We start from the raw sequence: 52,059 nt of genomic DNA, 5'->3' as shown, positions 1-52,059 counted from the left end.
GCCACCGCCCGCAACGCTCTCCACGCCGGCGCCCACGTCACCATCGCGGCCCGCGACAAGACACGCCTGAAAGAAGCCGCAACCGACCTCGGCGACAACGTCGAGGCCGCCACCGTCGACGCGCAGCAAGGTAAAACGCATTACCTGGCGGTGGCCATTAGCGGTACCCGCGAAAGCGCTTAGAGGCATGATGAGCTTCATTGTCCGCATGACCTTTCAGAGTCTTGAAGTGATGCCCGCAGACGACACTGTGACCCAATGACCAGTGGCCGAGACAGGACGGAGCGGGGTTGATGGCGCCTTCGGACGACACCTACAGTTCATACGAGACTTATTTCAGGACCAGGAAGTACACGCAGCGCTATCCAAGGCCCAATCGCCTGGCATTCGCACGCGTACTGCGCGCAGCGGCGCCCGGAGCGGTCCTCACCGACATCGGCGCCGGTGACGGTCGCTACGCCATCCCCTTGGCGGAGAAGGGCTACACCGTCATCGCGGTGGAACGATCCGATGCGGCACGCGCCCAGATAGCGGATACCGCACTCAGGCTGGGGTTGAAGGGGAAGGTCCACTGCTTCAAGGAGCTTGAAGCAGTGGACGCCGGACTCGCCGCGGAAAGCGAACTCTCGCTGCTGTTCTTCGGAGTTCTCGGACATATGTCTTTCAGGGAGCGGGAGGCCGCTCTCAAAACCATCCAGGCGATGTCGAGCGGCCGGGCCAATGTGATCGGCTCGGTGCCGAACACCTTCCGTCGGTACAGGAGTGAACGGGTCAACGCCAAGATCGAGGACTTCGGCAGTGCGCCACGGTTCATCTACACGCACGAACTCGACGGCGCCACCCATGGCTTCGCCTACACCGCCTACTCGCCGAAGCAGTTGCGGCAGGAATTCATGCTGCACGGCTGGGAATGTGTGGAGATCAAGACGGAGTCGGTATTGAGTGAACGAAAAGTCACCCGGAGCTCCGTCATCGGAGTGGCGGACGCGCTCGTCTCCCGCTTGACTCCGAGTCGCTTCTCCCATGCCATCTTCTTCCATATCCGCTCACCAGAGTAGGCCCTCGAGAAGGCCGTCCACGATCCCGGTCGCGAATCAGCCCCGTGTCGGCGCGCACTCGAAATCCGACCCTCCCGCGGGTCCGTGACCACACAACCTCTGCCCCTTCCCGGCGACTCGCATGGATGAGGAAATCCAAATTTTTACCGTAGCTGCGAATCTGGCCGCTCACGAGACCGTTACCCAGCGAATGCGGGGCGGGCTCGCGACGCTTCCACTGGCGTTCGGGGAGAGCGGACTGCCCGTGCATCCGTCCCTCAAGTCCGAACTCGCCGCGGCGTCCAACCTCAACGCCTACGGCGCAGTCAACGGTGAGCACGAACTCCGGGAAGCCGCGGCCGGATACTTCCAGCGCCGCGGAATCGCGGCCGGCTCCGACCAGATCGTCTGCGGCCCCGGCAGCAAGCCCCTGCTGTTCGCCGTGATGCTCGCACTCGGCGGCGACGTCGTCCTCCCACGCCCGAGCTGGGTCAGCTACGCCGTCCAGGCCGAGATGGGGGGAGTCCGTCCGATGTTCGCGGCGACCCGTCCAGGCGAAGGCGGAGTGCCCGATCCCGAGGAGCTGACGGCGCAGGTCACACGAGCCCGTAGACAGGGACGCGACGTGCGGTCGGTGATCGTGACGATCCCCGACAACCCGACCAGCACGCTGGCGCTGCCCGAGACCGTGGAAAGCCTGTGCCGGACAGCCGGCGACCTCGACCTGACCATAATCTCCGACGAGATCTACCGCGATCTCGTCTTCGACGACGACCACGACTTCCCCAGCCCCTCCCGATACGCCCCCCAACGCACAGTGATCACAACGGGACTGAGCAAGAACCTCGCCCTCGGAGGCTGGCGGATCGGAGTCGCCTGGGTACCCGACCCCGAACTCCGGCAACGACTGCTCGCCGTCGCCAGCAACATCTGGACTGCTCCGTCCGGCCCTATTCAACGGGCCGCCGCATACGCGTTCCGAGAACCCCCCGAGATCACCCAACACGTGGCGGCCTCCCGCCGGCTCCATCAGGCCGTCGTCACGGCGATGGCCGCCCGCCTCACCGAAGCGGGCATTCCCACACCAGCCCCCGAGGCCGCGTTCTACCTCTACCCCGACTTCGAACCCCTGCGCCCAGCCCTCCAGGCCAAGACCTCCTCAGACCTCACCCGCCTGCTCATCGAACAACACGGTGTCGCCGTCGTACCCGGCAGCGCCTTCGGCGATCAGCCCCAGGAACTCAGAGTACGCATCGCAACGAGCCTGCTCTACGGCCAGGACGACGCACAAAGAGAGACGGCTCTCACCAGTCCGGAACCCACCCGCCTCCCCTGGATCGCCGCAGCCCTCGACCGCACCACACAAGTGCTAGCCAGCCTGGCCGCCGGCTCCTGAAACGGCGATCAGGTGATTTCCTCCGCCGCCCATGCGCGCGCAGCGATCCGTAGCGGTGATCCCTCGAACGAAAGTGTGGAACGGCTTTGGAAAAGTGTGGAACGGCTTTGGAGTTGACACAGGGGACCGGGCCGGTAGCGATCGGCGTCGAGGAAGAATTCCACATCGTCGATCTGGAGTCCCGTCGGCTCGTACCGCAGGCCGACAGTCTGCTCTCCCAGTTGTCCCATGAACAGTTCGTCGCCGAATTGCAGTGTTCGATGGTGGAGGCCAACAGCCGCCCGCATGCCCGGCTCGTCGACCTTGCCGACGACCTCGCGGCGCTGCGGCGCAGCGTCGTCGCGGCGGCCGACGGGCTCGGCTTGGGCATTGTCGCGGCCGGCACCGTTCCCGTTGCAGACCTGGAGTCGCTCAAGGTGACCCCGGATCCCCGCTACGAGAACATTCTCGACGACTACCAGTTACTCGTCCGCGAGCAGCTCATCTGCGGCACCCAGGTGCATGTCGACATCGGCGACCGCGATCTGGCGCTCAACGTCGGCCACCGCATCGCACCATGGCTGCCGGCGCTGCTCGCACTGTCGGCCAGCTCCCCGTTCTGGCTGGGGCTGGACACCGGATACGCCAGCTACCGCACGCTGCTGTGGTCACGCTGGCCGACCACAGGGCCGCTCGGCGCGTTCAAGGGGGCCGCCGAGTACGACGCGATGATCGAGGATCTGATCCGGACCGGAACCATCAGCGACCCCGGGATGATCTACTACGACGTGCGCCCGTCGGCGCACCTGCCCACACTGGAACTGCGGATCGCCGACGCCTGCCCCCGGCTGGAGGACGTCGTGCTCCTCGCGGGCCTGTTCCGCGCGATCGTCGGGGGCGAGATCGACGCGGTGACCGAGGGCCGGCCGGCGCCGGAAGTCCGTACCGAAGTGGTCCGGGCGGCGACCTGGCGAGCCGCCCGCTACGGCCTGGAAAGCGAACTGGTCGACCCCCTCGACGGCACATCGATGCCGGCCCCGCAACTTCTGCAAGGGCTGCTGGAACGCCACCGGGAGCGGCTGGAGGCGGCAGGCGACTGGGGCCTGGTGGCCGAGCTGGCCCAAGCGGCCCTGGCACGCGGCACCTCGGCCGCCCGCCAACGCCAAGCTTTCGAGCGCGGCGGCCTGCCGGACGTGGTGGACACACTGATCACCGAAACACGCACCAACATCGGCTGACTGCCAGGCGCGGGCCCGAACCGCGGGCACCAGCACGATGGCCCAGCTCACTCGAACCGGACACGCCACTTACCACCGAGTAGGGCACGGCGCCTTCCGGCCGAGTCGCAAGGAGGTCATCCAAGCATCGGCCCTGGTCACGTCCTTGGGCCTCTCGGCCGTCATGCGTGAGGGCCGCCGAGGTCTCCTCACCGAGCCGGACCTTGCGGCCGAGGCTGGCCAGGTGCAGGTGCAGGTGCCGGGCCTTGGCCTGCAGTTCGGTGGCGGTGCGTCCGGCGGCCGCCAGCCGGGTCCTCACGTGCCGGCAGCGAGGCGCTGTCCCGGATCATGGCCGCCGACCTGCGGGACACGGACGTCACCGTCAACCTGCTGCTGCCCGGCGGCCCGACCGTCACGGGAATGCCGCCCCTCGACTCCGTGCCTGAAGGCCGGAAGTTCCTGGAGCACGAGGTGATGGGCCCACCCATCGTCTCGCCGGCCTCCGACGACGCGGCTGGCGTGCACGACGAGCGCATCGTCGCCGCCGAATTCGAGCGCTGGCTGCACGCCAGGAACGGCAGACGGTGAGGCTGGCCTGACGACCCCGACGCCGAAATCCGCGCTGCCGCGACCGCGCCGGACGCTGACCAGCGGATCTGATCCCGACCAGGACGACGGCGACCGTCCGTGACGAGACATGCCGATCAAAGTACGCGTCCGTCTCCGGCGGTCTTGGACGGGCGTCCAGAACACGAGGCCGTCCCCGTGAAGATTACGGGTACGGCCTCGTGGCTGGCCCGCCAGAACAGGCACTTAGGCGGGGACGTCGGTTAGACGGCGCAGGGTGAACGGCTCGGCAAGAATTTCGTCCAGGACCTGGGCGATGTGCTTGAAGTGCGGCAGCGAGAAGTGGAAGTCGAGTGCGGCGCTGTCGGCCCACTCCTCAACGATGATCATGCGGTCGGCGCGGGTCGGGTCGGCATAGGGCTGGTAGCCCAGGCAGCCCTCCTCGGCCAAGGACGGCGCGATCATCGCGTTCAGCTCGTCCCGCAGGCGCTGCTCCTGCCCGGGCTTGGCGATGAAACCGGCAACGATGGTGAGGGTGTTGGACATGGCGGAAACTCCCGATCCTCTACGGTTGGTCTTCAGTGGTGCTGTGTTCGCTGGCGAACGATGCCATCCTGCGGGCCTGGCCGCCGATCACCCAGAGCTCTGTTCAGCCGGGGTCTGTCCTACCTGGGTCTGCCAGGACCAGGCAGGACAGACCGATATCACCGATAGTGGGGATCATGGATCGTGCCCAGCAGCTGAGTGAGTTCCTCAAGTCCCGACGCGCCCGCCTGCGCCCCGATGAAAATGGTGTGGGCAGCTTCGGCGGTCAGCGGCGCGTGCCGGGTCTGCGCCGGGAGGAGCTGGCGCTGCTGGCAGGGGTGAGCGTCGACTACTACACCCGCCTGGAACAGGGCCGCGCCCGTAATGCGTCCGCCGACGTCCTGGACGCCGTCGCCGGCGCGCTCGGCCTCGACGCTGACGAACGCGCCTATCTGCACAACCTGGCCAAGCCCGGCTCCGCTCGCAAACGCCCTGGCCGACCCCAGCAGGTACGTCCCGAGATGCGCCAGGCCCTGGAGGCCCTGTCCGCCGTCCCGGCCTACATCATCGGACGCCGCCTGGACGTCCTGGCCTGGAACGAACTGGCCCGGCTCCTTATAGCCGACTTCCCCGCCCTGCCCACCACCGAGCGGAACATGGCCCGGTTGGTCTTCCTCGACGAGGCGGCCCACGAGCTGTACCCCGACTGGGAGACCAAGGCCCGCGACACCGTCGCCAACCTCCGCTTCGACGCCGGACGCCACCCCGACGATCCCCAACTCGCCACCCTGGTCGGCGAACTATCCCTGCATAGTCCCGACTTCCGCCGTCTGTGGGCCGACCACAACGTCCGCGGCAAGACTCGCGGCCGCAAACGCTTCGCCCACCCCAGGCTCGGTGAACTCGCCCTCGACTACGTCGCCATGCGGGCCCCCGACGATCCCGACATGACCATGATGATCTACAGCGCCCCCATCGGTTCCGACGCCGCTGCGGCGCTCCACCTCCTGGCCAGCCTCGCCGCCCCCTGTGCGGCTACAACCGATCTTCGCGCACAACGCAGCCTCTGATCCCCAGAGTATTCACCCTCCAACAAGGCTCCAGGAGGGCGCGCACGGTGCCCGACTCATCCCGCCGCGGCCAGATCGGACGCCGGCGAAACTGAGCAGCCCGCAAACAGGTGCCACCGGAATACGGCAGGGGCCGTGGTTGAGTGGGTATCGCTGGTCAGCGTGCTGAGAGTGCAGCGTATGCCGTTGGATCTACCGATCTTGAGGGTTCGGGCTGCTTCGGTGGCGGAGGCTCTCTCGCCGACCAGGCGGCGCAGGGTGGCGAGTTCAGCGGGGCCGATGACTCGGGGTCGGCCGATGCGCTGCTTGCCGGGCAGCATCTTCCCCTCGGCCTCGCGCCGCTTGGCGGCGACGATCCCTCGGCCTGGCGTTCGGCGCGCAGTTCCAGCTCGTACTCGGCGGCCGCCGCGAGGACGGCGAACATGAAGCGGCCCTCCTTGGTTTCCAGGTCGAAGTTCTCGGTCGAGCTGAGCACGCGGACACCGCGCTCACGAAGTTCGGTCACCGTGGCGAGTACGTGTCCCGCGCTACGGCCCCATCGGTCGCACTTCCAGAACTTCAGCGTGTCGCCGGCGATCGGCCTGGTCAGCAACTCCTCCCACTGCGCCCGCGCGGTGCCGCGCTTGCCGGACTCCTTCTCTATCGCCATCTCGTCGTAGCCGTCGGCCTCCAGGGCGTCGAGCTGGAGCTGCGGGTTCTGCGCCATCGAGCGGTTGGCAGCGGGCGAGGAGCTGGCGGTGGACTGCTGGCACGGCGGTGATGCGCAGGGCGTAGCCCTGGCCGCGCCGTACGGTCACCCCTTGGGCGAGAGCGGCCCGCTCGACGGGCTCCAGGTCGGCCGCGCGGAGGAAGTCCGCGACCTTGCCCGGCATGTCGAGGGTGACCGGCAGATCCAGGGCGGGGTGCCCTCTTGCGCGATGCCGTTGTGGTCGGGCATGAGGTCGGCGACCGCCGTGCGAATCGCACCGCGGCTGACGCCGCGGTTGCGGGCGAGCGCGCAGAGCTGGTCCCCCAGAGGTCATAGGCGCGGACCTGGTTGGTGACCAGGGAACCGGCGACCTTCAGCATGTCCGGCCAGTGCGTGATCACCTTGTTCAGGTTCGCCCGGTTGCGGGCCAGGCCCTCGACCGCACCGTACGTGCCCGGTTCGACGCCGGGCCGTGCCCGGAGACCCGCTCGTTACGCAGACGGCCAGAACATGGGATGGCGGCTTGTCTCGTTCAACGACAGCGACGAGCAGCTCAGCGACACCTTCCCCGTCAGCCGGGAGCAGTTCATCAGGGTCCGTGACCTCTTCGATCACGGCGATGATGAGTGGTTCGCGGACTCGTACCTGGTCACGGCCGAGCATTGGTCGCAGCTCATCGAGGTACTGGGTTGTCCACCTCCTGAGCCTGACAAGTCCTACTTCCTTGAGGGGTACGCCACGGACTTGTAGCTACGTGGCCGGGCTGGAAGGGGGCGGTTGTGGGGGTGGGTTTTGGGCGTGACAATCGGCTGCGTGCATCGGGTGCCGGGAGGCGGGCCGTATGCGTGTCCGTGTTGCGGGTATCTGACGCTTGAGCGGCGGGGCTACTTCGAGATCTGCCCCGTGTGCTTCTGGGAAGACGATGGGCACGACCACGACGCCTATGAGAGCCGCGGCGGTCGTAACCGGGGGCTCAGCCTTGCGGAGGCTAGGCAGAACTTCGTCGCTTACGGGGCGAGCGACCGGCGGAGGCTTCAGTACGTTCGGGCTCCGCGTTCGTGGGAGCGGCCGCCGCAGAGCCAGGGGTAGGGGACGGCGAGCCGGCGCTTGATGTCAGGGGGGTTCATTACCGTGCGGGTTGGGCGCGGCCGGCTCCGGAGCATCCAGCTCTGTAGGGAATGACGGTCCCCCCGGCCTGCACGAGGGCGGCACTTGTGCCCAATCTGCGACCGGGCGTAGCTGGGAGTCAGAGCGCAGCTCGGCAGAACCGGCCGCGCCCACGAGCGAGCCTGCTAGGCGGGCTTGCCTGCGTCGATCCACTGCTGGAGCTTCGCCAGTTGGTCCTCGGGCCAGGTGCCGTCGCAGGGCATGCGTCCGGTCAGCAGGGAACCGATGATGGCGTCGGCGTGCTTGGAGACGTCCGCGTGGTCGTGCAGGTCGAAGAAGGACAGCATCGAGTCGCGGTCCTTCGCGCGGAACAGGGGCTTGATGTCCCGCTCGAAGCTGAGGTCGCCGGGTGATGGCATGTCTTGTCTCCTTGTCGTGGAAGCGGTCCCTAGAGAAGACAAGGCAGGTCGGCGATCGGTGACAGGTCGCGGGCGGTGGCTCCGGCCACTGCTGGACTTTTTTCGGGGCGGCGAGGGCGGCGGTTCCTGGTTGTATGGGGAGGAATGATCGTTCCCGGCTCGAGGCGGCCGGGTGGCATTGGTGGGAGCAGGCCGTGCGCACGGAGGGGCGTGGGGCGCCCGATGCGGGGTCGCCCTGGGATGAGATCGTTCCGCTGCTGTGGATGGGCGGGCACCATTACCGGGATCAGGCCGGAGTGCGGGTGCCGGTCATCGTGGATCGCGAGTTCGATCTGGTGATCAGCCTGTACGAGCGCGAGGGGCACGGCCCCGGCGGTGGTGTCGAGCACCGGAGCGTTCCCGTGCCGGATGGGCCGTTGACCGCTGGGCAGCTTGAGGCGGTGTGCGGTGCGGCGGAGCTGGCGGTGGAGGCGGTCGGGCGCGGGCGGCGGGTGCTGGTCCGGTGCCACTCCGGCTACAACCGGTCCGGCCTCGTCGTTGCTCACGCCCTGACGCTTCTGGGGTACAGCACCAGTGACGCCATATTCCTGGTCCGCTACCGCCGGTCGAAGTGGGCGCTGAACAATTCCTTGTTCGTCGACTACTTGAACACGGGGCTCGACGTCGCGCGGTTGCTGACGGGGCTTGAGGCCTGACTCCGCGGCGGCGATGAGTTCTGGAGGCGGGGGTGGTCTCTCCTCTGAGTCGTCGAGAGGAGTGCGGGCATGAGCGGGGTTCGGGTTCTGGTCGGGACGCGCAAGGGAGCGTTCGTGCTGACCGCGGACGGGAAGCGGGAGCGGTGGGAGGTCAGCGGGCCTCACTTCGGCGGGTGGGAGATGTACCACGTCGCCGGGTCGCCCGCGGATCCGGACCGGCTGTACGCGTCGCAGTCGACGGGCTGGTTCGGGCAGCTGATCCAGCGGTCGGACGACGGGGGCGCGACGTGGCGGCCGGTGGGCAACGACTTCCGGTACGACGGGGAGCCGGGGACGCACCAGTGGTACGACGGGACGCCGCGTCCGTGGGAGTTCAACCGGGTCTGGCATCTGGAGCCGTCGCCGGTGGATCCGGACGTGGTGTACGCGGGCGTCGAGGACGCGGCGCTGTTCCGGACGGGTGACGGCGGAAGCACGTGGGAGGAGCTGCCCGGGCTGCGCGGGCACGGGTCGGGGCCGGACTGGCAGCCGGGGGCCGGCGGGATGTGCCTGCACACCGTGGTGCTCGATCCGGTGGACGCGGCGCGGATGTACGTGGCGATCTCGGCGGCGGGCGTGTTCCGCACGGACGACGCGGGCGCGACGTGGCGGCCGGTGAACCGGGGGCTGCGGTCGGAGGGCATCCCGGACGCGGAGGCGGAGGTCGGGCACTGCGTGCACCGGATCGCGATGCATCCGTCGCGTCCGGAGGTGCTGTTCATGCAGAAGCACTGGGACGTGATGCGCAGCGACGACGCGGGGGAGACGTGGCGGGAGATCAGCGGTGATCTGCCGAGCGACTTCGGGTTCCCGATCGCGGTGCACGCGCACGAGCCGGACACCGTCTACGTGGTGCCGATCAAGAGCGACTCGGAGCACTACCCGCCGGAGGGGAGGCTGCGGGTCTACCGGAGCCGGGCCGGGGGGAACGAGTGGGAGCCGCTGACGGACGGGCTGCCGCAGAGCCACTGCTACGTCAACGTGCTGCGGGACGCGATGGCCGTGGACTCGCTGGATCCGTGCGGGATCTACTTCGGGACGACCGGCGGGCAGGTGTACGGGTCGTCCGACGAGGGCGACACCTGGACGCCGATCGTGCGCGATCTCCCGGCGGTGCTGTCGGTGGAAGTGCAGGCGCTGCCGTGATCCGTGTGGTGCTGCCCGCGCATCTGCGGGCGCTAGCCGGGGTGGACGGGGAGGTGGAGGTCGAGGGGACGACGATCGCGACGGTCCTGGACGCGTTGGAGGACCGGTTCCCGGTGCTGTGCGGGACGATCCGTGATCGGCGGACGGGGCGGCGCCGGGCGTTCGTGCGCTTCTACGCCTGCGCCGAGGACCTGTCCCATGAGCCGGTGGACGCGCCGCTGCCGGGGCCGGTCGTCGCGGGGGCCGAGCCGTTCCTGGTGGTCGGCGCCATGGCGGGCGGTTAGAGGCAGCGGCGTGCCGGTGCGTGGTTGCCGACCGTGGCCCCGGCACGCCGCTAATACGACTGAATGTAGTACTACAAGGCGTAGTACGGAAGTCGGTAGTACTACCCGCCGTGGTGACCTCGCCCTCAGTCGGATAATCTGGACGTCGTGAAGGGTCTTGGAGAGCTTGAACGCACGGTCATGGAGGTTCTGTGGGCGCGGGAGGACGCCGGCGCCGGCGCCGCCACCGCCCGCGACGTGAGCCGTGCGCTGGCCCATGACCGCGACCTCGCCCACACCACGGTGATGACGGTGCTGGACAGGCTCGCCAAGAAGGACTTCCTCGAACGCGAGCGGGACGGCCGCGCGTGGCGGTACCGGCCGGTCGAGAGCCGGGAGAGCTACGTCACGGAACTGATGCTGGGCGCCCTGGACGAGACGGGCGACCGCGACGCCGCGCTGGCGCACTTCGTCCGGTCGGTCTCGAGCGACGAGATCGACGTGATCCGCCAGGCCCTGGCTGGCCTCACGAAGGAACCACCGGCATGACCGGCACCGCCCTGCTCGCATTGATCTCCCTGGGGACCGTCGGCGGGGCGCACCTGCTGTCCCGGGCCAGGTGGACGTGGCGCACCCCGCGCCTCGGCATCGCCCTCTGGCAGTCGCTCGGCCTGTGCTGGGGCGTCGCCACCATCGGGGCCCTCCTCGGCGTCGCGATGGCGCCGTACCGCAAGGGCGTCCTCGGCGGCATCCCCGGCCTCTACGCCGACCAGGCGGCCCGGCTCGACACGGTGCACATGGCGGCGCTGCTGTCCGCGGTGAGCCTCGCCGCCGTGCTGCTGGTCATGCTGATGTACGCGGTGGTCCGCGTCGTCCGCGCCAGGCACCGGCACCGAGTACTCCTCGCCCTCGTCTCCCGCCGCGATTCGGCCGTGCCCGGCACGCTGGTCCTCGACCACCCGGGCGCGGCCGCTTACTGCGTTCCGGGGGTCCGCTCGTCCAAGGTCGTGGTGAGCGCCGGGACCCTGGAGTTGCTGGACCGCGCCGAGCTGGCCGCGGTCCTCGCGCACGAGCGCGCGCACGCGCGCGAGCGCCACGACCTGGTGCTGCTGCCGTTCGCGTCGCTGCGCCAGGTGTTCCCGCAGTTCCGGCTGGTCGGGCGGTGCCTGGACGCGGTGGAGCTGCTGATCGAGATGGCCGCGGACGACCGGGCCCGGTCGGGGCGCCCGCCGCGCGAGCTGGCGACGGCGCTGCTGCGCTTCGCCGCCGCCCGCCCGGCGGCCGCGCCGTCCGGGACGCTCGGGGTGGCGTCCTCGGACGACATCCCGGTGATGGCGCGGGTCAACCGGCTGCTGGAGCCGAAGCCGCTGCCGCGCCGCGCCCGCCTCGCCGCGACGGTCGCCGTGCCGCTGCTGGCCGGCCTGCCGCTGATCCTGATCGTGCTGCCCACCTGAACCGCCGGGGCCGGTGCGGAACCGGCCCTCCTCAGTCGGCAAGGACGGTCCCGTAGAGCCGGTCGACGTGCAGCCGGATCACGAGCCGCCGGTCCTTGACCATCTGCTCCAAGAACGCCCGCTCGTCGGCCGGGTCGGGGAAGCCCGGCGTCATCGCGAGGAGCTCCCGCCCGGCGTCGTCGCCGGGCTTTTCGCTGATCCCGGACAGTTCCGCGCGTCCCTCGGCGACCACGAACGACAGGTGGTCCGGGGCGGACGCGTGGAGCGCGGCCCGCGGGTCGGCGCGGATCTGCCTGACCTTGGCGCGCCCGGCGGTGGTCGAGATCCGCGCGATCCGCTCCGCCGCGTCCCAGGTGTAGACGACGGTGGACAGGTGCGGGTGGCCGCTCTTCTTCGTGGTGGCGAGGACGGCGAACTGCTGCTCGCCGAGGAGGCGGGCGAGGTCGTCCTCGCCGACGGGCTTGGGGCCGGGTCCCTGGCCGGGGCCGTACGCGGTCATGGTGATCTCCTTCAGGCGTTGGTGGGGACGGACTCGACGGGGGCGGGGGCGTCCGCGGCGGCCTTCGGGCTGCGCAGGACGAGGACGCCGACCAGGAACGCGGCGACCAGCAGGCCCGCCGAGACGGTGAACGCGAGGTGGTATCCGCCGGTCAGCGCGGCGGCCTCGGACCGGCCGTCCGCCCGCAGGTGCTCGGTGCGGGACGCGGCGAGCGTCGACAGCACCGCGACGCCGAGCGCCATCCCGATCTGCTGGACGGTGTTGAACAGCCCGGACACCAGGCCCGCGTCGTCGGGGCGGGCGCCGGCCATCCCGAGGCCGGTCAGCGCGGGCAGGACGAACCCGGCGCCGGCGACCAGCACCATCACGGGCAGCAGGTCGGCGATGTAGCTCGCGTCCTCGGGGATCCGGGCCAGCCACCCCATGGCGCCCATCAGCGCGACGAGCCCGGCGAGCAGCACGGCGCGCTCCCCGAAGCGGCGGCTGAGCCGCGCCGAGACGAACAGCGAGATCGCGCCGATGGCGACGGCGGCGGGCAGCATCGCGAGGCCGGTCTCCAGCGCGTCGTAGCCGAGGACCTTCTGCATGTAGAGGGCGACGATGATCTGGAACGAGAACATCGCGGACAGCGACAGCATCTGCGCGAGGTAGGAGCCGGACGCGTTGCGCGAGCGCAGCAGCCGCAGCGGCATCAGCGGGGTGGCGGCCTTCGCCTGCCGGACGAAGAACCCGGCGAGCAGGACCAGCGAGACGGCGCCGAGGCCGAGCGTGCGGCCCGACAGCCAGCCGTCGTCCTCGGCCTTGACGACGGTGTAGATGCCGAGCATCAGCCCGGACGTGACCAGCAGCGCGCCCGCGACGTCGGCGCCGGCGCGCAGCCCGGCGCCGCGGTCGCGGGGCAGCGCGACGACCGCCAGCGCGATCGTGGCCAGCCCGATCGGCACGTTGATCAGGAAGATCCAGTGCCAGCTCAGCGCGTCGGTGAGGACCCCGCCGAGCACCTGGCCGATGGACGCGCCGGCGGCGCCGGTGAAGCTGAAGACGCCGATGGCCTTGGCGCGCTCGCCGGGCTCGGTGAAGAGCGTCACGAGGATGCCGAGCACGACGGCGGAGGCCATCGCGCTGCCGACGCCCTGCAGGAACCGGGCGGCGATCAGCACGCCCGGCGCGGTGGCGGCGCCGGCGAGCACGGACGCGCCGGTGAACACCGCGTTCCCGGCGAGGAACATCGTCTTGCGGCCGATGAGGTCGCCGAGCCGCCCGGCGAGGAGGAGCAGGCCGCCGAAGGCGATCAGGTAGGCGTTGACGGTCCAGCTCAGCCCGGCGGCGGAGAAGCCGAGGTCGCGCTGGATGGACGGCATCGCGACGGTGACGATGCTGCCGTCCAGGATCGTCATCAGCGCGGCGGCGGATAGCACGCCGAGAGCGGTCCCTCGGGACCGTGCGGACAGGTTCATGGGGTCATCTCCCGTTTGAGGCAACAGGAGAGACTTTAGCAGATAGTTTTGTTAGAGACGATCTGCTGGGGACCTACTTGTTGCGCTCGCGCTGGCGGCGCACCGGCTGCGCCTGCTCCACCGGGGTGCTGAGGTGCCCCTCCGCCAGCCGCCGCAGCGCCCGCACGAGGACGTCGCGCTCGCCGTCCGGCAGCGCCCCGAGCGCCTCCGCGTGCACCCGGTCGACGATCTCCTGCCCACGCCGGGCCGTCTCGGCGCCCTTCTCGCTGACGGCGATGATCCGCGCGCGCCGGTCCGTCGAGGACGGGCGCCGCTCGGCGAGCCCGGCCTTCTCCAGGGCGTCCACCGTCACGACCATCGTGGTCTTGTCCATGTCGCCGATCTCGGCCAGCTGGATCTGGGTGCGCTCCTCCTGGAGCGCGTGCACCAGCACGCAGTGCATGCGCGGCGTCAGCCCGATCTCGCCGAGCGCCGCCGTCATCCGCGACTTCAGCACGTGCGAGGTGTGGTCGAGCAGGTAGGACAGGTCCGTCACGGTGTTGGCTGGGGCGAGCGCGGTCATGCCTCCAGAGTACCCACTGGTTCCGTACCGGATTATCTACTGCCGTCCGCATCCCCGATGGGATATCGTGAAGGCATGAAGCGCACCGCGTGTCTGTGCTGGCGGCCGTCCTAGGACGGCCGACACCCACGCACGCCTCGGGCCGTCCGCTGGACGGCCCGCTCTCTTCTCCGCGCCGGGTCCGTCCGGCGGGCCCCGGAACCAGGAGGAGAGACCCATGCAGACCACCGAGACGCCACAGCCCGCTGAATCGCCGCGGCCCGCTGAATCGCCGCAGGCCACCGGCCCGTACCGCGACCTCGAAGCGCGCGTCGCCGCCGATCCCGGCGCGTTCCGCATCCTGACCGGCGACCGGCCGACCGGCGCCCTGCATCTCGGCCACTACTTCGGCACCCTCGCCAACCGCGTCCGGCTCCAGCGCGCCGGCGTCGACCTGTTCGTGCTGGTCGCCGACTACCAGGTGCTCACCGACCGCGACGTCGCCGACCGGCTCGGCGAGCACGTCGACGGCCTCGTCGCCGACTACCTCGCCGCGGGCATCGACCCGTCCACCGCGACGATCTTCCGGCACAGCGCCGTGCCCGCGCTGAACCAGCTGATGCTGCCGTTCCTGTCCCTGGTCACGGTCGGCGAGCTGGGCCGCAACCCCACGGTGAAGGACGAGATCGCCGCGTCCAAGCAGTCCTCGGTCAGCGGGCTGATGTTCACCTACCCCGTCCACCAGGCCGCCGACATCCTGTTCTGCAAGTCCAACCTCGTCCCGGTGGGCGCCGACCAGCTCCCGCACCTGGAGGTCACCCGGACGATCGCGCGCCGCTTCAACGACCGGTACGCCCCGGTCTTCCCGGTGCCGGACGCGCTGCTGTCGGCCGCGCCGACCCTGCTCGGCACCGACGGCCGCAAGATGAGCAAGAGCCGCGGGAACGCGATCGCGCTCTCGGCGTCGCCGGACGAGACGGCCCGGCTGATCAAGCGGGCGGTGACCGACGCCGACCGGCACATCGAGTACGCGCCCGACACCCGTCCCGAGGTGTCCAACCTGGTGCTGCTCGCCGCGCTCTGCCAGGAGCGCGACCCCCGCGAGGTCGCCGCGGAGATCGGCGACGGCGGCGGCGCGGCGCTCAAGCGGACGGTGACCGAGTCGGTCAACGAGTTCCTGCGCCCGATCCGCGCCCGCCGCGCCGAGATCATGGCCGACCGCGGCCACCTGCGCCGCGTCCTCGCCGAGGGCAACGCCCGCGCCGCCGCCATCGCCGACCAGACCCTCGACGAGGTCCGCGAGGCCATGTCCATGGCCACGTCAACTACTCGGCCCTGAATGGCCGAGCTCGGTGGCTCGGTCCGGAAGGGCTTTGTTCATGCTCCCGGGCTGCCCCGTACGGTTGGGCGGCCACGGGTCACATCGCCGGTCCCCGCTCAGGCGGGGACCGGTGGGGGCATGTTGACGAATACCCACGCCGAGCGTGCGCGGTCGCGCACGTTGACCCCGGCGACGACGTCGGCGGGCCCAGCGAGACCGCACCGGCGACAGCAGAAGGCGTCCCGCGAAGGCCGGTTGGCCTTGGCGGTGTGGCCGCAGCGCGGGCAGCGCTGCGAGGTGTAGGCCGGGTCCACCTCGATGACCGGCACGCCGGCGCGGCGGGCCTTGTAGGCGATGAACGCCCCGAGTTGGTGGAACGGCCAGGACGACTGCCGTGCTCGCTGGTCGCGTCGAACCGTGACCCGCTCACGGATGCCCTGAAGCTGTTCCAGGGCGATGCCGCGTTCGGTGCGTTGGGCGACAGCAACGACGGTCTTGGAGATCGTGTGGTTGATGTGGGTGGCGTGCCGTGACTCACGGCGTGCACGCTTCTTGAGGAGTTGCGCGGCTGAGCGTGTCCTTCTGGCTTGGATCTCGGCCTTCTTGCGGGCCTGCCAGCGGCGGTAGCGGTCCAGGCGCCGCCCCGAGTGGTTGTCGCCGTCGCTGGTGGTGGCCAGGTTGGTGATGCCCCGGTCCACCCCAAGCCAGTCCTTCGGCTGGTACCGCTCGGCTTCGGGGACCTCGCAGGTGGCGGCCAGGAACCACTTCCCGTCCCGGAACGCCAGGTCCGATTCGCCTTTCCGGTATTCGGTGAGCTGCTTGAGCGCTGCCGCCGAGCAGGCGAAGCGGACGTTCTTCACCCGGCCGTCCACCGTCCAGATGGACACGGTCTGGGCATCGTAGTTCCATGACAGGCACCGGTCGTCGTAGGTGTGCGCGGCATCCGGCCGGAAGACGACGGGCTTGGAGGTGGCCTTGCGACGGCGTGGGGAGCCCTCGCCGCCGAGATTCCCGGCCCGGATATTGGCCCGCAACGTGGTGTAGGCGTCGGCGACCCGTTTGATGACGTGCTGCGTGGCCTGCGCGCCCAGGCCACGGGCCTTGAGATCGCCGTAGGCCATCGACCGCAGGTCCTTGACCGATCCTTTGAGCCCGTAGGCGGTGAACGATGCGGCCGATACCTGGGTCGCGCACTTGTTGACCGTGTACAGGGTGCGCTCGAGGGCCGAGGCCTGTGCGGCGTCCGGTATGAGCTTGACCTGCACCACGATCTTCACAAGTGTGATCGTAGCATTACTCTGTGTTGACACGAGGGGAATCGGGTGCGGATACACGCAGAGGCCGCAGCGACACCTACACGCTGCACGCGCACTTGGTCTTCACGCCGACAACGGCGAGGCCGACCACGTCCACCTCTTGGTTCACTGTCCGCGCGCAAGGTCGCTCCACGGCTGTTGAAAAGTCGATCTCGGGTGTTATCTTGCCTGGTCACAGGACTGTGATGGTCGGGTGGCGGTGGGGTGACCACATCGCGGCTCCCGTGCGACCGGTGCTCGTCGGTCCCGCCGCCGCGGTCGGCCTGACGCTGTGCGCTGCGGTGCTCCTGGACCTGGCCCGGGTCGCGGGCGCCGACCCCGCTGACGCAGTGAAGGTCAGCGGAGGGAGATGCCGTGCAGGACCGTGGCGACCAGGTCGTCCGCGGCCTCGGGCGGGACCTCGCGGGCGAGGCCCTCGCCCTGGAACAGCGCCGAGAGAACGGTCTCGTGCGAGACGCCGACGAGCATCGACGCGGCCGCCTCCACCCGGGCGTCCGGGGCGAGGCGGCCGAGGCCGCGCTCCGCGCGCAGGTAGCGGACCAGCCGCTCCTTCCAGTCCTCGTCGCGATCGCTCAGCGCCGCGAAACGGGCGAGGACCTTTGGCTGGGCCAGCAGCCCGGTGAGCGCGGGCAGCAGCCGGGCGTGCAGGGCGAGGCCGTGGGCGACGTACGCGCGCAGGTTGTCCTCGACCGTCCCGGTGCCCGGCTCGGGCAGCGCGCCCAGCCCGCGCATGATCGCCGTGGCGTGCGCGCGCAGCGCGAGCGCGATCAGCTCCTCCTTGTCGGCGAAGTGGTTGTAGAGCACCCCGCCCGCGACGCCCGCCTCCTGCGCGATGGCCCGGACGGTCAGCCCCGCCGTCCCGCGCTCGGCGATCATCCGCTCGGCGGTGGCGATCAGGTGCTCGCGCAGGGACAGGTCGCCGCCGTCCAGCGCGGCCGCTCTCCGAGGTGACATCACCCGCATCGTAGTGATCGGGCCGGCGTGGACCGCGACCCGGCTTACCGGCGGGCCCGCACGAGCCACGCGGTGCTGCGCAGCCGGACGGCTCCGTCGCGCTCGAACGGGCGCATCGCGTCGGTGATCGCGGCGCGGAGCTCGGGGCCGTCGCCGAGGTTGTGGCGGACGGGGCCCCAGCCGGCGAGGAAGTCCGCGGCGTCGGCGGCGTCTCGCCCCCAGACCTGCTCGGCGTGCACCTTCCGGCAGGTCACGTCGCGGAAACCGGCCGCGCCGAGGATCTCGCGGACGCGGTCCGGGTCGGACAGCGACATCGGGCCGGCGTGTCCGGTCACCGCCGCGGGACGCGGCGCGATCGCGGCGAAGACGGTGCCGAGGTCGGTGCCGGCGGGGGACGCCATGGCGAGGAAGGAGAGGCGGCCGCCCTCCCGCAGCGCGCGCCGGACGTTGCCGAACGCGGCGACCGGGTCGGCGAAGAACATGACCCCGAACCGGCTGACCGCGGCGTCGAAGGCGGCGTCCGGGAACGGGTGGACCTGCGCGTCGCCCTGCTCGAACTCGGCGTTCCGGACGCCCTCCTGCTCGGTGAGCGAGCGGGCGCGGGCGAGCATCGGCGCGGACAGGTCGACGCCGAGCGCCCGCCCGAGCCGGGCCCGCCGCGCGGCGAGCCGGGTGATGTAGCCGTTCCCGCAGCCGAGGTCGAGGACGTGGTCGCGGGGCCCGATCTCGGCGGCCTCCAGCAGGGCGCCGTCGAAGCCGTTGTTGACGGCGTCGTACCGCTCGTGGTGGTCGGCCCAGTGCTCGCCCTCGTAGCCGTTCCACGCCTCGGCCTGGTGGGTGTTGACGACGTCCATCGGTGCCTCCTTGTTGTGAACGCATGTTCATGAACGTATGTTCATAATGAGGGTGCGGCTCGCCGGAGGTCAAGCCCGGATGCGTTCTCTCAGGTCAGCGCGTCGACGAACGCGGCCGTCGCGGGATCGGCGGCGCGCGAATGCAGCAGCTCGGTCCGATGGACGACCCGGGGCGCGCGCACCGGCACCTCCGCGAGCCCGGCGCCGCCCGCCAGGCCCGGAGGGAGGACGGCCAGGCCGTGGCCCGCGGCGACGAGCGCGAGGAGGAACGGCAGGTCCCCGCCCTCGCAGGTCAGGGACGGCGGGAACCCGTCGCGCGAGCCCGTGGCCTGGCGGAGCGCGGGGAGCGGGACGGCGACGTCCGGGACGTCCAGCCAGAGAGCGTCGACCAGGTCGTTCAGGTCGACGCCGGGACGCGACGTCAGCGGGTGCGCGCGCGGCAGCACCAGCACGAGGGGCCGTTCCGCGACGGCGACCGCCGCCAGCGGGACGGTGTCGGCCAGCCGGAGCGGGTCGTTGGGTGCGGCGATCCCGTCGACCAGCCCGATGTCGAGGTCGCCCGCCGCGACCGCCACGTCCACCTCGGCGCGGCCCATCACCTGCACCGCGGCCTCGACGCGCGGGTGGGCGCCGCGCGCGCGGGCTAGTGGCTCCGCGATGTAGGCGGAGGCCAGGGGCGACGCGCCGACGCGCAGCCGGGCCCGCGCCGTCCCGGACATCCGGACGATCTCCGAGCGCGCCGCCTGGAGCCGCAGCAGGATCGGGCCGGCGTGTTCGAGGAGCCGCGCGCCCGCCTCGGTGGTGCCGACGGGCCGCCGGTGCAGCAGCGTGATCTTGAGGTCGTTCTCCAGTGACGCGATCTGCTGCGACACGGCGGCCTGCGTGTAGCCGAGCTCGGCCGCGGCGGCGGAGAACGAGCCCGTCCGCACGACGGTGACGAACGTCCGGAGGAGGTGCGGGTCCATCGGATAAGTGTTGCTTATGTTCGCATCGGAAATCATCGTTGGTGCTTAAGCGGGGTGCGGCGTCAGGGTCGGGGCATGACCTTCACAGCGCGCATCGCCCTGGTCGGGGACCGGTCCCCGAATGTCCAGTCGCACGTCCGGATCCCGCGGCTGCTGGAGGCCGTCCGGGAGCGCGACGGCCTCCTCGCGGAGGCGTACTGGATCCCGACCGACGAGGTCGGCGCCGGGCTGGACGGCTTCGATGGCGTCTGGCTGCTGCCCGGCAGCCCGTACCGCAGCGAGGCGGGCGTCCTCACCGCGATCCGCTCGGCGCGGGAGGGCGGGATCCCGGTGCTCGGGACGTGCGGCGGCTTCCAGCACATGATCCTGGAGTTCGCGCGGAACGTGTGCGGGATCGCCCGCGCCAAGCACGCCGAGAACGCCGAGGACGACGACCCGGGCGAGGACGCGGTGATCATGCCGCTGGCGTGCTCGCTCGCGGGGCACGAGGGCGAGGTGAACGTGGCGCCCGGCTCGTCCGCCGAGCGGATCATGGGGACGTCGCGCAGCATCGAGCGCTTCAACTGCACGTTCGGGCCGAACCCCGCGTACATCGGGACGCTGGAGGCGAGCGGCCTGCGCTTCACCGGCCACGACGACGAGGGCCAGGTGCGGATCGCCGAGCTGCCCGGCCACCCGTTCTACTTCGCGACGCTGTTCCAGCCGGAGCTGGCGGGGGACGGGAGCCGCCCGCATCCGGTGGTCGCCGCGTTCGTCGCCGCCGCGTGCGCGGCGGTGGGCGAGCGCGCCGCCGGCCGGTCCTGACGCGCGGCGGCGCCGGGCCGCCCGGCGAGGGACGGCCCGGCGGGTGAGCCGAGCCGGGTCAGACGCGCTTGTCGAGGAGCGGTTCCCGCGCCGGAGCGGCGGGCTCGGGCTCGGGTGCGGTGGCGGCCGGGCGCAGGAAGAGCACGCCGAGGACGACGGTCGCCACCGTCAGGGCGAAGTCGGCCCAGATCGCGGTCTCGGCGGCGGACGCGAACGCGGCCCGGCCCGGGTGCGCGCCGAGCGCGGCGAAGAAGATCGCGCCGAGCACCGCGACGCCCGTCGCGCCGGAGAACTGCTGCGCGGTGCTCAGCACCCCGGACGCGGCGCCGGCCTGCGCGGGGCGGATCCCCGACATCACCGCGCCGATCACCGACGGCAGCGTCAGCCCGCCGCCGAGGCCGAGCAGGCCGAGCGGCGCGAGCAGCCACGGGGCGGTGACGTCGCCGCCGAGGACGTGCAGCTCGACGGCCAGCGCCAGCACGCCGAGCGCGCTGACGACCGTCCCGCGCACGAGCACCTTCAGCCCGAACCGGGCGACGAGCGGGCGGCCGAACAGCGACGCGACCATGGTCAGCAGCGCCATCGGGCCGAACTCCAGGCCCGCTTCCAGGGGCGTCAGGCGCAGGCCACCCTGCAGCAGCATCGTCAGCACGACGTTCATGCTGCCGAACGAGGCCAGGAACGCGACGTTCAGCGCCAGGCCGAGGTCGAACGAGCGGGCGCGGAACAGGGCGAGGTCGAGCAGCGGTTCGCCGCCGGTCCGGGCGAGCCGCCGCTCCCACCACAGCGTCGCGGCGAGGACCGGGACGGACGCGGCGAGCGAGATCCACGTCCAGGCGGGCCAGCCCTGCTCGCGGCCCATCGCGAGCGGGACGAGCGCGAGCGCGAGGGCGCCGGAGATCCCGGCGGCGCCGGCCGGGTCGAGGCGGGGCCGCCGGTCCGACCGGGTCCCGGGCAGCGACCGGACGGCGAGCGCGAGCGCGGCGGCGCCGACCGGCACGTTCACCAGGAAGATCGTCCGCCAGCCGAGCCCGAGCGGGTCGGCCTGGAGCAGCAGCCCGCCGCCGATCTGGCCGGCGACGCCCCCGCCGCCGAGGACGACGCCGTACCAGGCCATCGCGCGCGGCCGGTCCGCCGCCGGGAGCGCGGCGGTGATCAGGGCGAGCACCTGCGGGACCATCGCCGCGCCGGTCAGCCCCTGGAGCAGCCGCGCCGCGACGAGCTGCACGGGCGACTGCGCGAGCCCGCACAGCAGGGACGCGGCGGTGAAGGCGGCCATGCCGAGGAGGAACAGCCGCCGGTGGCCGAACAGATCGCCGAGGCGCCCGCCGGTCACCATCCCGCTCGCGTAGGTGAAGGCGTAGCCGGCGATGACGAGTTCGAGGGCGACGGGCCCGGCGTGCAGGTCGCGCTGGAGCGACGGCGTCGCGACGTTCACCACCATGTAGTCGAACGACACCATGAAGGTCGCCGAGAGGATGACCGGCAGGATCAGCCGGCCGTGCTTTCCGGATGTCATGCCCTCTACGGTCGTGAAACGCGGCTCGTGTCACATTGAGAGGAATACGTAGTCGGCCGTGCGGGGTTCTTCAGATTTCCGGACCGGGTGTTCAGGAGGTGCGGTGGCGTCCGTTCTCGTCGCCCGTGAGGCGGAGCTGGCCGCCCTGGCGGACGCGTACGCGCGCGCGTGCGAGGCCGGGCCGGTGACCGTGCTGGTCGGCGGCGAGGCGGGGATCGGCAAGAGCCGGCTGGTCGCGGAGTTCGCGGCCCGGCTGCCGTCCCGGACGCGGGTGGCGCGCGGCGACTGCCTGGAGGCGGGCGGCGGGTTCGCCTACGCGCCGTTCATCGCCGCGATGCGCGCGCTCGTCCGCGACCTCGGCGCCGAGCGCGCCGCCGGCCTGCTGCCGGGCGGCGGGCGGCTCGGGCTGGCGCACTGGCTGCCGGTCCTCGGCGTCGCGCCGGACGAGCCCGACCCGGTGCACGGGCGGGCCCGGCTATACGAGGACGTCCTGACGTTGGTCGAGGGCGCGGCGCGGGAATGCCCGCTCGCCGTCGTCCTGGAGGATCTGCACTGGGCGGATCCGTCGAGCCGCGAGCTGCTGGCGTTCCTCGTGCACAACCTGTCCGGGCCGGGGGTGCTGCTGGTCGGCACGTACCGGTCGACGGACCTGGACGAGCGGCACCCGCTGCGTCCGGTGCTGGCCGGGCTGGCGCGGTCGCCGCGCGTCCGCCTGCTGGAGCCCGCTCCGCTGACCTGCGAGGAGGTCGGCGGGCTGGTCGCCGCCCGGCTCGGCTACCTGCCGGATCGCGGCGTCGTCGAGGAGATCGCGCGGCGCAGCGAGGGGAACCCGCTGTTCGTGGAGGCGCTGGCGGACGCGGGCGCGCAGGGCGGGACGCCGCGCCGGCTGCGGGACCTGCTGCTCGCCGGGTTCCGCTCGCTGCCGGACGGGTCGCGTGGCGTGCTGCACGCCGCGTCCGTGGCGTCGGCATGGGGCGGAGGTCTGGCGCACCGGTTCCTGGCGTCCGTGGCGGGGCTGGACGACCTGTCCCTAGAGGACGCGATACGCCCTGCCGTGGACCGTGGTCTCCTCTTGGCGGAGGGCGACGGATACACGTTCCGCCATGCTCTCCTACGCCAGGCCGTGTACGAGGACGCCCTGCCGAGCGCGCGCGCCCGCCTGCACAAACGCTCCGGAGCCGCCTTGCAGGCCGACCCCGATCTCGTCCCGGACGGGCGTGCTGCGGCGGAGGAGGCCGCGCACTGGTGCGCGGGGGGCGAGAAGGAGCAGGCGTTCGACGCCCTGTGGCGCGCCGCCGCTTCCGCGCGCGCCCTCCACGCCCACCCCGAGCAGCTGCGCATCCTCGAACGCGTGCTCCGGCAGTGGGACGGCATCACCAAGCCCGAGCGCGTCCTCGGCGCCGACCGGGTCGACGTTCTGCACCGCGCGGCGGAGGCGTGCCTGTCGGCGGGGGAGGCGGCGCGAGGCGTCGACCTGGCGTCCGAGGCCCTCGCGGCGCTCGACCGGGACCGCGATCCGCGCCGCGCCGCGCTGCTCCTCGAACTGCGCAGCATGCTCCGGCACCGGCTTGGCGACCCGGCGCTCGACGACCTGCGCGCGGCCGTGGCGCTGCTGCCGGACGGGGCCCCGGCGGCGGTCCGGGGGCGTCCGCTGTCGACGCTGGCCAACCGGCTGTTCCTGATGTCCCGGCCGGACGAGGCGCGGGCGCTGGCGGAAGAGGCGCTCGCGGCCGGACGCGAGTCCGGGGACGCGCGCGTGCGGGCGTGGGCGCTGCTGACGCTCGGCTCGCTCGACGGCGCCGCCGGGGACCTCGACACGGCGCTGGCCCGGATCGCCGCGGCGGCGGAGATCGCCCGTGCCGCCGGGGAGTCGGCGGTCCCGCTGGTCATCGCGGTGATGGCGGAGGCGGACGCGCTGCACGGCATGGGCCTGGACGAGCGCGCCGCCGGGGCGGTGGCGGCCGGGCTGGAGACCGCGCGCCGCGCCGGTCTCGACCGGGACCAGGGCGCGGGCCTGGCCGCGAAGGGCGCCGAGCCGCTGTGGGACCTCGGCCGCTGGGACGAGGCGGCCGCGCTGCTGCGGGACGTCCTCGCGCTCGACCCGCCGCCGCTGTTCCGCGCACTCGCGCAGGTCAACCTGGGGGTCATCGCGCTCGCGCGGGGCGACGCCGCGGCGGCCGGCGAGGCGGCGGACGCGGCGCACGCGGTCATGGGGGACCGCTACTGGGGGAAGGCGTTCCGGCTCCCGCTGCACGACCTGCGCTGCCGGGTCGCGATGGCCCGCGGCGACCTCGCCGGCGCCGACGTGATCCTCGGCCGCGCCCTCGACGGACCCGGTCTGCGGGAGACGTCCCGCTTCGTATGGCCGCTGCTGCTGACCGGCGCCCGGCTGTGCGGGGAGCGGCTCGCCCGGTCGGCCGCCGAACCCGGCGTGGCGCGCGGAGCCCGCGAACGGCTGGCCGAGCTGCGCGACCTGGCCGGAGAGCTGCCGGTCATCGGACCCGTCCAGCACGCGTACAGGGCGGCGTTCCGCGCGGAGGCGGGCGATCAGGACTGGGACGAAGCGGTGCGGGCGTGGCGCGATCTCGGCCGGCCGTACCCGCTGGCGTGGGCCCTGTTCCGCTCGGCCGAGGCGCCTGGAGTCCCGTCCGGGCGGGCGGCCGAGGCGTGCCGCGAGGCCGCGTCGATAGCGGCGCGGCTCGGCGCGAAACCGCTGCTCAAGGAGATCGAGCTGCTCGCCGCGCGCGCCCGCCTCTCCATCGAGGAGCCGCCCCCGGCGCCCGATCCGCCGACGCCGGACCCCGCGCGGCGGCTCGGCCTGACGCGCCGCGAGGCCGAGGTGCTGCGGCTGGTCGCGGACGGCCGCAGCAACCGGCAGATCGCGGAGGCGCTGTTCATCTCCGCGCGGACGGCGGGCGTCCACGTCTCCAACATCCTGGCGAAGCTGCAGGTCGCGTCCCGGACGGAGGCGGCGGCGCTCGCCCACCGGCTCCGCCTCTTCGACCCGCCCGCCGGCTGATCCGCCCGCCGGCTGATCCGCCCGCCGGCTGATCCGCCCGCCGGCTGATCCGCCCGCCGGCTGATCCGCCCGCCGGCTGATCCGCCCGCCGGCTGATCCATCCCAGCCCCGAGAGAGACGCGCTCAGGGAGACCGGATCCCGTCGCCTAGTACTCCTTGAGGGCGATGGCCGTGGCGGCGGCGTGGATCGGGGCGATGACCTTCGCCATGATCCGCTCCCGGCCGGGCATCCGGTTCATCAGCGCGAGCATCGCCATCGACATCCGGACCGCGCCCGCCGTCCGCATCACCATGCGCTTGAGGTTCGCTGGCCCCAGCTTCTGGTTCCGCTCCACGAACGGGCGCATCTCCCGCTCGTACGCGGCGAACCCGGTGCGGTGGTCGCCGCCCGCGGCGGCCAGTTCCCCGGCCAGCACGTACGCCCCGACCAGCGCCAGGCTCGTGCCCTGGCCGGACGCGGGCGACGCGCAGTATGCGGCGTCGCCGAGCAGCGCGATACGCCCGCTCGACCAGCCGTCCATGCGGACCTGGGCGACCGCGTCGAAGTAGAAGTCCGCCGCCGCGCCCATCCCGTCGAGCAGCCGCGGGACCTCCCAGCCCTCGCCCGCGTACGCGGACGCCAGCGCGCGCTCCTGCGCGGCCCGCTCGCGGGGGACGTCCGTCCCGTCCGACCGGAACAGGAACATCGCCTTGGCGTCCGCGCCGCCGTCGGTGCTGTAGGCGAGGGCCGTCCGGCCGGGTCCGACGCAGGTGACCTCCTCGCGGTCCAGGCCCAGGTGGTTCGGCACGCCGAAGATCGCGATGCGGTGGCCGAGGTCGCGGACGAACCGCTCCTCCGGCCCGAACGCCAGCGACCGGGTGACCGAGTGCAGCCCGTCCGCCCCCACCACCAGGTCGAACGTCCGGACGAGGCCGCCGGCGAAGGTGACCTCGACCCCCGCGCCGGTCTCCGCGAGGCCGGTGATCGAGTCCCCGAACAGGTACTCCGCGTCGGTGCGCTCGAAGATCAGCCGGTGCAGGTCGCCGCGCAGCACCTCCGCGTCGCCGTGGACCCGGCCGCCGAAGGTGTCGCCGTCCATGCTCGCGACCCGCCGGCCCGCCGCGTTCACGACCGTCCCGCTCCGGACGCCGGTGCGCCGCGCGCGGACCTCGTCCAGCAGGCCCATGCGCTCGACGACGGTCAGCGCCGCGCCCCGGACGTCGACCTTGTAGCCGCCGTCGCGGATGGCGGGCGCCCGCTCGACGACGGTCGGCGCGAAGCCGTGGCGGCGCAGCCAGTAGGCGAGGGTGAGGCCCGCGATGCCGGCACCGGAGATCAGGACGCTCGTGTCCGCGTTCGTGTTCATGCCCCGGACGGTACAACCGTTTAAGACATTTGTGCAAGACGCTCGTGTAAGACGTTCGTACAAGAAATCGGGTAGGGTCCCGCCATGGGCAACCGTGAAGACCTCCTGGACGGCGCGAGGCGCTGCCTGCTGAGCAAGGGGTACACGCGCACGACGGCGCGCGACGTCGCCACCGAGTCGGGCGTCAGCCTGGCCGCCATCGGCTACCACTTCGGCTCGAAGGACGAGCTGCTGCGCGCGGCGCTGCGCCAGGCGATCGAGGAGTGGGGCGCGGAGATCGCCGCGATGCTCGCCGCCGAGACCGACCCGGGGCTGTCCGGGGCGGAGCGGTTCGAGGCCACCTGGGAGCGGATCCTGGCGTCGTTCGCGCGGACGCGCCCGCTCTGGGCGATCCAGTTCGAGGTGATCGCGCAGATCGAGCGGACGCCGGAGCTGCGCGCCGCGTTCCCGGACGCCAACCGGGAGGCGCGGCTCGGGCTGGCCGAGCTGTTCGGCGCCGGCCCGTCCGTCCTCGGCGAGCGGCGCGCCGAGATGGCCGGGGCGTGCTACCAGGCGCTGCTGGCCGGGCTGGCGGCGCAGGCGCTCGTCGACCCGGACGGCGTGCCGGCCGCGTCCGACCTGGTGGACGCGGTGCGGGCGATCGGCGCCGCGATCCAGTAGAACGGAATCATTCGTTCCCCTACTATGGGAGCCATGGAGACCACCACGCCGGCGCCCATGAGCGGTCGCAAGGCTCAGGCGGCGCGCAACGACGAACTGATCCGTGAGGCGGCCCGCGCGGTGTTCACCGCGGACCCCGGCGCTCCCATCGCGGCCGTCGCCGAGCACGCCGGAGTCGGCATCAGCGCCCTCTACCGCCGCTACAAGAGCAAGGAGGACCTGCTCCAGAAGCTCGCCGACGACGGCATGGACCGCTACCTCGCCGAGGTCGAGGCGGCGCTCGCCGACGACGGCGACCCGTGGGAGGCGTTCGCCGCGTTCATGCGCCGCTGCCTGGACATCGGCGCGGGGTCCCTGACGATGCGGCTCGCGGGCAGCTTCCCCGTCACCGACGCGATGAGCGCCAAGGGCCGCGAGATCCACATCGCCACGAAGCGGCTGCTGGACCGGCTGAAGGAGGCCGGCGCGCTCCGCGGCGACATCGAGGTCGGCGACGTCTCGGTGATGCTGGAGTACCTGCACGGCATCCGGATCGGCGGCGACGAGCGGATGAACCGGCTGCAGCACCGCTACCTGGCGCTGATGCTCGACTCCCTGCACCTCGCCGGCGCCGAGGAGCTGCCCGGCCCGCCCCCTACCTGGCAGGAACTGCGCGGACGCTATGACGACTAGAACGCCCCCCACGCTGGACCGGCGCGCTCTCAACCGCGCGCTGCTGGCGCGCCAGATGCTGCTGCGGCGGCACGAGATGACCGCCGTCGAGGCGATCGAGCATCTCGTCGGGATGCAGGCGCAGGCGCCGAACCCCCCGCACATCGGGCTCTGGAGCAGGCTCGACGGGTTCGCCTTCGACGAGCTCGCCGCGCCCATGACCGACCGGCGCGTCCTGCGGATCGTGCTGATGCGCGGCACGCTGCACCTGGTCAGCGCGCGCGACGCGCTGATGCTGCGGCCGCTGACGCAGCCGATCCTCGACAACCACCTGAGGAGCCCGCGCGGCGCGGGCCTCACCGGCGTCGCCGACGCCGCCGCCCACGCGCGGAAGATCCTGGAGGAGGCGCCGCGCTCCGACAAGGAGCTGCGCGCGATCCTCGCCGAGCACCGGCCGGACGCGGACGCCGCGCTGCTCGCCTGGGCCGTCCGCCTCTCGCTGCCGCTGGTGCAGGTCCCGCCGCGCGGCATCTGGGGCAGGTCCGGCGTCGCCAAGCACACCACCCTGGAGTCGTGGCTCGACGGCCACCCCGTTCCGGAGCCGTCCGTGGACGAGATGGTGCTGCGCTACCTCGGCGCGTTCGGGCCCGCGACCGTCCAGGACGTCCAGCAGTGGTCGGGGCTGACCCGGCTGGGCGAGGTCGTCGAACGGCACCGGGCCGGCCTGCGGGTCTTCCGGAACGCGGACGGCCGCACGCTCTACGACCTGCCGGACGCGCCGCGCCCCGATCCGGACACGCCCGCGCCCGTCCGGTTCGTCCCGGACTTCGACAACCTGCTGCTCTCGCACGCCGATCGCGCGCGGATCATCACCGAGGAGCACCGCAAGCGGGTCTTCACCGTCAACGGCATCATCCGCGCGACGTACCTGGTGGACGGGTTCGTGCACGGCATGTGGAAGATCGAGAAGGAGCGCGGCGGCGTGACGCTGCGGATCTCCCCGTTCGCGCCGGTCCCGGCGGGCGAGCGGGAGGCGCTCGCCGAGGAGGGCGCGCGCCTGCTGGCCGCCGCGCACCCGGACGCGAAGGCGCACGCCGTCGAGTTCGAGCCGCCGGACCCTCGCTGAGCCGTGGCGTGACGCGCTGACCTGCGGTCGTTCAAGGGCGACGCGCCGCGAGCCGGCGCGCGGTCAGCCGCGCTTGTTCGCGCAGGGCGCTTCGCGGTGCGGGTCGAGCGAGGTCAGCAGCGCGTGCAGGGTCCGCCGGAACTCCAGCATCTGCTCGCGGGTCAGCGGGTCGAACAGGTTCCGGCGGACCTCGGCGACGTGCCCCGGGGCCGCCTTCTCCAGCGCGGCGAACCCCTCGTCGGTCAGCTCGGCGATGGTCGTCCGGCGGTCCTCGGCGTCCTTGGACCGGCGCACCCAGCCGGCCTCCTCCAGCCGGTTGACCGCGTGCGAGAGCCGGCTCGGCGACGAGTGGACCACCGCGGCGAGCTCGGTCATGGTCAGGGCGCGGCCGGGCGACTCCGACAGCATCGCCAGGATCATGTAGTAGGCGTGCGGCATCCCGGAGTCGCGCTGGAGCTGGCGGTCGAGGGCCTCGTTCAGCAGCCGGGAGGTCCAGAGGAACGCGCGCCAGGTCTCCTGCTCGTCGGCGTCGAGCCACCGGGTGTCGGTCATGTCCGTATTTTACGCAAGTATTTGAACCCTCAAGACTTGAACGTTCAACCAACTGGGAGATATGGTTCAGATCTGAACTTTTACCGTTGGGGGATGCCATGAGCCGGATGCCGGTGCTCTACCTCAGCCACGGCGCGCCGCCGCTGGCCGACGACGCCGTCTGGACCGCCGAACTCGCCCGCTGGTCGGGCGACCTGCCGAAGCCGGAGGCGGTCCTCATGGTCTCCGCGCACTGGGAGGAGGCGCCGCTGTCGATCGGCGCGACCCGTCCCGTGCCGCTCGTGTACGACTTCTGGGGCTTCCCCGAGCACTACTACAGCGTCCGCTACGACGCGCCCGGCGCCCCGGAACTGGCCGATGACGTGCGCAAGCTCATTCCCGGCGTGCACCAGGACGAGGAGCGCGGCCTCGACCACGGCGCCTACGTCCCGCTCGTGGAGATGTACCCGGACGCCGACGTTCCGGTGCTCCAGATGTCCATGCCGACCCTGGACCCCGAGCGGCTCTTCGAGATCGGCCGGACGCTCGCGCCGCTGCGCGACCAGGGCGTCCTGATCGTCGGCAGCGGGTTCACCACCCACAACCTGCGCGCGATGAGCCCCGCCCCGGACGCCCCGCCGCCCGCCTGGTCCGCCGAGTTCGACGAGTGGGCGGACCGCGCCGTCGAGGGCGGCGACGTCGACGCGCTGCTCGACTTCCGCGCCAAGGCGCCCGCCGCGCGCCTCGCCCACCCGCGCACCGAGCACTTCGCGCCGCTGTTCGTGGCGCTCGGCGCGGACGCGGACGCGCCGTCCGGGCGCCGGTCCGTCATCGACGGCTACTGGTTCGGGATGGCGAAGCGCTCGTTCCAGTTCGGCTGACCGCGGGCATGCCATCGAGCCCGCGTGGCCGGAGGCCCGGGCGGGTCATCGAGGGCACGGTGACGGCCCGCGGCGGTGTGCGTGCCGCCGCGGCCCGTCCCGCCAGGTCAGTCCGGGCGGGGCGTCACTTCATGTCGGCGAAGCCGGTGCGCCACGACGGGGTCTGCGGCTTCCAGCCCAGGCCGAGCGCCTTGGCGTTCGACACCGGACGGCCCGTCGTGGCCGCGTGCTTGCCGGCGCTGCCCGGCGTCGGGGCGCCGAGCGCCGCGCTGTACACCGGCAGCCACTCCGCGGTCGTCGCCGGCTCGTCGTCGACGATGTTGACCGGCCCGGCCGGCCAGTCCAGCGCCGCCAGCGCCGCCGCGGCCGCGTCGTCGGCGTGCACGAACGACGTCCACGCCGGCGCCAGCCGCAGGCTGCCCGCCTTCACCCGCTGCGCGATCGCGCCGTCCGGCGCGTACCAGGTGCCGGGCCCGTACAGCGCCCCGTACCGCAGCACGACGCCGCGCGGCATCTCGGCCACCGCGTGCTCCAGCGCCGCGATGCCCGCGTAGGGCGGCAGCGAGGAGTCCAGCGCGTCGGTCTCGGACGCGGGCGTCTCGCCCGCCAGGTACAGCCACGCGATGCTCTGCGCGATCATCGTCTCGACGCCGGCCGCCTTCGCCGCGTCGACCAGGTTGCGCGTGCCCTCGACGCGCAGCCGCGAGTTGGCCTCGAAGTCCTCACCGCTGAGATCGGTGAGCTGGTGCACGACCACGTCCGGCCGCGCCTCCGCGACGGCCGCGCGGACGGCGCCGGCGTCGAAGGCGTCCAGGACGACCGGCGCGGCGCCGAGCGCGGAGATGGAGCCGGTGCGCTCCTCGCGGCGTGTCGTCCCTGCGACCTCGTGGCCCGCCTGGACGAGCAGCGGGATCAGCCGGCGGCCGATGACTCCGGTCGCTCCGGCGAGGAAGATCTTCAAGGGGGTAACCTCCACGACTGTCACGCCTTTGTGGTCGTCTGACGGCAGGATAGGCAGAGTCCTGATCCAGGTCACGCGCGGCCCCGGCGCGGGCCGCCCCCCGTGGCCGCCGGACGACGGGCGGACGAGCCGCACCGCCCCGTGGAAGCTCGTCCGACACGAGGGTACCGCCGGAGACCGTCCGTGTGCGTTTCGTGCCCGGCGCGGGGGACAATTCTGTGCATGAACATCACTCTCGTCCGAGGTGACATCACCGAACAGGACGTCGACGCCGTGGTGAACGCGGCGAACTCGTCGTTGCTGGGCGGCGGCGGGGTCGACGGGGCGATCCACCGCAGGGGCGGCCCGGAGATCCTGGACGAGTGCCGCAAGCTGCGCGCCGCGCAGTACGGCGGCGGGCTGCCGACCGGGCAGGCGGTCGCGACGACGGCGGGGCGGCTGCCGGCCCGCTGGGTGATCCACACGGTCGGGCCGGTCTACTCCCGGTCCGAGGACCGCTCGGGCCTGCTGGCCTCCTGCTACCGCGAGTCGCTGCGGGTCGCCGACGAGCTGGGCGTCGCGTCGATCGCGTTCCCGGCCGTGTCGGCGGGCATCTACGGCTGGCCGATGGACGACGCCGCCCGGATCGCGGTCGGTACGGTGCGGGCGGCGCAGACCAAGGTGTCGGACGCGAGGTTCGTGCTGTTCAGCGAGGACGCGTACGCGGCGTTCGAACGCGCCGTCGGGATGCCCTGAGGGGCTTCACCGCCGATCGGCCTTCTGCCGAAGGCTTCGCCGGCATGCCCCGGCGGGCGCCGCCGTCAGTCGTCCTCCTTCGGCGGCGGCACGACCAGCACGGGACGTCCCGCGTGGTGCAGGACCCGCGTCGACACGCTGCCGAGGATCACCGACCGGGCGCCCGCGAGGCCGCGCGAACCCGTCACGACCAGCGAGGCGTCCAGTTCATCGGCCACGTCGACGATCGCGGCCCACACCGGCCCGCCGCCGCGCTCGGCGCGCGGGGTCACCTGGGTCGCGCCGGCGGCCTCGGCGAGCTCGACGCCCTTGGCGGCGAGCGCCTCGGCCTGCTTCTCCTCCTCGAACTTGCCGTCGTCGCCCTGCTCGGCGGCGACCGGCACGGCGGCGGCGAGCGGCGCCCAGGTGATCTGGGTGAGCAGCGGCTCCCACACGCTGAGGATCACGATCGGCTCCGGCCGGAGGTGCCGCGCCGCGTATTCGATCGCGGTCTTCGAGTCTTCAGAACCGTCGAATGCAATCAGTACTGTCATACCGGAGATATCTCCAGATCAGCCTGCGGAATTCCCTCCGGGACCGCTCGTGATCAAGCTCTCACCCGGCCGCGGGCGCGCGCCCGGGACCGGGCGGACCGGCGAACGCCTGCGCCACGTCCAGCCACCGGTCGGCGTCCGCGCCCGTCGCGACGACGGCGAGATCGGCCCGGTTGCGCCGCTGCGTGACCAGGTGGCAGAAGTCGAGCGCGGGCCCGGTGACCGCCTGCGCCGCGCCGTCCGGGCCCCACGTCCACTTCTCGCCGCCCGGGCCGGTCAGCTCGACGCGGAACTCCTCCGCGGGCGGCTCCAGGCCCCGGTTGCGGAACGCGAAGTCGCGGGTCCGGACACCGATGTGCGCCACGTGCCGGAGCCGGGCCGACGGCTCGCGCCGGACGCCGAGCGCGTCCGCGACGTCCTCGCCGTGCGCCCACGTCTCCATCAGCCGCGCCGTCGCCATGGACGGCACGCTCATCGGCGGCCCGAACCACGGCAGCCGGGTCCCCGGCGGGACGGCGGCGAGCGCCTCGACCATGCGGCGGCGGCCGTCCCGCCACCGGGCGAGCAGGTCGGCGGGGTCCGCGGCCGCGCCCTCGCGGGCGCCCCGCTCGACGTAGCCGGCGGGATCCGCGACGGCCTGTTCGAGGTGGTGCGCGAACGCGTCGGCGTCGGTCGCGGCGTCGACCGCCTGCCCGTCCGTCCAGGCCAGGTGGGCGACCTGGTGCGCGATCGTCCAGCCCTCGGCGGGCGTCGGGTCCGCCCAGCGCGCGGCGGGCAGCGGCGCCACCAGGGCGTCGAGGGAGTCGCCTTCGGCGGCGAGGTCGGCGAGCAGGCTGTGCAGGTCCGGCATCCGACCAGGATTCCGTGCCGGACGCCGTCCCGTACAGCCCTGGACCGCCCCGAACAGAACGCGATTCAGTGCAGGACCGCGCCGGTCGGTCCGTGAGCGCGCGCGGGCGGGCGGGTCAGTCCACGAGCGCGCGGGCGGCGGCGTAGTCGGCCTTGCCGTTCGGCAGCCGCAATGAGCCGTCGGTTCGCACGAACGCCTTCGGGATCTTGTAGCGGGCCAGGCGGGCGGCGCAGCCCGCGCGCAGCGCGCCGTCCTCGGGAGCGGCCGCCGGGCGGAGCACCGCGACGATCTCGGTGCCCCAGCGCTCGCTCGGCCGGCCCACGACCAGCGCGTCCTCGACGCCGGGCAGCTCGCGCAGCACGCCCTCGACCTCCTCGGCGAACACCTTCTCGCCGCCGGTGTTGATCGTCGTCGCCTCGCGCCCGTGCACCTCGACGGTGCCGTCCGCCAGGTGGCGGGCCCGGTCGCCGGGCACGACGAGGCGGTCGCCGCCGATCGTCAGGAACGTGGCGGCGGTCTTGTCCGGGTCGCCGAGGTAGCCGAGCGGGATCGCGTCGCCGCCCTTGGCCAGCCAGCCCAGCTCGTCCTCGCCCGGTTCCAGCCTGCGGGTGCGGTCGGCGCTCAGCACCGCGCCGCCCGGCGCCATCGCGAACGTGCGGGCCTCCGCGCCGGCGCGGGTCACCGCGAAGCCGCTCTCCGACGAGCCGAGGACGTCGACGATCCGCGCGCCCGGCAGCAGGTCCAGCAGCCGCCGCTTCACCTCGGGGCTGATCGCCGCCGCCGAGTTGATCAGCGTGCGGAGCGTGCGCAGGTCGTGCGGGCGGCGCTCCAGCGCGTCCGCGACCGGCCGCGCGAACGCGTCGCCGACCAGCGGCATCCGGGTCGCCCGCTCGCGCTCGGCGGTCGCCATGAGGTCGGCCGCGTCCAGGCCGTCCACCCGGTCCGGGAAGATCACGCAGCCGCCGGCGCACCACGCGCCGAGGGCCGACCAGGTGCCGGCGCCGTGCATCAGCGGCGGGCCGACGACCACCCGCTGGTCGGTGCGCAGCGCCCGCGCGACCGCCTCGTCCAGGTCGTCGAGGGGCGACCCGTCGCGGCGGCGCATGCCGAGCGGTCCGAGCATCAGGTCGCCGATCCGCCACAGCACCCCCTTGGGCAGCCCGGTCGTCCCGCCGGTGTAGAGGATGTGCAGGTCGCCGGCCTCGGGCCGGACGCCGGGCAGGGGATCGGCGGACGCCGCCGCGAGCGCCGCCTCGTAGTCGAGGGCGCCGGGCAGCAGGCCGGCGCCGGACTCGTCCGCCACCTGGAGGAGCAGCGGCGGGACGCCGAGGCGCTTCACGACCCGCTCGATCGCCTCGGCGAACCGCGCGTGGTACATGATCGCGGCCGGGCGCGCGTCGGCGAACAGCTGCGCCAGCTCGTCGTCCACGTACCGGTAGTTGACGTTGAACGGGGCGACGCGGGCCTTGTGCGCGCCGACCAGGCCCTCGACGTACTCGGGGCCGTTGTGCAGGTAGAGCGCGAGGTGGTCGTGCGGCGACTCCCACGGCTCGGCCGCCCGCCGGTCGCCGCGGACGCCGAGCCCGTGCTCGTGCAGGACGTGCGCGAGCCGGCGCGTCCGCCCGGCGACCTCGCTCCAGCTCAGCCGCCGGTCGCGCCAGACCATCGCCTCGCGGTCGGGAACGGCGGCGGCGACGGCCTCGTGCAGGGTCGCCAGGTCGAGCTGGGGCATGCGGCTCTCCTCAAGGGGACGCGGGCGGGACGGGTGCGGGTCGGGGACGCGCGTCGGAGGTCAGCGTAAACGACCACTTACCGTCGTGACCGAATCGGGTTCGATTACCGGCATGTCACGCCAAAGACCGACAATCTGCAGGTGGTCGGATCGCAAAAGCCCGTCGGGGAGGTGACCCGCGGCACCACCAACCCCAACCGCCTGCGCCGGATCGACCGCTGGATCGCCGCCACGCAGGCCGCCGCGCTGCGCGCGGGCGACCGGCCCCTCGCCGTTGACCTCGGCTACGGCGCGTCCCCCGTCACCACCTACGAGCTCTACACCCGGCTGCGCGCGGTCTCGCCCCGGCTGGAGGTCGTCGGCATCGAGATCGAACCCGACCGCGTCGCCGCGGGACACGCCTTCCTCGGCAGGACCGGGCCGCACGACGGGCTCTCGTTCCGGCGCGGCGGCTTCGAGGTGCCCGTGCCGCGCAGGCCCGTCCTGATCCGCGCGTTCAACGTGCTCCGCCAGTACGACGAGGCCGCGGCGTGGCGCGCCTGGGAGCGGCTGTGCGCGCGGCTCGCCCCCGGCGGCGTCCTCGTCGAGGGCACCTGCGACGAGATCGGGCGCCGCGCCGTCTGGGTCGCGCTCGGCCCCGAGGGGCCGCGGACGATCACCTTCGCGGCCCGTCTCCCGGCCCTCGGCCGCCCGTCCGACCTGGCCGAACGCCTCCCGAAGACGCTGATCCACCGCAACGTGCCCGGCGAACCCGTGCACGACCTCCTCGCGGCGTTCGACCGCTGCTGGGCGACGGCCGCGCCGCACTCGGCGTTCGGCCCCCGCGCCCGCTGGATCGAGGCGGTCCGGCTGCTCGCCCGGACCCATCCCGTCCTCTGCCGCCCGCCCTACGGCGGCCGCCGACGCTGGCGCCTCGGCGAACTGACCCTCCCTTGGACGGCCGTCGCCCCCCGCACCTCTCGTTGAGCCGCGGCGGGTCGCCGTCATGGACGGACTCATGGCGCCGACCTGCCGCACGCCGACCTGCCGCACGCCGACCTGCCGCACGCCGACCCGCCGCACGCCGACGCGTCAGCCTTCGCGGTGCAGCCTGTGCGGGGCCGCCTGGACGCGGGGCTGGACGTCGATCCGGTCGATGTTGACGTGCGGAGGGCGCGTCACCGCCCACGCGACGCAGTCCGCGACGTCCTCCGCCACCAGCGGCTCCGGGACGCCCTCGTACGGCTTCGCCGCCCGCGCCTCGTCGCCGCGGAACCGGACCAGCGAGAACTCCTCCGTCTTCACCAGCCCCGGCGCGACCTCGGTGATCCGGACCGGCTTCGCCACCAGCTCCAGCCGCATGACCTCGTTCACCGCGTACGCGGCGTGCTTGGCCGCGTTGTACCCGCCGCCGCCCTCGTACGGGACGTGCGCCGCGAGCGAGGTGATGTTCACCACGTGCCCCGCGCCGCTCTCGATCAGCTTGGGCAGCAGCGCCTTCGTCACCCGGACGAGCCCGAGCACGTTCGTCTCGTACATGGCCCGGTAGTCGTCGAGGTCGGCGGTCTCGACGGTGTCGAGGCCGAGCGCGCCGCCCGCGTTGTTGACGAGCACGTGGCAGGCCCCGACCGCCGCGACCAGCGCGTCCACCGACTCCTGCGAGGTCACGTCCAGGGTGAACGGCACGATCTTGGCCGCGCCCGGGACCTCCTCGGAGATCTCCTTGGCGAGCCCGTCGAGGCGCTCGCGGCGCCGCGCCGCCAGGACGACGTTGAAGCCCTCCGCCGCCAGCCGCCTGGCCGTGGCGGCCCCGATTCCGCTGCTTGCTCCGGTCACTACCGCGGTCTTACGCATGCGTCCAGCCTCCCAGGTGCGGGCCTGGCGCCGGCCGGTGAGGTCGATCACTGTGGCGAGAAGTGACGATTGTCCCCCTTCCTAAGGGAACAGGTAACCCGCTCGATAGGTTGCACTACCGGAGGTGGTGTCCGGTGTCGCGTCGTATCAACCGAGTTGCGACGGTCAGTGTTCATACTTCCCCCCTCGACCAACCCGGTACCGGCGACGCGGGCGGCATGAACGTCTACATCGTCGAGGTGGCCAAACGGCTGGCCGCCCGCGGCGTCGAGGTGGACATCTTCACCCGCGCGACCTGCCGCGCCCTGCCCCCCGTCGCCGAGCTCGCCCCCGGCGTCCTCGTCCGGCACGTCGTCGCCGGCCCGTTCGAGGAGCTCGACAAGAGCGAGCTGCCCCGCCAGCTGTGCGGCTTCACCTCCGGCCTGCTGCGCGCCGAGGCGTCCTACGACCCCGGCCACTACGACCTTCTGCACACCCACTACTGGCTTTCCGGCCAGGCCGGATGGGCGGCCAAGCAGCGCTGGGGCGTCCCGCTGGTGCACTCGATGCACACCATGGCCAAGGTCAAGAACGCCGCGCTCGCCGACGGCGACAAGCCCGAACCGGACGAGCGCGTCCTCGGCGAGGAGCAGGTCGTCGCCTCCTCCGACCAGCTCGTCGCCAACACCCGCGAGGAGGCCGACGAGCTGATCGGCCTGTACGGCGCCGACCCGCGCCGCGTCGCCGTCGTCAGCCCCGGCGTCGACCTGTCGGTGTTCCGACCCGAGTCCCCGATCCTCGCCCGCAGCACCGGGCTCCTCCCGCACCGCACCGGCCCCGCCCGCCGCCGCCTCGGCCTGCCCCGCGAGGCGTACGTCCTGCTGTTCGTCGGCCGCATCCAGCCCCTCAAGGCCCCCGACGTGCTGCTGCGCGCCGCCGCCCGCATGCTCGCCGACGACCCGTCGCTGCGCTCCCGGCTCGTCGTCGCCGTCGTCGGCGGCCCGAGCGGCTCCGGCCGGTGCCGCCCCGAAGGACTGCAGTCCCTCGCCGCCGAACTCGGCATCGCCGACGTCGTCCGGTTCGAGCCGCCGGCCCCGCAGGCCGACCTCGCCGACTGGTACCGCGCCGCGGACGTCACCGTCGTCCCGTCGCACAGCGAGTCGTTCGGCCTCGTCGCCGTCGAGTCCCAGGCGTGCGGGACGCCCGTCGTCGCGGCCGGCGTCGGCGGGCTCCGCACCGCGGTCGCGGACGGCGAGTCCGGCGTCCTCGTCACCGGGCACGACCCGGCGGACTACGCCGCCGTCCTGCGCCGCCTGCACGCCGAGCCCGGCCGCCACAACCGCCTCGCGCGCGGCGCCGTCCGCCGCGCCCAGGACTTCGGGTGGGACGCCACCGTCGACCGCCTCCTGGACGTGTATACCGGTGCCATGTCGCTACCGGCCGTCCGCCTCGCACCGCCCGCCCTCTCCCCGCAGCTCACCGCGGAGGTCACGGCATGAGCGGCAGCGAACCGGGGGGTCCCTCGAAGGGAGAACGCATGAGCGGCACCGTCGAGACGATCCGGGACGCGCTGCGGGCCGCCGAGCTGGAGTTCGACGAGCCGCGCGAGAACGCGTTCTTCGTCAAGCTGCCCGGCCAGCACAAGCTCGCCACCATGACCTGGCTGATCGTCGGCGACCACAGCCTGCACGTCGAGGCGTTCTTCTGCCGCCGCCCCGACGAGAACCACGCCGAGTTCTACCGGTTCCTGCTGGAGAAGAACGGCCGCATGTACGGGGTCGCGTTCGCCCTCGACGACGTCGGCGACGTCCACCTCGTCGGGAAGGTCCCGCTGGAGTCCGTCAGCGCCGACGAGATCGACCGGCTGCTCGGCTGCGTCCTGACCTACTCCGACGAGAACTTCGACAAGGCCCTCGAACGCGGGTTCAAGTCGTCGATCCAGCGGGAGTGGGACTGGCGGGTCAAGCGCGGCGAGAGCCTCGCCAACCTGCGGGCCTTCGCGTCCTTCGCGGACCCGGCCAATCGCGAGTAGATCCGCGCGTCCCGATAGGCTCTGCACCATGGCGACCCTGGTATTGCTCCGGCATGGCGAAAGCGTCTGGAACGCGGAAGACCTGTTCACCGGCTGGGTGGACGTCGACCTGTCCACGAAGGGCGAGAGCGAGGCGACCCGCGGCGGCGACCTGCTGCTCGACGCCGACATCACGCCCGACGTGGTGCACACCTCCCTGCTGAAGCGGGCCATCCGCACCGCCAACATCGCGCTGGACGTCGCGGACCTGCTGTGGATCCCGGTCAAGCGCTCCTGGCGGCTCAACGAGCGCCACTACGGCGCCCTCCAGGGCAAGAACAAGGCGCAGACGCGCGAGGAGTTCGGCGAAGAGCAGTTCATGACCTGGCGCCGGTCCTACGACACCCCGCCGCCGCCCATCAAGGACGACGACCCGCTGTCCCAGGTGAACGACCTGCGCTACGCGGAGCTGCCGTCCGAGCTGATCCCGCGGTCGGAGTGCCTCGCCGACGTCGTGGACCGGCTGCTGCCGTACTGGTACGACTCGATCGTCCCGGACCTCGCCGCCGGCAAGACCGTCCTGGTCGCCGCGCACGGCAACTCGCTGCGCGCCCTGGTCAAGCACCTGGACGACATCTCCGACGACCAGATCGTCGGCCTGAACATCCCGACCGGGATCCCGCTCGTCTACGAGCTGGACGACGACTTCGCCCCGCTCAAGCGCGGCGGCGAGTACCTCGACCCGGCCGCCGCGAAGGCCGCCATCGAGGCCGTCAAGAACCAGGGCGGCGGCAAGAAGCCCGCCGCGCCGAAGAAGGCCGAGCCGAAGAAGGACGCGCCGAAGGCCCGGCGGGGCCGCAAGAAGTAGACCGCCGCGCGGGGCCGCCGGCGACGGCGGCCCCTCACGACGCGAACTCGACGAAGAGCGGTCCGAGCACGGCGCCGAGCCCGAGGAACGACAGGGGCCCGGTCACCCAGGCGGACGCCCGCGCCTGCGGGAAGGTCGCTCCGGCCTTCTCCAGTTCGCGGCGCAGGTCCCCGAAGGGCTCCCGGTCCCGGTCGGGCAGCGGCACCAGCGCCACCGGTGTGTACGCGAAGGTCTCCACCAGGGTCAGCGTGGTCGCGAGCCATCCGCCGAAGGCCGCGTGCACGGCGTATTGCACGAGGCCGTGGATCGCCATGCACGCGAGGTAGAGCAGGAGCGACAGCAGGGCGGCGGACGCGGTGCCGTGCGCGATGCGGAAGACCGGCCCCCAGAGCCGGCCGATGACCCGGGAGCGCGTCACGAAGGCCAACAGGGTGGCGGCCATCAGGACGCCGACGATGCTCCACGTCGCACCAGCGCTCACCCTTTGATGATCGCAGAACGGGCCTTTCCCGATAAGCCTCCCGTAACGACCGCCCCCGGCCGCGTCCCCGCCGCCGTCCCCGGCCGCGCCGCCGTCCCGGCGGTGCCTTCCCCGCTCCCCGCTCATGATCGTTAACGGGGTACTGTGGCGCGATGGCATGCCGCATCACCGAGCTGGTCATCGACTGCCGGGACCCCGAGACCCTCGCCGAGTTCTGGTGCGCGGTGCTCGACTACGCCGTCCTGGAGCGCGATGACAACGGCGACATCGAGATCGGGCCCGCCGGAACCGGGCTGGGCGAGGGCGACCTCAGGCTGGTCCTCAGCCGCAGCGACGAACCGAGGCGCGGCAAGCTGCCCCTTCATCTCGACGTGAACGCGACCGACCGCGACCAGGACGAGGAGCTCCAGCGGCTGTTCGACCTCGGCGCGCGGACCGCCGACGTGGGGCAGACGGGCGAGGAGTCCTGGCACGTCCTCGCCGACCCGGAGGGCAACGAGTTCTGCTTGCTCCGCAAGAGGGTGGAGCCCGCCCCGCGTTGAGCGCGGCCGTGCCGACCGCTACCGCGCCGGGGACGCGGAGCGCCGGCGGAGGGGCGGCGTGGCGGCCGCCACGGCGGCGACGGCGGCGAGGCAGAGCAGTCCGCCGCTGACGGCGGCCGCGGTGCCGGACGTGGCGTCCGCGACCAGCCCGGCGCGCAGGTTGCCGAGGTCGGGACCGGCCTGCCCGACGATCTGCTCGGCGGCGCCGACCCGGCCGAGGAGCTCGGCCGGGGTGCCGAGCTGGACGACGGTGCCCCGCGACACCACGGAGACGGTGTCGGCGGCGCCCGCCAGGACCAGGCAGGCGAGGCCCGTCCACGGGTCCGGGGCCAGGCCGAACAGCACGAGCGCGGCGCCCCAGCCGACGGAGCCGGCGAGCATGACCCGGCCCGGATGGGGAAGCCGGGTGAAGGTGCCGGAGAGCAGCGACGCGGCGACGCCGCCCGCCGCGATCGCGGTGAGGAACAGCCCGAGCGTGCGCGGGTCGTCGCCGAACCGCTCCGCGTTGATCAGCGGGAACAGGCTCACCGGCATCGACAGCACGGTGACGGCCAGGTCGGTGAGCAGGGCCCCGCGGATCACCGGGGTCCGGACGAGGAACGCCAGGCCGTCCAGCACCCCGCGCAGCCCGGGACGCGCGGGCTCGCCGCCCGGAGGCATCGGCGGCAGGCCGAACGCGCCGTAGAGCGCGGCGGCGAACGTGAGCGCGTCGACCAGGTAGCAGCCGCCGACGCCGAGGCCGCCCACGATCAGCCCGCCCAGCGCGGGCCCGACCAGCATGGCGCCCTGGAAGGCGATCCGCCGCAGCGCCAGTCCGGCGGCCACCTGCCCCTTCGGCAGCAGCCGCGGGATGAAGGCGCGCGAGGCGGGCCCGCCGCCCGCGGCGAAGCAGGACTGCGCCGCGACCACCCCGAGGACCCCGGCCGGCGGGAGGTGCCCGAGGAGGCCCTGGAGCGCGAGGGCGAGCGAGCACGCCGTCTGCCCGGCCGTCGTGAGCAGGTAGAACCTCCGGCGGTCCACGCGGTCGACGAGCGATCCCGCGAAGAGCCCGAGCGCGACGAGCGGAACCGCCTGCGCCAGGCCGACCGCGCCGGTCCAGGTGGTGCTCCGCGTCGCCTGCCAGACCTGGAACATCACGGCGACGAGCGTCATCTGCCCGCCGAAACCGGAGAGCGTCTGCCCTGCCCACAGCCGCCGGAAGGCGGGCGACGCGCGCAACGGCGCGACGTCGAGCAGCATGTTCCTCAGTGCCATGCGCGATCGCCCTCCCGGGCGTGGGGGATCGCGGGGCGGATCCTGCGGACGGGGCCGAGGCGGACCCTACAGGGCGAGGGCCGGGGTCTCCAGGGCGGCTTCGGGGGCCTCAGGGCGAGACCGGGTTCGAGGTGGGTGATGGCCTGGTCGACGATGGCGATCAGGCCGACCGCCCTGGAGTGACCCTCGGACTCAGGAGCCGACCTGCTCCAGGGGGCGTTCGGGGTCGGCGGACATGCGGCGGTCACGGCGCAGGATGGCGAGCGCGATGCCCAGGCCCGCGACGGTGAGGGCCGCGCCGACCAGGTACAGCGAGCGGGCGCCGGGACCGTGGTCGATGACGGCGCCGCCGAGCCAGCCCGCGAACGCGGCGGCGACCTGGAAGCCCGAGGCGTTGACCGCGACGGCCAGCGTCGGCGCGGCGCCCGCGGCGCTCAGCACGCGGGTCTGCATGCCCGGGATGATCGCGAAGGCGAGCACCCCGAGGACGAAGACCAGCGGGACGGCGAGGAGCCGCACGCCCCCGGCGGCCCAGAACAGCACGAGCACGGCCGCCAGCGCGGCGAGCAGGCCGGCCAGCGACGGCATCAGGGCCCTGTCCGCGAGCCGGCCGCCGAGGAAGTTCCCCGCGACCGCGCCCGCCCCGTACACCAGCAGCAAGGCGGGCACGGCGCCTTCGCCGAAGCCGCTGACTCCGGTGAGCAGCGGTGCGATGTAGGAGAAGACGGTCACGACGCCCACGTTGCCGACGGCCGTGAGCGCGATGGCGAGCCGGACGTCGCGGCCCGCGAAGACGCGCAGCTCGCCGCGGACCGAGCCGGCGGGGGCCGGGATCGCGGGGACGAACCGCAGCACCATCAGCAGGCCGGCGAGGGTGACGGCGGCGACGGCCACGAACGCGGCGCGCCAGCCGAGGTGCTGGCCGACGAGCGTGCCGAGCGGGGTGCCGAGGACGATGCCGAGGTTCATCCCGAGGGCGACCTTCGCGACGGCCGAGGCCTGCCTCCCCTCGGCGGCCGTGGAGACGGCGGTGGCGATGGCGACGGCGAAGAACGTCGCGACGACGAGCCCGGCGGCGAACCGGGCGGCCAGCAGCAGCCCGTAGCCGGGCGCCGCCGCGGAGCCGAGGTTGGCGAGCACGGACACGGTCACGAGCCCGGCGACGAGGGGGCGGCGGGGCAGCCGCGCCGTCAGCGCGGTGACGACCGGACCGCCGACGATCATGCCGAGCGCGTAGGCGGTGACCAGCCGGCCGGCGGCGGGCACCGGCACCGCGAGCCCGGCGGCCACGTCGGGCAGGATGCCCGCGATCACGAACTCGCCGGTGGTGAGGCCGAAGACCACCAGCATCAGGGACAGCAGGGGGAGGGGCACGCGCAGCTCCATGTAGTTCGAACTCGTATAGTTCGAACTATCATTATCATGACTCGAATCAGGTCGGGTAGACTTCCGGCATGGCCCAGCAGCCCGCGCCGGCGGCGGACGACATCGACCGGGACGTGTGCAAGCTCGTCCACCGGTTCGTGCAGCGGCTCGACGTCCACGTGCGGCGCGTCGCCGAGGACATCGGCATGACCGCGTCCCAGGTCGTCGCGCTCCGCGAGCTGTCGGAGCCGATCACGGCGCGCGAGCTGGCCGTCCGGATGGCGTGCGAGGCGTCCAACGCGACGTTCGTCCTCGACCGGCTCGAAGCGCAGGAGTTGATCGAGCGCCGGCCCCACCCCACCGACCGGCGCGCCAAGCAGATCGTCCTCACCCCGGCGGGCGAGCGGGCCCGCGCCGGCGTCCTCGACCGCCTCGGCGCGCACTCCCCGCTGGCCGCGCTGGCCGACGACAAGCAGGAGGCCCTGCGCGACCTGCTCCGCGACCTGCTGGCCGACGACTGAGCCCCCGCGGCCCGCGCCCGGCGTGAACCCGCGCCTCTCGCCGAACGGTGCGGGTGCGAGGTCGGTGCGGGTCAGGCGAGGTCGGCGAGGGTGTCCCGGAAGCGGTGGACGAGCGGGTCGGTCTCGTCGGCGCGCCAGACGAGATAGAGGGTCGTGTTCGTGCCGGCGAGCAGGCGGGGCGTCACGCCGACGCGGCGCAGCGCGCGGTGCGAGTCCGGCATCACCGCGCCGCCGAAACCGGCCGCGACCAGGGCGAGGACGGTCTGCACGCTGCGGGCGCTCGCGCCGATGCGGGGGACGACGCCCGCCTGGTCGCACAGCGCGAGGATCTCGTCGTGGGAGTGCGGTGACGCCTCGCGCGGCCACACCACGAGCGGGATGCGGCCGAGCGCGCTCAGCGGCGCGGGGCCCGGCGCGTGCGCGAGCGGGTGCGCGGACGGCAGGAACAGGGTGAGCGGCTGGTTCCACCACGGCCGGGTGGCGAGCCGCGCGTCGCGGGACGGGAGCCGCTGGACGGCGAGGTCGAACCGCCCGTCGAGCACGCCGTCGGACATCTCGGCGTCGTTGAAGCTCTCCTCCAGCCGCAGGTCGACGCGGGGGAGCTCGCGGCGGAGCCGACCGAGCGCGCCGCCGAGCGGCCCGTTGATCCCGGACCCGGCGAACGTCACCGTCACGCGCCCGGCGAGGCCCTGCGCGGCGAGCCGGACGTCCTCCAGTGCCGCCTCCGCCTCCGCCAGCACCACCGAAGCGCGCTTCACCAGCGCTTTTCCGGCGGCGGTCGGAGTGAGGCCGCGCCCTTCGCGGACGAACAGCTCGGTGCCGAGGCGGCGTTCCAGCTCGCGCAGCTGCCGGCTGAGGGTCGGCTGGGTCAGCCGCAGGCGGCGGGCGGCGCCGCTGATCGAGCCCTCCTCTGCGATCGCGACGACGTAACCGAGCATCCGCAAGTCCATCCATGCCTCCTGAGCATGGGAAGTATATCTCCACATGCCTCATAGGCAGCCGAAGCGGTTTCCTGGGCCACGATCTAGTCATCGCAACCGCTTCAAGGAGGACGAGATGGACCGCGAAGAGCGCTACCGGTACGGAATGAAGGTCCTGGAGCAGGTCGACGGGGAGGCCGGGCAGCGGGTCGTCGACTCGCTCGCCGACGTCTCGCCCGAGCTGGGCCACCAGGTCGTCGCGTGGGCGTTCGGCGACATGTACGCCCGGCCGGAGCTGCCCGCCCGCGACCGCCAGCTCGTCACGCTCGGCGTGCTGGCGGCGCTGGGCGGCTGCGAGATCGAGCTGGAGGTGCACATCAACGCCGCGCTGAACGTCGGCCTGACCGCCATGGAGGTCGCCGAGGCGCTGCTGCACACGTCCGTCTACGCGGGGATACCCCGGTCCCTCAACGCGACGCTCGTCGCCAAGAAGGTGTTCGGCGAGCGCGGCCTGCTGCCGATCAGCAACCTGTCGTGAACGCGGCGGGGCCCTTCCGGGAGCGCCTCCCGGAAGGACAGGGGGTCAGGTGAGCGCCGGCTCCGGGGCGCGGTCGGCGGTGGCGGCCCGCCCGGCGCGGCCGCGCCGGGCGCCGAGCGCGAGGAGGGCCGCCCCGAGGACCGTCCAGCCGGCGAGCACCGCGATCGGGCGGGCGGCGCCGGCGCCGTCGAAGAAGGCGGCCGAGCGCAGCAGGGTCGCGCTCGCGCCGGGCGGGAGGTACTGGCCGATCTCGCCCCACGGCCGGGGCAGCAGCTCGGGGGCCGAGGTCGCGGCGGACAGCGGGTTGCCGACCAGCAGGAAGACGAAGGCGCCGACGCCGAGCCCGGCCCGTCCGAGGGACGCCAGCCCGGCGACGGTACCGGTGACGGCGGCGATGGTGACCGCCATGACGCCGGCGATGGCGAGGTAGGGGCCGGGCAGCAGCGACATCCAGGACTGCGCGAGCGCCGCCGAGCCGAGCCCGCCGAGCACCGCGAACAGCAGCACGCCGGCGGACCGCCAGGACACCCGGCGGACCGCGAAGGTCAGCAGCGCGGCCGCGGCGATCGACGACATGATCAGCGGGAGCGCCATGCCGCCGAACCCGGTGCCGCGTGGGTCGTCGGGGTCGGCGGCGACGACGTCCCGGACGGCGGGCACCGCCCCCGCCGCCGCGTCCCGCTTCGGGGCGAACCGCTGGGCCAGCGCGTCGAGCTGCTGCGCGACCGCCGGGGAGGCCGCGGAGGCGGTGAGCACCTGCGTCCCGGACGGCGTGGCGATGATCGCGCCGTAGGCGTCGCGGTCGGTGAGGGCCTTGCGCGCCGACGCCTCGTCCGGGCGGGTCGAGATGGCGAAGGCGCCGGGCCGGGCGTCCGCCAGCCGCTCGGCGACCGGTCCGGCCGCGGGACCGGCGACGACGATGGGGACGCGGCGGGGCGCGAGGTGGGCGGCCGGCCACGCGAACGCGGTGATCATGACGAGCTGCAGGAGTGCGGCGCCGGCGGCGACGCCCAGGGCGCGCACGGCGGGGGAGGACTTCATGCCCGCTCCTCAAGAAAAGCGAATGTCCGTTCTTTTAGCTCCCGGAAAGCGTCGCACCGCCCCGTCCGGCTTGTCAAGAAACGAACGTTCGTTTTAGATTGGCGCCATGCCGCGAGTCAGCGAGGAGCACCTCGAACGCCGCCGCCGCCAGATCCTGGACGCCGCGCGCCGGTGCTTCGTCCGCAAGGGCGTCCACGAGACGTCCATGCAGGACATCTTCGCCGAGTCCGGGCTGTCGGCCGGGGCCGTCTACCGGTACTTCAAGAGCAAGAACGAGATCGTCGCCGCCAACCTCATGGCCGTGGTCGGCGACCTTCAGGCGTTCCTGGTCGACCTCACCACCGGTGACCGGCTGCTCCCGCTCGACGAGATCTTCGATGCGCTCGCCGAGAAGCTCACCGGCCTGTCCGGCGAGGACGGGCCCGTCCGGCTCGCCCCGCAGGCCTGGGCCCTCGCCATGTACGACGCGGACCTCGCCGACCACCTCACCCGGTCGTTCGCCGGGCTGCGCGAGATCTGGGGGGCCTACCTGCGGCGGCTCGTCGGCGAGGGGCGGCTGCCGGCCGGGACCGACGTCGAGGCCGCGAGCAAGACCCTCTTCGCGATCATGCCCGGATACCTGCTGCAGCGGCTCCTGATCGGCGACGTCGCGCCGCAGGACCTGAAGCGGGGCATCAGGGCGCTCGCCAACGCCGCCCTCGTCGCCCGGCCCGTCGTCTGAACCGCCGCGCGCCGCGGGGCGGGCGAGGGCGCGCCGACCGGGTCAGGGGAGGTCGGTGATCTCCGCGGGGCGCTGCCCGGTGACCAGGTAGACGACGTTCTCCGCGACGTGGACGGCGTGGTCGGCGAAGCGCTCGAAGTAGCGGCCGGCGAGCGTGATGTCGACGGCCGGCTCGACGCCGTGCTTCCACTTCGGGGACAGCAGGATGTCGAACAGGCGGCGGTGCAGGCGGTCCATCTGGTCGTCGTCGGCGTCGAGCTCCAGGCCCATCTCGACGTCCTGCGACGCGATCACGCTGCCCGTCTTGGCGATCATCCGCTCAGCGATCTGGCCCATCTCCAGCACGGTGGCCTGCAGCTCGGGCGGGACCGCCGACTCGGGGTGGCGGCGGCGGGCGGTCTTGGCGATGTGCACCGCGAGGTCGCCCATCCGCTCCAGGTCGCCGCTCATCCGCAGCGCGGTGATCAGGGTGCGCAGGTCGCCGGCGACCGGCTGCTGCCGGGCCATCAGGTCGAAGACCGTCTCCTCGATCTCCGCGTCGATCTTGTTCACGTGCTCGTCCCCGCTGATGACCTCCTCCGACAGCCGCAGGTCCGCGTCCAGCAGCGCGGTGACCGCGCGCGCCATCGCGGAGCGGACGAGGCGGGTCATCTCCACCAGCTTGTCGGAGAGGGAGTCGAGCTCCTCGTGATACGCGTCACGCAATTGGGATTCCTTGGGGCAAAGGGGGTGAAAGACGGTCATTCTGGGCGGACTCGCCCACGCAACAGCCTGCCCGACCAGCATGAACCCTCGCGTATAAGAAGGTGAACTTTCGGGGAACGAGACGCCGTTCCGGCGGCCCGCCGGGCGGCGGGCCTCGAAACGCCGCTTACGATCCGTGGTGTGGAGGTCGAAATCGTCGCGAGCCTGACCGGGCTTGCCGGGCTCGCGATCGGGCTCGCGACTGGATTGGCGGTGCGCGTGAGCGAGCGAGCCCAGCGGACGGCGTCCCTGGCGGCGCCTGCCGGAGGCGTCCCACCGGGCGTCGCCTCGGTGCTCAGCGTCCTGCGGTCCTCGGCCGTCGTGCTGGACGCCGAAGACCGGGTGCTGCGGGCCAGCTCGGCCGCCCGCGCGTTCGGCATGGTCAGCGGCGAGCGCCTCGTCATCGACGAGCTGCTCGTGATGGCCCGGCTCGTCCGCCGCGACGGCGAGATCCGCGAGACGGAGATCCAGGTCGGCGAGACCCGCCGCCGCGGCCGCGCCGAAGGGCGCTGGTTCGCGGTCCGCGTCGCGCCGCTCGGCTCCCACGGCCTCGTCCTCGTGCTCGCCGAGGACCTCACCGAGATGCGCCGCACCGAGGCCATCCGCCGCGACTTCGTCGCCAACGTCAGCCACGAGCTGAAGACCCCCGTCGGCGCCCTCTCGCTGCTCGCCGAGACCGTCGAGGGCGCCGCCGACGACCCCGAGGCCGTCCGCCGCTTCGCCGGGCGCATGCAGTACGAGTCGGTCCGGCTGACCAACCTCGTCCAGGACCTGATGACCCTGTCCCGCATCCAGGGCGACGAGCCGCTGCCCGAGCTGCGGCCCGTCCGGCTCGACGAGATCACCGCCGAGGCCATCGACCGCTGCTCGATCAAGGCGTCCAGCAAGGACATCGAGCTGGCCGCCGGCGGGCAGGAGGGCCTGCGGGTGCGCGGCGACGAGGAACTGCTGATCACCGCGCTGCGCAACCTCATCGACAACGCCGTCGCCTACAGCCCCGAGCACACCCGGGTCGTCGTGTCCGCCCGCCGGTGCGACGACCGGTACGTCGAGATCAACGTCACCGACCAGGGCATCGGCATCCCGGAGGCGGAGATCGAGCGGATCTTCGAGCGGTTCTACCGGGTCGACCCGGCCCGCTCGCGCCAGACCGGCGGCACCGGCCTCGGCCTGGCCATCGTCAAGCACGTCACCACCAAGCACGGCGGCGAGGTGACGGTATGGAGCAAGGAGGGGTCCGGATCGACGTTCACGCTCCGGCTCCCGCTCCTCGACCCGCCCATCCCCGCAGTCAGGCCCGTCGAGAGGGCAGCAATGGAAAACGCCCGGGAGGCAACACCGTGACCCGCGTGCTCGTCGTTGAAGACGAGGAGTCGTTCAGCGACGCACTGTCGTACAACCTGCGCAAGGAGGGCTTCGAGGTCGCGGTCGCGGCCACCGGGCCCGACGCGCTGGACATCTTCGAGCGCAACGGTGCCGACCTCGTGCTGCTCGACCTGATGCTGCCCGGCCTCCCGGGCACCGAGGTCTGCCGGGAGCTGCGCACCAGGTCCAGCGTGCCGGTGATCATGCTCACCGCCAAGGACAGCGAGGTCGACAAGGTCGTCGGCCTGGAGCTCGGCGCCGACGACTACGTCACCAAGCCGTTCTCCACCCGCGAGCTGATCGCCCGCATGCGCGCGGTGCTGCGCCGCCAGGGCGAGGTCGAGGAGCTGGCCCCGGCCACCCTGGAGGCCGGGCCGGTCCGGATGGACGTGGAACGGCACGTGGTCAGCGTCGGCGGCGCCCCGGTCCAGCTCCCTCTGAAGGAGTTCGAGCTGCTGGAGGTGCTGCTCCGCAACGCGGGCCGCGTCCTGACCCGCATGCAGCTGATCGACCGCGTCTGGGGCGCCGACTACGTCGGCGACACCAAGACCCTGGATGTCCATATCAAGCGCCTGCGCGCCAAGATCGAGGCGACCCCGTCCTCGCCGCGCTACATCGTCACCGTCCGCGGCCTCGGCTATAAGTTCGAGCCCTGATCGGAACGAGAACGGCCCGTACGGCGAGTGCCGTACGGGCCGTTCCGTCGTTCGAGATGGGGCCGGGTCGGGGCCTTACGGGGTGGGCGAGCCGGCGGGCGTCGGAGTGGCCGAGCCGGTGGGGGTCGGCGTCGTGCCACCCGTGCCGGAACCGCCGGACACGGTCGGGGACGGGGACGCGCCGCCGGTCGGCGTCGCCTCGGTCCCCGGCGCGGCCGGGTAGGTCTCGTACTCGCCCTGCTGCGGGATCACCGGCACCTGGACCTGCACGGAGCCGGCCTGCTCGAACCGCAGCGTCACCATGATCTGCTCGCCGCCGAGCAGCTGCTGCGCCGCGCCGGTCAGCACGACCAGCGGGCCCGTGCCGGTGGCCGGCGACGGCACGGTGGCGCCCTGCGGGGGCGCCGACGGCGTGGTGCTGGACGTGCGCGACGGGTTCCCGCTCGGCACCTGGCCCGGGCCCGTCGGGCTCGGCTTGACAGGGGTGCCGGTCGCGCCCGGCGTCTCGGTGGCGCCCGGGGTCTCGGTGGCGCCCGGCGACTTCTTGCCCTTCTTCGGCGACGGGCTCTCGCTCGCAGGCGCGGCCGGAGCGATCGTCTGCCCGATCAGCTTCACCGCGCCGCCCACGCCGGACGGCGCGGCGGCCGGGATCACGACGCCGCCGCCCTGCAGCTTCACCTGCGAGAAGGCCGGCGAGCTCACCGAGATCAGCTTGTCCGGACGGCCCTTCACCTGGTTGACGATCGTCGCGTACAGCGGCGCGGCGCCGCCCGCCGGCAGCGTCTGGCCCGGCTTCGGCCCCAGCACGAACAGGTTGCGCACGGCGATCTGCGCCGCCGCCGGCTTGTTCGACGGGACGGACGTGTTGACGCCTTCCGTCAGCTGGGTGGGAGCGGAGGTCTGAGGTTCCTCGCCGGCGCCGCAGCCGGAGATCACCGGTGCGATCGCGACGGCGCCCGCGACGGCGAGCGCGACCACTCGACGGCTGTTTCGGATCACGGCGTCGGTCTCCTCGCGAAAAAAAGGGGTGTTGAAGGTTCCAGGTGGCGTGAGATACGCCAGGGGAAGCGTAGCGAGGTCCCTGCCCGAACCCTGATCCGGGGTGGCGACACGGACGGAAAATGTCAGCCGTATCTCAGCGATTTGACCTTCTGCGCGAGATCCGGGCCGGGGGTCGCGCCCGCCACGACGTTCTTGACGACGCCGTCCGGCTGGACGAACACGGCGGTGAGCGCGGACCCCGCCGCCGGCGCCGGGGCGTAGGCGCCCGCCAGCAGGGCCTTCGAGTCCTCCAGGATCTCCGCCGTGCCGTCGTGGGCCGTGCCCGCGCACGCCTTGATGTCCTTGAGCGGGACCGGCTGCCGCCCCGCCGCCGGCCGCGGATCGGCGACCAGCATGAACCGGACCCCGTACTCGTGCGCGCTGCCCGCCAGCGCGGCGACGACGCCCGGGCACTCCGCGCCCGGCGGCACGATGCCGAACACCGCGGGCCGCAGGTCCCGCAGGTCCCTGGTGTTCTTGTCGCGGTTCACCACGTCCACCGCTCCGGCCGGCAGCAGCCCGCCGATCTCGCCCGGCGCGGCGGCCGGGCTCGGGGCCAGCGCGACGCCCTTCGGGCGGGGCGCCGGGCGCGGCCCGAACGCCGTCATCAGCGCCCCGCTGATCAGCGCGACCAGCAGCGCCCCGGCGATGATCGGGATGGCGACGCCGAACCGGGTGACCGGGCGGGCGACCCGGCGCAGCCGCCTGCGGCGCCGGCGGCGGCGCTCCTCGCGGCGGTACGCGAGCACGTCGCGGTCCAGCTCGCGGGCGTCATCGGGCACGACGACGTCGACGTGCGGGAGCCCGTAGTCATCGGGGTCGGGGTCGCCGTCGGGCCTCACGCCGCACCTCCCTCGCCGTCGCTCGCCGGCACCGCCTCGCCGTCCGCCACTGCCCGTTTCGGTCCCTTCCGGCCGCTTCGTACCCGCCCGGGGCGGCATGTTCACCTCCAGTATGGGGCGCGTCCGCCCGATCGGCAGCGGTGACGCTTGTATCGCGAGGGGGGTTGGCGGTAAGGGCGTTCCGGGGGGAGACTGGTGGTGCTCCGGTCACGCTGAGTGCGGGGAACAGGTGCGTGATGCACCATTAAAGAGCTTTGTCAATACCCCAATATGCGGCTTGACCTGCGGATATGTCAGGAAGGCCGGTTCAGCCACGCTGGTTTCCGTGCTACCCTGGTCGTAGCGGAAGGGGTACTTGTCACATGACTTTCCAGGTCGGCGACACCGTCGTCTACCCCCACCATGGGGCTGCTCGGATCGAGGCCATCGAGACTCGCACCATCAAAGGTGAGGAAAAGACCTATCTGGTCTTGAAGGTCG

56 protein-coding genes and 1 pseudogene (1 of these 57 only partly in view) are annotated in these 52,059 nt (G+C 72.8%); 30 read left to right on the top strand and 27 right to left on the bottom strand.

Features of this window, described 5'->3' with window-relative positions; genetic code table 11:
* The 5 genes from amrb99_RS26640 to amrb99_RS26620 form a co-directional block, all read left to right on the top strand.
* A partial coding sequence (locus amrb99_RS26640) for a hypothetical protein (protein WP_206700112.1) occupies positions 1–183 on the top strand: 183 nt, incomplete at its 5' end.
* A gap of 110 nt (positions 184–293) precedes the next feature.
* Complete coding sequence (locus tag amrb99_RS26635; protein ID WP_190860908.1) at positions 294–1,058, top strand: class I SAM-dependent methyltransferase; 765 nt, start codon at positions 294–296, stop codon at positions 1,056–1,058.
* A 121-nt stretch (positions 1,059–1,179) separates the two neighbouring features.
* A complete protein-coding gene (locus amrb99_RS26630) occupies positions 1,180–2,433 on the top strand; it encodes a pyridoxal phosphate-dependent aminotransferase (RefSeq protein WP_190860906.1) in 1,254 nt (417 codons plus the stop codon).
* Between the two features lie 107 nt (positions 2,434–2,540).
* Positions 2,541–3,650, top strand: a complete 1,110-nt coding sequence (locus amrb99_RS26625; RefSeq protein ID WP_241755945.1) for a glutamate--cysteine ligase — start codon at positions 2,541–2,543, stop codon at positions 3,648–3,650.
* Between the two features lie 327 nt (positions 3,651–3,977).
* Positions 3,978–4,217, top strand: a complete 240-nt coding sequence (locus amrb99_RS26620) for a hypothetical protein (protein WP_190860904.1) — start codon at positions 3,978–3,980, stop codon at positions 4,215–4,217.
* Between the two features lie 225 nt (positions 4,218–4,442).
* Here the strand turns inward: amrb99_RS26620 and amrb99_RS26615 are convergent, their stop codons facing one another.
* Positions 4,443–4,742, bottom strand: coding sequence for a putative quinol monooxygenase (locus amrb99_RS26615; RefSeq protein WP_190860902.1), 300 nt, complete (start codon positions 4,740–4,742; stop codon positions 4,443–4,445).
* Between the two features lie 176 nt (positions 4,743–4,918).
* Here amrb99_RS26615 and amrb99_RS26610 point away from each other — a divergent pair, with 176 nt between their 5' ends.
* Positions 4,919–5,791 carry a helix-turn-helix transcriptional regulator gene (locus tag amrb99_RS26610; RefSeq protein ID WP_190860900.1) on the top strand — a complete coding sequence of 291 codons (873 nt, stop codon included), beginning with the start codon at positions 4,919–4,921 and terminating at the stop codon, positions 5,789–5,791.
* A 157-nt stretch (positions 5,792–5,948) separates the two neighbouring features.
* Here the strand turns inward: amrb99_RS26610 and amrb99_RS26605 are convergent, their stop codons facing one another.
* The 3 genes and pseudogenes from amrb99_RS26605 to amrb99_RS26590 form a co-directional block, all read right to left on the bottom strand.
* Positions 5,949–6,497, bottom strand: a complete 549-nt coding sequence (locus amrb99_RS26605) for a recombinase family protein (RefSeq protein WP_190860898.1) — start codon at positions 6,495–6,497, stop codon at positions 5,949–5,951.
* Positions 6,498–6,808: 311 nt separating this feature from the next.
* A pseudogene (locus amrb99_RS51450) lies at positions 6,809–6,928 on the bottom strand (Tn3 family transposase); the annotation flags it as partial.
* A gap of 843 nt (positions 6,929–7,771) precedes the next feature.
* A complete protein-coding gene (locus amrb99_RS26590) occupies positions 7,772–8,005 on the bottom strand; it encodes a hypothetical protein (protein ID WP_190860896.1) in 234 nt (77 codons plus the stop codon).
* 194 nt (positions 8,006–8,199) lie between these two features.
* Here amrb99_RS26590 and amrb99_RS26585 point away from each other — a divergent pair, with 194 nt between their 5' ends.
* From amrb99_RS26585 to amrb99_RS26565, 5 genes are all read left to right on the top strand, one after another.
* Positions 8,200–8,700 (top strand): dual specificity protein phosphatase family protein, encoded by a 501-nt coding sequence (locus tag amrb99_RS26585; RefSeq protein ID WP_206700109.1) that lies wholly within the window; start codon positions 8,200–8,202, stop codon positions 8,698–8,700.
* Between the two features lie 69 nt (positions 8,701–8,769).
* Positions 8,770–9,885: an exo-alpha-sialidase gene (locus amrb99_RS26580; protein ID WP_190860885.1), complete on the top strand. Its 1,116-nt coding sequence runs from the start codon at positions 8,770–8,772 to the stop codon at positions 9,883–9,885.
* Positions 9,882–10,169, top strand: a complete 288-nt coding sequence (locus amrb99_RS26575) for a MoaD/ThiS family protein (protein WP_190860883.1) — start codon at positions 9,882–9,884, stop codon at positions 10,167–10,169. The genes amrb99_RS26580 and amrb99_RS26575 overlap by 4 nt, the downstream gene beginning before the upstream one ends.
* Positions 10,170–10,316: 147 nt before the next feature.
* Positions 10,317–10,697, top strand: coding sequence for a BlaI/MecI/CopY family transcriptional regulator (locus amrb99_RS26570; protein ID WP_190860882.1), 381 nt, complete (start codon positions 10,317–10,319; stop codon positions 10,695–10,697).
* Positions 10,694–11,602 (top strand): M56 family metallopeptidase, encoded by a 909-nt coding sequence (locus amrb99_RS26565; RefSeq protein ID WP_190860880.1) that lies wholly within the window; start codon positions 10,694–10,696, stop codon positions 11,600–11,602. Before amrb99_RS26570 ends, amrb99_RS26565 begins: the two co-directional genes overlap by 4 nt.
* A 31-nt stretch (positions 11,603–11,633) precedes the next feature.
* Here the strand turns inward: amrb99_RS26565 and amrb99_RS26560 are convergent, their stop codons facing one another.
* From amrb99_RS26560 to amrb99_RS26550, 3 genes are all read right to left on the bottom strand, one after another.
* The gene (locus tag amrb99_RS26560; protein ID WP_190860878.1) at positions 11,634–12,101 is read right to left on the bottom strand and encodes a TIGR03618 family F420-dependent PPOX class oxidoreductase; all 468 of its coding nucleotides are present in this window, start codon (positions 12,099–12,101) and stop codon (positions 11,634–11,636) included.
* An 11-nt stretch (positions 12,102–12,112) separates the two neighbouring features.
* Positions 12,113–13,558: an MFS transporter gene (locus amrb99_RS26555; RefSeq protein WP_190860876.1), complete on the bottom strand. Its 1,446-nt coding sequence runs from the start codon at positions 13,556–13,558 to the stop codon at positions 12,113–12,115.
* 73 nt (positions 13,559–13,631) lie between these two features.
* A complete protein-coding gene (locus amrb99_RS26550) occupies positions 13,632–14,120 on the bottom strand; it encodes a MarR family winged helix-turn-helix transcriptional regulator (RefSeq protein ID WP_190860873.1) in 489 nt (162 codons plus the stop codon).
* 217 nt (positions 14,121–14,337) lie between these two features.
* Between amrb99_RS26550 and trpS the strand changes: the two genes are divergently transcribed.
* On the top strand, positions 14,338–15,438 hold the full coding sequence (gene trpS / locus amrb99_RS26545; protein WP_190860872.1) for a tryptophan--tRNA ligase: 1,101 nt from the start codon (positions 14,338–14,340) through the stop codon (positions 15,436–15,438).
* Between the two features lie 98 nt (positions 15,439–15,536).
* Here the strand turns inward: trpS and amrb99_RS26540 are convergent, their stop codons facing one another.
* The 4 genes from amrb99_RS26540 to amrb99_RS26525 all read right to left on the bottom strand — a co-directional run bounded on the left by amrb99_RS26540 (position 15,537) and on the right by amrb99_RS26525 (position 19,509).
* Positions 15,537–16,697: a transposase gene (locus tag amrb99_RS26540; RefSeq protein ID WP_347256871.1), complete on the bottom strand. Its 1,161-nt coding sequence runs from the start codon at positions 16,695–16,697 to the stop codon at positions 15,537–15,539.
* Positions 16,698–17,072: 375 nt separating this feature from the next.
* Positions 17,073–17,690, bottom strand: coding sequence for a TetR/AcrR family transcriptional regulator (locus tag amrb99_RS26535; protein ID WP_190860870.1), 618 nt, complete (start codon positions 17,688–17,690; stop codon positions 17,073–17,075).
* A gap of 44 nt (positions 17,691–17,734) precedes the next feature.
* Positions 17,735–18,544 carry a class I SAM-dependent methyltransferase gene (locus tag amrb99_RS26530; RefSeq protein WP_190860868.1) on the bottom strand — a complete coding sequence of 270 codons (810 nt, stop codon included), beginning with the start codon at positions 18,542–18,544 and terminating at the stop codon, positions 17,735–17,737.
* Between the two features lie 89 nt (positions 18,545–18,633).
* Positions 18,634–19,509, bottom strand: a complete 876-nt coding sequence (locus amrb99_RS26525; RefSeq protein ID WP_190860866.1) for a LysR family transcriptional regulator — start codon at positions 19,507–19,509, stop codon at positions 18,634–18,636.
* 75 nt (positions 19,510–19,584) lie between these two features.
* On the opposite strand from amrb99_RS26525, the gene amrb99_RS26520 reads away from it, so the two are divergent.
* On the top strand, positions 19,585–20,313 hold the full coding sequence (locus amrb99_RS26520; protein WP_190860864.1) for a hypothetical protein: 729 nt from the start codon (positions 19,585–19,587) through the stop codon (positions 20,311–20,313).
* Positions 20,314–20,371: 58 nt separating this feature from the next.
* Here the strand turns inward: amrb99_RS26520 and amrb99_RS26515 are convergent, their stop codons facing one another.
* Positions 20,372–21,832 (bottom strand): MFS transporter, encoded by a 1,461-nt coding sequence (locus tag amrb99_RS26515; RefSeq protein WP_190860862.1) that lies wholly within the window; start codon positions 21,830–21,832, stop codon positions 20,372–20,374.
* Positions 21,833–21,935: 103 nt separating this feature from the next.
* On the opposite strand from amrb99_RS26515, the gene amrb99_RS53305 reads away from it, so the two are divergent.
* Positions 21,936–24,851, top strand: a complete 2,916-nt coding sequence (locus amrb99_RS53305; protein WP_190860861.1) for a helix-turn-helix transcriptional regulator — start codon at positions 21,936–21,938, stop codon at positions 24,849–24,851.
* A gap of 146 nt (positions 24,852–24,997) precedes the next feature.
* Here the strand turns inward: amrb99_RS53305 and amrb99_RS26505 are convergent, their stop codons facing one another.
* A complete protein-coding gene (locus amrb99_RS26505; protein ID WP_190860859.1) occupies positions 24,998–26,197 on the bottom strand; it encodes an FAD-dependent monooxygenase in 1,200 nt (399 codons plus the stop codon).
* Between the two features lie 84 nt (positions 26,198–26,281).
* Here amrb99_RS26505 and amrb99_RS26500 point away from each other — a divergent pair, with 84 nt between their 5' ends.
* The 3 genes from amrb99_RS26500 to amrb99_RS26490 are packed head-to-tail and all read left to right on the top strand — an operon-like array spanning position 26,282 to position 28,634.
* Positions 26,282–26,857 (top strand): TetR/AcrR family transcriptional regulator, encoded by a 576-nt coding sequence (locus amrb99_RS26500; RefSeq protein ID WP_190860857.1) that lies wholly within the window; start codon positions 26,282–26,284, stop codon positions 26,855–26,857.
* Positions 26,858–26,890: 33 nt separating this feature from the next.
* Positions 26,891–27,529, top strand: a complete 639-nt coding sequence (locus amrb99_RS26495; protein WP_241755944.1) for a TetR/AcrR family transcriptional regulator — start codon at positions 26,891–26,893, stop codon at positions 27,527–27,529.
* Positions 27,519–28,634 (top strand): winged helix DNA-binding domain-containing protein, encoded by a 1,116-nt coding sequence (locus amrb99_RS26490; RefSeq protein WP_190860855.1) that lies wholly within the window; start codon positions 27,519–27,521, stop codon positions 28,632–28,634. The genes amrb99_RS26495 and amrb99_RS26490 overlap by 11 nt, the downstream gene beginning before the upstream one ends.
* Positions 28,635–28,697: 63 nt before the next feature.
* Here amrb99_RS26490 and amrb99_RS26485 read toward each other — a convergent pair whose 3' ends face one another.
* Positions 28,698–29,186: a MarR family transcriptional regulator gene (locus tag amrb99_RS26485; RefSeq protein ID WP_190860853.1), complete on the bottom strand. Its 489-nt coding sequence runs from the start codon at positions 29,184–29,186 to the stop codon at positions 28,698–28,700.
* A 98-nt stretch (positions 29,187–29,284) separates the two neighbouring features.
* On the opposite strand from amrb99_RS26485, the gene amrb99_RS26480 reads away from it, so the two are divergent.
* Complete coding sequence (locus tag amrb99_RS26480) at positions 29,285–30,046, top strand: class III extradiol ring-cleavage dioxygenase (RefSeq protein WP_190860851.1); 762 nt, start codon at positions 29,285–29,287, stop codon at positions 30,044–30,046.
* Between the two features lie 124 nt (positions 30,047–30,170).
* Here amrb99_RS26480 and amrb99_RS26475 read toward each other — a convergent pair whose 3' ends face one another.
* Entirely contained in the window at positions 30,171–31,007 is an 837-nt protein-coding gene (locus amrb99_RS26475; protein ID WP_190860849.1) for an NAD(P)-dependent oxidoreductase, read from the bottom strand.
* 222 nt (positions 31,008–31,229) lie between these two features.
* Between amrb99_RS26475 and amrb99_RS26470 the strand changes: the two genes are divergently transcribed.
* Positions 31,230–31,742: an O-acetyl-ADP-ribose deacetylase gene (locus amrb99_RS26470; protein ID WP_190860847.1), complete on the top strand. Its 513-nt coding sequence runs from the start codon at positions 31,230–31,232 to the stop codon at positions 31,740–31,742.
* Positions 31,743–31,807: 65 nt separating this feature from the next.
* On the opposite strand, the gene amrb99_RS26465 is transcribed toward amrb99_RS26470, so the two are convergent.
* The 3 genes from amrb99_RS26465 to amrb99_RS26455 form a co-directional block, all read right to left on the bottom strand.
* Positions 31,808–32,275 carry a universal stress protein gene (locus amrb99_RS26465; RefSeq protein WP_190860845.1) on the bottom strand — a complete coding sequence of 156 codons (468 nt, stop codon included), beginning with the start codon at positions 32,273–32,275 and terminating at the stop codon, positions 31,808–31,810.
* 61 nt (positions 32,276–32,336) lie between these two features.
* The gene (locus amrb99_RS26460) at positions 32,337–33,125 is read right to left on the bottom strand and encodes a TIGR03084 family metal-binding protein (protein WP_190860843.1); all 789 of its coding nucleotides are present in this window, start codon (positions 33,123–33,125) and stop codon (positions 32,337–32,339) included.
* 115 nt (positions 33,126–33,240) lie between these two features.
* On the bottom strand, positions 33,241–34,857 hold the full coding sequence (locus amrb99_RS26455) for an AMP-binding protein (RefSeq protein ID WP_190860841.1): 1,617 nt from the start codon (positions 34,855–34,857) through the stop codon (positions 33,241–33,243).
* 141 nt (positions 34,858–34,998) lie between these two features.
* On the opposite strand from amrb99_RS26455, the gene amrb99_RS26450 reads away from it, so the two are divergent.
* The gene (locus amrb99_RS26450) at positions 34,999–35,823 is read left to right on the top strand and encodes a class I SAM-dependent methyltransferase (RefSeq protein WP_190860839.1); all 825 of its coding nucleotides are present in this window, start codon (positions 34,999–35,001) and stop codon (positions 35,821–35,823) included.
* 105 nt (positions 35,824–35,928) lie between these two features.
* Here the strand turns inward: amrb99_RS26450 and amrb99_RS26445 are convergent, their stop codons facing one another.
* Positions 35,929–36,690, bottom strand: coding sequence for an SDR family NAD(P)-dependent oxidoreductase (locus amrb99_RS26445; RefSeq protein WP_190860837.1), 762 nt, complete (start codon positions 36,688–36,690; stop codon positions 35,929–35,931).
* A 134-nt stretch (positions 36,691–36,824) separates the two neighbouring features.
* Between amrb99_RS26445 and mshA the strand changes: the two genes are divergently transcribed.
* From mshA to amrb99_RS26430, 3 genes are read left to right on the top strand one after another with little or no spacing between them, the layout of a single operon-like run.
* The gene (gene mshA / locus amrb99_RS26440) at positions 36,825–38,168 is read left to right on the top strand and encodes a D-inositol-3-phosphate glycosyltransferase (protein ID WP_190860835.1); all 1,344 of its coding nucleotides are present in this window, start codon (positions 36,825–36,827) and stop codon (positions 38,166–38,168) included.
* Between the two features lie 38 nt (positions 38,169–38,206).
* On the top strand, positions 38,207–38,701 hold the full coding sequence (locus amrb99_RS26435; protein WP_190860833.1) for a YbjN domain-containing protein: 495 nt from the start codon (positions 38,207–38,209) through the stop codon (positions 38,699–38,701).
* Between the two features lie 28 nt (positions 38,702–38,729).
* Positions 38,730–39,548, top strand: coding sequence for a phosphoglyceromutase (locus amrb99_RS26430; RefSeq protein WP_190860831.1), 819 nt, complete (start codon positions 38,730–38,732; stop codon positions 39,546–39,548).
* Positions 39,549–39,582: 34 nt separating this feature from the next.
* On the opposite strand, the gene amrb99_RS26425 is transcribed toward amrb99_RS26430, so the two are convergent.
* Entirely contained in the window at positions 39,583–40,029 is a 447-nt protein-coding gene (locus amrb99_RS26425) for a hypothetical protein (RefSeq protein WP_190860829.1), read from the bottom strand.
* Positions 40,030–40,181: 152 nt separating this feature from the next.
* Between amrb99_RS26425 and amrb99_RS26420 the strand changes: the two genes are divergently transcribed.
* On the top strand, positions 40,182–40,571 hold the full coding sequence (locus amrb99_RS26420; protein ID WP_190860827.1) for a VOC family protein: 390 nt from the start codon (positions 40,182–40,184) through the stop codon (positions 40,569–40,571).
* An 18-nt stretch (positions 40,572–40,589) separates the two neighbouring features.
* Here amrb99_RS26420 and amrb99_RS26415 read toward each other — a convergent pair whose 3' ends face one another.
* Together amrb99_RS26415 and amrb99_RS26410 are read right to left on the bottom strand one after the other, a co-directional pair.
* The gene (locus tag amrb99_RS26415) at positions 40,590–41,825 is read right to left on the bottom strand and encodes an MFS transporter (RefSeq protein WP_190860825.1); all 1,236 of its coding nucleotides are present in this window, start codon (positions 41,823–41,825) and stop codon (positions 40,590–40,592) included.
* A gap of 192 nt (positions 41,826–42,017) precedes the next feature.
* Positions 42,018–43,199, bottom strand: a complete 1,182-nt coding sequence (locus amrb99_RS26410; protein WP_347256870.1) for an MFS transporter — start codon at positions 43,197–43,199, stop codon at positions 42,018–42,020.
* A gap of 80 nt (positions 43,200–43,279) precedes the next feature.
* Between amrb99_RS26410 and amrb99_RS26405 the strand changes: the two genes are divergently transcribed.
* Entirely contained in the window at positions 43,280–43,711 is a 432-nt protein-coding gene (locus tag amrb99_RS26405) for a MarR family transcriptional regulator (RefSeq protein ID WP_190860821.1), read from the top strand.
* Between the two features lie 71 nt (positions 43,712–43,782).
* Here amrb99_RS26405 and amrb99_RS26400 read toward each other — a convergent pair whose 3' ends face one another.
* Positions 43,783–44,661, bottom strand: a complete 879-nt coding sequence (locus amrb99_RS26400; RefSeq protein ID WP_190860819.1) for a LysR family transcriptional regulator — start codon at positions 44,659–44,661, stop codon at positions 43,783–43,785.
* Positions 44,662–44,767: 106 nt separating this feature from the next.
* Here amrb99_RS26400 and amrb99_RS26395 point away from each other — a divergent pair, with 106 nt between their 5' ends.
* Positions 44,768–45,169 carry a carboxymuconolactone decarboxylase family protein gene (locus amrb99_RS26395; RefSeq protein WP_190860817.1) on the top strand — a complete coding sequence of 134 codons (402 nt, stop codon included), beginning with the start codon at positions 44,768–44,770 and terminating at the stop codon, positions 45,167–45,169.
* 45 nt (positions 45,170–45,214) lie between these two features.
* On the opposite strand, the gene amrb99_RS26390 is transcribed toward amrb99_RS26395, so the two are convergent.
* Positions 45,215–46,210, bottom strand: coding sequence for a hypothetical protein (locus amrb99_RS26390; protein ID WP_190860815.1), 996 nt, complete (start codon positions 46,208–46,210; stop codon positions 45,215–45,217).
* Positions 46,211–46,316: 106 nt separating this feature from the next.
* Between amrb99_RS26390 and amrb99_RS26385 the strand changes: the two genes are divergently transcribed.
* On the top strand, positions 46,317–46,931 hold the full coding sequence (locus amrb99_RS26385) for a TetR/AcrR family transcriptional regulator (protein ID WP_190860813.1): 615 nt from the start codon (positions 46,317–46,319) through the stop codon (positions 46,929–46,931).
* A gap of 42 nt (positions 46,932–46,973) precedes the next feature.
* On the opposite strand, the gene phoU is transcribed toward amrb99_RS26385, so the two are convergent.
* Positions 46,974–47,636, bottom strand: a complete 663-nt coding sequence (gene phoU, locus amrb99_RS26380; protein WP_190860811.1) for a phosphate signaling complex protein PhoU — start codon at positions 47,634–47,636, stop codon at positions 46,974–46,976.
* A 180-nt stretch (positions 47,637–47,816) separates the two neighbouring features.
* Between phoU and amrb99_RS26375 the strand changes: the two genes are divergently transcribed.
* Together amrb99_RS26375 and amrb99_RS26370 are read left to right on the top strand one after the other, a co-directional pair.
* Positions 47,817–49,019, top strand: coding sequence for an ATP-binding protein (locus amrb99_RS26375; protein WP_190860809.1), 1,203 nt, complete (start codon positions 47,817–47,819; stop codon positions 49,017–49,019).
* The gene (locus amrb99_RS26370; RefSeq protein ID WP_190860807.1) at positions 49,016–49,696 is read left to right on the top strand and encodes a response regulator transcription factor; all 681 of its coding nucleotides are present in this window, start codon (positions 49,016–49,018) and stop codon (positions 49,694–49,696) included. Before amrb99_RS26375 ends, amrb99_RS26370 begins: the two co-directional genes overlap by 4 nt.
* Positions 49,697–49,771: 75 nt before the next feature.
* Here the strand turns inward: amrb99_RS26370 and amrb99_RS26365 are convergent, their stop codons facing one another.
* The gene (locus amrb99_RS26365) at positions 49,772–50,695 is read right to left on the bottom strand and encodes a hypothetical protein (RefSeq protein WP_190860805.1); all 924 of its coding nucleotides are present in this window, start codon (positions 50,693–50,695) and stop codon (positions 49,772–49,774) included.
* Between the two features lie 125 nt (positions 50,696–50,820).
* Entirely contained in the window at positions 50,821–51,579 is a 759-nt protein-coding gene (locus tag amrb99_RS26360) for a hypothetical protein (protein ID WP_190860803.1), read from the bottom strand.
* Between the two features lie 362 nt (positions 51,580–51,941).
* On the opposite strand from amrb99_RS26360, the gene amrb99_RS26355 reads away from it, so the two are divergent.
* Positions 51,942–52,059 carry the 5' end (the start) of a CarD family transcriptional regulator gene (locus amrb99_RS26355; RefSeq protein ID WP_067459337.1) on the top strand. The gene runs 365 nt beyond the window's last position, so the window shows 118 of its 483 coding nt (coding positions 1–118); its start codon is at positions 51,942–51,944; its stop codon lies beyond the right edge, outside the window.

The sequence above is a fragment of the Actinomadura sp. RB99 genome, from assembly GCF_014706005.1.
Lineage (GTDB): Bacteria > Actinomycetota > Actinomycetes > Streptosporangiales > Streptosporangiaceae > Spirillospora.
This window is presented reverse-complemented; position numbering and strand designations above follow the sequence as displayed.

What these genes read in the sequence shown, in the direction of transcription:
- amrb99_RS26635 (WP_190860908.1), top strand. Translation starts at nt 294, where the DNA reads ATGGCGCCTTCGGACGACACCTACAGTTCATACGAGACTTATTTCAGG.
- amrb99_RS26630 (WP_190860906.1), top strand. Translation starts at nt 1,180, where the DNA reads ATGGATGAGGAAATCCAAATTTTTACCGTAGCTGCGAATCTGGCCGCT.
- amrb99_RS26620 (WP_190860904.1), top strand. Translation starts at nt 3,978, where the DNA reads ATGGCCGCCGACCTGCGGGACACGGACGTCACCGTCAACCTGCTGCTG.
- amrb99_RS26615 (WP_190860902.1), bottom strand. Translation starts at nt 4,742, where the DNA reads ATGTCCAACACCCTCACCATCGTTGCCGGTTTCATCGCCAAGCCCGGG.
- amrb99_RS26610 (WP_190860900.1), top strand. Translation starts at nt 4,919, where the DNA reads ATGGATCGTGCCCAGCAGCTGAGTGAGTTCCTCAAGTCCCGACGCGCC.
- amrb99_RS26605 (WP_190860898.1), bottom strand. Translation starts at nt 6,497, where the DNA reads ATGGCGCAGAACCCGCAGCTCCAGCTCGACGCCCTGGAGGCCGACGGC.
- amrb99_RS26590 (WP_190860896.1), bottom strand. Translation starts at nt 8,005, where the DNA reads ATGCCATCACCCGGCGACCTCAGCTTCGAGCGGGACATCAAGCCCCTG.
- amrb99_RS26580 (WP_190860885.1), top strand. Translation starts at nt 8,770, where the DNA reads ATGAGCGGGGTTCGGGTTCTGGTCGGGACGCGCAAGGGAGCGTTCGTG.
- amrb99_RS26565 (WP_190860880.1), top strand. Translation starts at nt 10,694, where the DNA reads ATGACCGGCACCGCCCTGCTCGCATTGATCTCCCTGGGGACCGTCGGC.
- amrb99_RS26560 (WP_190860878.1), bottom strand. Translation starts at nt 12,101, where the DNA reads ATGACCGCGTACGGCCCCGGCCAGGGACCCGGCCCCAAGCCCGTCGGC.
- amrb99_RS26555 (WP_190860876.1), bottom strand. Translation starts at nt 13,558, where the DNA reads ATGAACCTGTCCGCACGGTCCCGAGGGACCGCTCTCGGCGTGCTATCC.
- amrb99_RS26550 (WP_190860873.1), bottom strand. Translation starts at nt 14,120, where the DNA reads ATGACCGCGCTCGCCCCAGCCAACACCGTGACGGACCTGTCCTACCTG.
- trpS (WP_190860872.1), top strand. Translation starts at nt 14,338, where the DNA reads ATGCAGACCACCGAGACGCCACAGCCCGCTGAATCGCCGCGGCCCGCT.
- amrb99_RS26535 (WP_190860870.1), bottom strand. Translation starts at nt 17,690, where the DNA reads ATGTCACCTCGGAGAGCGGCCGCGCTGGACGGCGGCGACCTGTCCCTG.
- amrb99_RS26530 (WP_190860868.1), bottom strand. Translation starts at nt 18,544, where the DNA reads ATGGACGTCGTCAACACCCACCAGGCCGAGGCGTGGAACGGCTACGAG.
- amrb99_RS26525 (WP_190860866.1), bottom strand. Translation starts at nt 19,509, where the DNA reads ATGGACCCGCACCTCCTCCGGACGTTCGTCACCGTCGTGCGGACGGGC.
- amrb99_RS26520 (WP_190860864.1), top strand. Translation starts at nt 19,585, where the DNA reads ATGACCTTCACAGCGCGCATCGCCCTGGTCGGGGACCGGTCCCCGAAT.
- amrb99_RS26515 (WP_190860862.1), bottom strand. Translation starts at nt 21,832, where the DNA reads ATGACATCCGGAAAGCACGGCCGGCTGATCCTGCCGGTCATCCTCTCG.
- amrb99_RS26505 (WP_190860859.1), bottom strand. Translation starts at nt 26,197, where the DNA reads ATGAACACGAACGCGGACACGAGCGTCCTGATCTCCGGTGCCGGCATC.
- amrb99_RS26500 (WP_190860857.1), top strand. Translation starts at nt 26,282, where the DNA reads ATGGGCAACCGTGAAGACCTCCTGGACGGCGCGAGGCGCTGCCTGCTG.
- amrb99_RS26495 (WP_241755944.1), top strand. Translation starts at nt 26,891, where the DNA reads ATGGAGACCACCACGCCGGCGCCCATGAGCGGTCGCAAGGCTCAGGCG.
- amrb99_RS26490 (WP_190860855.1), top strand. Translation starts at nt 27,519, where the DNA reads ATGACGACTAGAACGCCCCCCACGCTGGACCGGCGCGCTCTCAACCGC.
- amrb99_RS26485 (WP_190860853.1), bottom strand. Translation starts at nt 29,186, where the DNA reads ATGACCGACACCCGGTGGCTCGACGCCGACGAGCAGGAGACCTGGCGC.
- amrb99_RS26480 (WP_190860851.1), top strand. Translation starts at nt 29,285, where the DNA reads ATGAGCCGGATGCCGGTGCTCTACCTCAGCCACGGCGCGCCGCCGCTG.
- amrb99_RS26470 (WP_190860847.1), top strand. Translation starts at nt 31,230, where the DNA reads ATGAACATCACTCTCGTCCGAGGTGACATCACCGAACAGGACGTCGAC.
- amrb99_RS26465 (WP_190860845.1), bottom strand. Translation starts at nt 32,275, where the DNA reads ATGACAGTACTGATTGCATTCGACGGTTCTGAAGACTCGAAGACCGCG.
- amrb99_RS26460 (WP_190860843.1), bottom strand. Translation starts at nt 33,125, where the DNA reads ATGCCGGACCTGCACAGCCTGCTCGCCGACCTCGCCGCCGAAGGCGAC.
- amrb99_RS26455 (WP_190860841.1), bottom strand. Translation starts at nt 34,857, where the DNA reads ATGCCCCAGCTCGACCTGGCGACCCTGCACGAGGCCGTCGCCGCCGCC.
- amrb99_RS26445 (WP_190860837.1), bottom strand. Translation starts at nt 36,690, where the DNA reads ATGCGTAAGACCGCGGTAGTGACCGGAGCAAGCAGCGGAATCGGGGCC.
- amrb99_RS26435 (WP_190860833.1), top strand. Translation starts at nt 38,207, where the DNA reads ATGAGCGGCACCGTCGAGACGATCCGGGACGCGCTGCGGGCCGCCGAG.
- amrb99_RS26430 (WP_190860831.1), top strand. Translation starts at nt 38,730, where the DNA reads ATGGCGACCCTGGTATTGCTCCGGCATGGCGAAAGCGTCTGGAACGCG.
- amrb99_RS26420 (WP_190860827.1), top strand. Translation starts at nt 40,182, where the DNA reads ATGGCATGCCGCATCACCGAGCTGGTCATCGACTGCCGGGACCCCGAG.
- amrb99_RS26415 (WP_190860825.1), bottom strand. Translation starts at nt 41,825, where the DNA reads ATGGCACTGAGGAACATGCTGCTCGACGTCGCGCCGTTGCGCGCGTCG.
- amrb99_RS26405 (WP_190860821.1), top strand. Translation starts at nt 43,280, where the DNA reads ATGGCCCAGCAGCCCGCGCCGGCGGCGGACGACATCGACCGGGACGTG.
- amrb99_RS26400 (WP_190860819.1), bottom strand. Translation starts at nt 44,661, where the DNA reads ATGGACTTGCGGATGCTCGGTTACGTCGTCGCGATCGCAGAGGAGGGC.
- amrb99_RS26395 (WP_190860817.1), top strand. Translation starts at nt 44,768, where the DNA reads ATGGACCGCGAAGAGCGCTACCGGTACGGAATGAAGGTCCTGGAGCAG.
- amrb99_RS26390 (WP_190860815.1), bottom strand. Translation starts at nt 46,210, where the DNA reads ATGAAGTCCTCCCCCGCCGTGCGCGCCCTGGGCGTCGCCGCCGGCGCC.
- amrb99_RS26385 (WP_190860813.1), top strand. Translation starts at nt 46,317, where the DNA reads ATGCCGCGAGTCAGCGAGGAGCACCTCGAACGCCGCCGCCGCCAGATC.